At 39.3% G+C, this 57,671-nt stretch carries 52 protein-coding genes (2 of these 52 cut by a window edge); 14 read left to right on the top strand and 38 right to left on the bottom strand.

Annotated features, from left to right (window positions below; translation table 11 throughout):
* The 8 genes from MHN81_RS14035 to MHN81_RS14000 form a co-directional block, all read right to left on the bottom strand.
* Positions 1-947, bottom strand: the 5' end (the start) of a protein-coding gene (locus MHN81_RS14035) for a chemotaxis protein CheA (protein ID WP_023400681.1). The gene continues 1,219 nt to the left of window position 1, outside the view; the window shows 947 of its 2,166 coding nt (coding positions 1-947); its start codon is at positions 945-947; its stop codon lies beyond the left edge, outside the window.
* Positions 948-965: 18 nt separating this feature from the next.
* Positions 966-1,328 (bottom strand): response regulator, encoded by a 363-nt coding sequence (locus tag MHN81_RS14030; protein WP_023400682.1) that lies wholly within the window; start codon positions 1,326-1,328, stop codon positions 966-968.
* A 9-nt stretch (positions 1,329-1,337) separates the two neighbouring features.
* On the bottom strand, positions 1,338-1,610 hold the full coding sequence (locus MHN81_RS14025) for an STAS domain-containing protein (protein WP_023400683.1): 273 nt from the start codon (positions 1,608-1,610) through the stop codon (positions 1,338-1,340).
* A gap of 133 nt (positions 1,611-1,743) precedes the next feature.
* Positions 1,744-2,265 (bottom strand): SCO family protein, encoded by a 522-nt coding sequence (locus MHN81_RS14020; protein WP_343224733.1) that lies wholly within the window; start codon positions 2,263-2,265, stop codon positions 1,744-1,746.
* A 77-nt stretch (positions 2,266-2,342) separates the two neighbouring features.
* Positions 2,343-3,248: a heme o synthase gene (gene cyoE, locus MHN81_RS14015; protein WP_275446999.1), complete on the bottom strand. Its 906-nt coding sequence runs from the start codon at positions 3,246-3,248 to the stop codon at positions 2,343-2,345.
* The gene (locus tag MHN81_RS14010) at positions 3,245-4,240 is read right to left on the bottom strand and encodes a COX15/CtaA family protein (RefSeq protein ID WP_023400686.1); all 996 of its coding nucleotides are present in this window, start codon (positions 4,238-4,240) and stop codon (positions 3,245-3,247) included. Before MHN81_RS14010 ends, cyoE begins: the two co-directional genes overlap by 4 nt.
* Positions 4,241-4,249: 9 nt before the next feature.
* On the bottom strand, positions 4,250-4,723 hold the full coding sequence (locus MHN81_RS14005; RefSeq protein WP_239426005.1) for a transmembrane cytochrome oxidase associated protein: 474 nt from the start codon (positions 4,721-4,723) through the stop codon (positions 4,250-4,252).
* Positions 4,716-5,462 (bottom strand): SURF1 family protein, encoded by a 747-nt coding sequence (locus MHN81_RS14000; RefSeq protein WP_023400688.1) that lies wholly within the window; start codon positions 5,460-5,462, stop codon positions 4,716-4,718. Before MHN81_RS14000 ends, MHN81_RS14005 begins: the two co-directional genes overlap by 8 nt.
* On the opposite strand from MHN81_RS14000, the gene MHN81_RS13995 reads away from it, so the two are divergent.
* On the top strand, positions 5,440-5,757 hold the full coding sequence (locus MHN81_RS13995; protein ID WP_331245856.1) for a DUF2909 family protein: 318 nt from the start codon (positions 5,440-5,442) through the stop codon (positions 5,755-5,757). The genes MHN81_RS14000 and MHN81_RS13995 overlap by 23 nt on opposite strands.
* On the opposite strand, the gene MHN81_RS13990 is transcribed toward MHN81_RS13995, so the two are convergent.
* The 8 genes from MHN81_RS13990 to MHN81_RS13955 all read right to left on the bottom strand — a co-directional run bounded on the left by MHN81_RS13990 (position 5,663) and on the right by MHN81_RS13955 (position 13,531).
* A complete protein-coding gene (locus MHN81_RS13990; protein ID WP_023400689.1) occupies positions 5,663-6,538 on the bottom strand; it encodes a cytochrome c oxidase subunit 3 in 876 nt (291 codons plus the stop codon). The two genes, MHN81_RS13995 and MHN81_RS13990, sit on opposite strands and share 95 nt — an antisense overlap.
* Positions 6,531-7,130 (bottom strand): cytochrome c oxidase assembly protein, encoded by a 600-nt coding sequence (locus tag MHN81_RS13985; RefSeq protein ID WP_023400690.1) that lies wholly within the window; start codon positions 7,128-7,130, stop codon positions 6,531-6,533. The genes MHN81_RS13990 and MHN81_RS13985 overlap by 8 nt, the downstream gene beginning before the upstream one ends.
* Positions 7,131-8,720: a cytochrome c oxidase subunit I gene (gene ctaD / locus MHN81_RS13980; protein WP_023400691.1), complete on the bottom strand. Its 1,590-nt coding sequence runs from the start codon at positions 8,718-8,720 to the stop codon at positions 7,131-7,133.
* Entirely contained in the window at positions 8,720-9,865 is a 1,146-nt protein-coding gene (coxB, locus tag MHN81_RS13975) for a cytochrome c oxidase subunit II (protein ID WP_023400692.1), read from the bottom strand. Before coxB ends, ctaD begins: the two co-directional genes overlap by 1 nt.
* A 338-nt stretch (positions 9,866-10,203) precedes the next feature.
* Entirely contained in the window at positions 10,204-10,407 is a 204-nt protein-coding gene (locus MHN81_RS13970) for a hypothetical protein (RefSeq protein ID WP_023400693.1), read from the bottom strand.
* Positions 10,408-11,024: 617 nt separating this feature from the next.
* Positions 11,025-11,243 (bottom strand): hypothetical protein, encoded by a 219-nt coding sequence (locus MHN81_RS13965; RefSeq protein WP_023400694.1) that lies wholly within the window; start codon positions 11,241-11,243, stop codon positions 11,025-11,027.
* A gap of 193 nt (positions 11,244-11,436) precedes the next feature.
* Positions 11,437-12,651 carry a serine hydrolase gene (locus MHN81_RS13960; protein WP_239426004.1) on the bottom strand — a complete coding sequence of 405 codons (1,215 nt, stop codon included), beginning with the start codon at positions 12,649-12,651 and terminating at the stop codon, positions 11,437-11,439.
* Positions 12,652-12,697: 46 nt separating this feature from the next.
* Positions 12,698-13,531: an alpha/beta hydrolase-fold protein gene (locus tag MHN81_RS13955; RefSeq protein ID WP_239426003.1), complete on the bottom strand. Its 834-nt coding sequence runs from the start codon at positions 13,529-13,531 to the stop codon at positions 12,698-12,700.
* A 277-nt stretch (positions 13,532-13,808) separates the two neighbouring features.
* Between MHN81_RS13955 and MHN81_RS13950 the strand changes: the two genes are divergently transcribed.
* Positions 13,809-15,962, top strand: a complete 2,154-nt coding sequence (locus tag MHN81_RS13950) for a winged helix-turn-helix domain-containing protein (RefSeq protein WP_239426002.1) — start codon at positions 13,809-13,811, stop codon at positions 15,960-15,962.
* Positions 15,963-16,338: 376 nt separating this feature from the next.
* Here MHN81_RS13950 and MHN81_RS13945 read toward each other — a convergent pair whose 3' ends face one another.
* Positions 16,339-16,806: a hypothetical protein gene (locus MHN81_RS13945; RefSeq protein ID WP_239426001.1), complete on the bottom strand. Its 468-nt coding sequence runs from the start codon at positions 16,804-16,806 to the stop codon at positions 16,339-16,341.
* 825 nt (positions 16,807-17,631) lie between these two features.
* Complete coding sequence (locus MHN81_RS13940) at positions 17,632-18,063, bottom strand: AlpA family transcriptional regulator (protein WP_239426000.1); 432 nt, start codon at positions 18,061-18,063, stop codon at positions 17,632-17,634.
* 114 nt (positions 18,064-18,177) lie between these two features.
* Between MHN81_RS13940 and MHN81_RS13935 the strand changes: the two genes are divergently transcribed.
* The 5 genes from MHN81_RS13935 (at position 18,178) to MHN81_RS13915 (ending at position 26,795) form a co-directional block, all read left to right on the top strand.
* Positions 18,178-18,573: a hypothetical protein gene (locus tag MHN81_RS13935; RefSeq protein WP_239425999.1), complete on the top strand. Its 396-nt coding sequence runs from the start codon at positions 18,178-18,180 to the stop codon at positions 18,571-18,573.
* Between the two features lie 192 nt (positions 18,574-18,765).
* Positions 18,766-23,244, top strand: coding sequence for a hypothetical protein (locus tag MHN81_RS13930; RefSeq protein ID WP_239425998.1), 4,479 nt, complete (start codon positions 18,766-18,768; stop codon positions 23,242-23,244).
* Entirely contained in the window at positions 23,244-23,996 is a 753-nt protein-coding gene (locus tag MHN81_RS13925; protein WP_239425997.1) for an Imm49 family immunity protein, read from the top strand. The genes MHN81_RS13930 and MHN81_RS13925 overlap by 1 nt, the downstream gene beginning before the upstream one ends.
* Positions 23,993-25,321: a hypothetical protein gene (locus MHN81_RS13920; RefSeq protein WP_239425996.1), complete on the top strand. Its 1,329-nt coding sequence runs from the start codon at positions 23,993-23,995 to the stop codon at positions 25,319-25,321. The genes MHN81_RS13925 and MHN81_RS13920 overlap by 4 nt, the downstream gene beginning before the upstream one ends.
* A gap of 403 nt (positions 25,322-25,724) precedes the next feature.
* A complete protein-coding gene (locus tag MHN81_RS13915; RefSeq protein ID WP_239425995.1) occupies positions 25,725-26,795 on the top strand; it encodes a hypothetical protein in 1,071 nt (356 codons plus the stop codon).
* Positions 26,796-27,076: 281 nt separating this feature from the next.
* On the opposite strand, the gene MHN81_RS13910 is transcribed toward MHN81_RS13915, so the two are convergent.
* From MHN81_RS13910 to mobC, 8 genes are all read right to left on the bottom strand, one after another.
* Positions 27,077-27,799 (bottom strand): hypothetical protein, encoded by a 723-nt coding sequence (locus MHN81_RS13910; protein WP_239425994.1) that lies wholly within the window; start codon positions 27,797-27,799, stop codon positions 27,077-27,079.
* A 481-nt stretch (positions 27,800-28,280) separates the two neighbouring features.
* Positions 28,281-29,372, bottom strand: coding sequence for a hypothetical protein (locus MHN81_RS13905; RefSeq protein ID WP_239425993.1), 1,092 nt, complete (start codon positions 29,370-29,372; stop codon positions 28,281-28,283).
* 30 nt (positions 29,373-29,402) lie between these two features.
* The gene (locus MHN81_RS13900; protein WP_239425992.1) at positions 29,403-30,152 is read right to left on the bottom strand and encodes a J domain-containing protein; all 750 of its coding nucleotides are present in this window, start codon (positions 30,150-30,152) and stop codon (positions 29,403-29,405) included.
* Positions 30,149-30,379 (bottom strand): hypothetical protein, encoded by a 231-nt coding sequence (locus tag MHN81_RS13895; RefSeq protein WP_239425991.1) that lies wholly within the window; start codon positions 30,377-30,379, stop codon positions 30,149-30,151. Before MHN81_RS13895 ends, MHN81_RS13900 begins: the two co-directional genes overlap by 4 nt.
* 2 nt (positions 30,380-30,381) lie before the next feature.
* Positions 30,382-31,842: a type IV secretory system conjugative DNA transfer family protein gene (locus MHN81_RS13890; protein ID WP_239425990.1), complete on the bottom strand. Its 1,461-nt coding sequence runs from the start codon at positions 31,840-31,842 to the stop codon at positions 30,382-30,384.
* 2 nt (positions 31,843-31,844) lie between these two features.
* The gene (locus MHN81_RS13885; RefSeq protein WP_239425989.1) at positions 31,845-32,084 is read right to left on the bottom strand and encodes a hypothetical protein; all 240 of its coding nucleotides are present in this window, start codon (positions 32,082-32,084) and stop codon (positions 31,845-31,847) included.
* Positions 32,085-32,102: 18 nt separating this feature from the next.
* The gene (locus MHN81_RS13880; RefSeq protein WP_239425988.1) at positions 32,103-33,053 is read right to left on the bottom strand and encodes a hypothetical protein; all 951 of its coding nucleotides are present in this window, start codon (positions 33,051-33,053) and stop codon (positions 32,103-32,105) included.
* Positions 33,050-33,418: a plasmid mobilization relaxosome protein MobC gene (gene mobC, locus MHN81_RS13875; protein WP_239425987.1), complete on the bottom strand. Its 369-nt coding sequence runs from the start codon at positions 33,416-33,418 to the stop codon at positions 33,050-33,052. The genes MHN81_RS13880 and mobC overlap by 4 nt, the downstream gene beginning before the upstream one ends.
* A gap of 373 nt (positions 33,419-33,791) precedes the next feature.
* Here mobC and MHN81_RS13870 point away from each other — a divergent pair, with 373 nt between their 5' ends.
* The 4 genes from MHN81_RS13870 to MHN81_RS13855 all read left to right on the top strand — a co-directional run bounded on the left by MHN81_RS13870 (position 33,792) and on the right by MHN81_RS13855 (position 38,446).
* Entirely contained in the window at positions 33,792-34,088 is a 297-nt protein-coding gene (locus tag MHN81_RS13870; RefSeq protein ID WP_239425986.1) for a helix-turn-helix transcriptional regulator, read from the top strand.
* Positions 34,081-34,620 (top strand): hypothetical protein, encoded by a 540-nt coding sequence (locus MHN81_RS13865; protein ID WP_239425985.1) that lies wholly within the window; start codon positions 34,081-34,083, stop codon positions 34,618-34,620. The genes MHN81_RS13870 and MHN81_RS13865 overlap by 8 nt, the downstream gene beginning before the upstream one ends.
* A complete protein-coding gene (locus MHN81_RS13860) occupies positions 34,604-34,750 on the top strand; it encodes a hypothetical protein (protein WP_239425984.1) in 147 nt (48 codons plus the stop codon). Before MHN81_RS13865 ends, MHN81_RS13860 begins: the two co-directional genes overlap by 17 nt.
* 546 nt (positions 34,751-35,296) lie before the next feature.
* Positions 35,297-38,446 (top strand): N-6 DNA methylase, encoded by a 3,150-nt coding sequence (locus tag MHN81_RS13855; RefSeq protein ID WP_239425983.1) that lies wholly within the window; start codon positions 35,297-35,299, stop codon positions 38,444-38,446.
* A gap of 169 nt (positions 38,447-38,615) precedes the next feature.
* Here MHN81_RS13855 and MHN81_RS13850 read toward each other — a convergent pair whose 3' ends face one another.
* The 7 genes from MHN81_RS13850 to MHN81_RS13820 form a co-directional block, all read right to left on the bottom strand.
* Positions 38,616-38,843, bottom strand: a complete 228-nt coding sequence (locus tag MHN81_RS13850; protein ID WP_239425982.1) for a hypothetical protein — start codon at positions 38,841-38,843, stop codon at positions 38,616-38,618.
* Positions 38,844-41,375: 2,532 nt separating this feature from the next.
* Positions 41,376-41,633 carry a hypothetical protein gene (locus MHN81_RS13845; protein ID WP_239425981.1) on the bottom strand — a complete coding sequence of 86 codons (258 nt, stop codon included), beginning with the start codon at positions 41,631-41,633 and terminating at the stop codon, positions 41,376-41,378.
* Between the two features lie 155 nt (positions 41,634-41,788).
* A complete protein-coding gene (locus tag MHN81_RS13840) occupies positions 41,789-44,167 on the bottom strand; it encodes an AAA family ATPase (RefSeq protein ID WP_239425980.1) in 2,379 nt (792 codons plus the stop codon).
* Positions 44,168-44,212: 45 nt separating this feature from the next.
* On the bottom strand, positions 44,213-46,396 hold the full coding sequence (locus MHN81_RS13835) for a hypothetical protein (RefSeq protein WP_239425979.1): 2,184 nt from the start codon (positions 46,394-46,396) through the stop codon (positions 44,213-44,215).
* A 698-nt stretch (positions 46,397-47,094) separates the two neighbouring features.
* Positions 47,095-47,403: a hypothetical protein gene (locus tag MHN81_RS13830; RefSeq protein WP_239425978.1), complete on the bottom strand. Its 309-nt coding sequence runs from the start codon at positions 47,401-47,403 to the stop codon at positions 47,095-47,097.
* A 54-nt stretch (positions 47,404-47,457) separates the two neighbouring features.
* Positions 47,458-47,835 carry a hypothetical protein gene (locus MHN81_RS13825; protein WP_239425977.1) on the bottom strand — a complete coding sequence of 126 codons (378 nt, stop codon included), beginning with the start codon at positions 47,833-47,835 and terminating at the stop codon, positions 47,458-47,460.
* A gap of 449 nt (positions 47,836-48,284) precedes the next feature.
* A complete protein-coding gene (locus MHN81_RS13820; protein WP_239425976.1) occupies positions 48,285-48,755 on the bottom strand; it encodes a hypothetical protein in 471 nt (156 codons plus the stop codon).
* A 101-nt stretch (positions 48,756-48,856) separates the two neighbouring features.
* Here MHN81_RS13820 and MHN81_RS13815 point away from each other — a divergent pair, with 101 nt between their 5' ends.
* Complete coding sequence (locus MHN81_RS13815; protein WP_239425975.1) at positions 48,857-49,102, top strand: helix-turn-helix transcriptional regulator; 246 nt, start codon at positions 48,857-48,859, stop codon at positions 49,100-49,102.
* 1,696 nt (positions 49,103-50,798) lie between these two features.
* On the opposite strand, the gene MHN81_RS13810 is transcribed toward MHN81_RS13815, so the two are convergent.
* The 5 genes from MHN81_RS13810 to MHN81_RS13790 form a co-directional block, all read right to left on the bottom strand.
* On the bottom strand, positions 50,799-50,948 hold the full coding sequence (locus MHN81_RS13810; RefSeq protein ID WP_156158696.1) for a hypothetical protein: 150 nt from the start codon (positions 50,946-50,948) through the stop codon (positions 50,799-50,801).
* Positions 50,949-51,681: 733 nt separating this feature from the next.
* Complete coding sequence (locus MHN81_RS13805) at positions 51,682-52,878, bottom strand: tyrosine-type recombinase/integrase (RefSeq protein WP_239425974.1); 1,197 nt, start codon at positions 52,876-52,878, stop codon at positions 51,682-51,684.
* 226 nt (positions 52,879-53,104) lie between these two features.
* Positions 53,105-54,754 carry a chaperonin GroEL gene (gene groL / locus MHN81_RS13800; RefSeq protein ID WP_023400699.1) on the bottom strand — a complete coding sequence of 550 codons (1,650 nt, stop codon included), beginning with the start codon at positions 54,752-54,754 and terminating at the stop codon, positions 53,105-53,107.
* Between the two features lie 59 nt (positions 54,755-54,813).
* The gene (locus tag MHN81_RS13795) at positions 54,814-55,101 is read right to left on the bottom strand and encodes a co-chaperone GroES (RefSeq protein ID WP_023400700.1); all 288 of its coding nucleotides are present in this window, start codon (positions 55,099-55,101) and stop codon (positions 54,814-54,816) included.
* 169 nt (positions 55,102-55,270) lie between these two features.
* A complete protein-coding gene (locus tag MHN81_RS13790; protein WP_023400701.1) occupies positions 55,271-55,804 on the bottom strand; it encodes an FxsA family protein in 534 nt (177 codons plus the stop codon).
* Between the two features lie 240 nt (positions 55,805-56,044).
* On the opposite strand from MHN81_RS13790, the gene cutA reads away from it, so the two are divergent.
* Entirely contained in the window at positions 56,045-56,365 is a 321-nt protein-coding gene (gene cutA / locus MHN81_RS13785; RefSeq protein ID WP_036976846.1) for a divalent-cation tolerance protein CutA, read from the top strand.
* Positions 56,365-57,671: the 5' portion of a protein-disulfide reductase DsbD gene (locus tag MHN81_RS13780; RefSeq protein ID WP_023400703.1), read on the top strand. The gene runs 526 nt beyond the window's last position; 1,307 of the gene's 1,833 nt are visible here — the first part of the coding sequence; the start codon lies at positions 56,365-56,367; its stop codon lies off the right edge, out of view. Before cutA ends, MHN81_RS13780 begins: the two co-directional genes overlap by 1 nt.

Raw genomic sequence — 57,671 nt, 5'->3', positions numbered from 1 at the left:
GAAGTGGCGGCAGAATCTGTGGACTTTCTACTTTCAGCTTTATTGCTTTTCACCGACTCAACTTTTTTCTGCACCGCAGCGAGACTCTCTTCTGCCTGCTTGTTTTGTTCATTGTTAGTCGCACTTTCACTTTGTGCAGGTGCTTGCTGAACAGTCTCTAAGTTACCTGCATCAGAAGATGTCGATGACGCTGATGGCTGTTGCTCAGAAGGACTTTCATCTTCAAACAACCCTCCGCACGCCTCAATTTTTATTTCTGCATCATCTTCGACCCACTCGAAGATTTCAGAGATTGCTTGCTCTTCTCTCGTTGTCGTCAGGAAAAAGCGCCAGTGTAAAAAACAATCTTCTGGATCAAACTCTAAAAACTCAGGAAGACCATCGTGAAACACATTGACTTCTAACTCGCCCAATTCGGCAAGCTCAGAAAACATATAAAGCGGTTCATTCCCAGTTTTAAATAGATGAGATTCAGGCTTGAAATCAATTTGGTAAGTTGTACTTTGCAATGCCTCACTGACTGTTTCGCTCTGTTCAGCTTCAACAACCTCTGGTGATTCATCACCCAGTATCGCTTCAAAGCGAGCCTTGAGCTCATTTGATTCACTCAGATCTGGCTCTTCTTCCGCTTGTAATGCGCTGAGCAATCCTCTTACACAATCGACAGACTTTAAAAGTAAGTTCACATGCTCAGCGGTGAGGACCCGCTGTCCGTCACGGATTTGGTCTAGGAGTGTTTCCAGTACATGAGTAAAGTCTGAAACAGACACAAAACCAAATGTACCACTGCCGCCTTTAATCGAGTGGGCAGCTCTAAATATCGTGTTAATGGTCTCTGAATCTTCAGTTCCAGGTTCTAGATTTAGAAGCTCAGCCTCCATCGCATCCAGACCTTCAAAACTTTCTTCAAAGAACACATCAAAAAACTGGCTTAAATCTATGCTCATGCCTATACCTCGTTGGTACTAGCGGATGACTTTCTTCAATACAGCTAACAATTGATCCGGGTTAAAAGGCTTTACAATCCAACCCGTTGCACCTGCGGCCTTGCCTTCGCTTTTTTTATCAAGCCCTGATTCTGTGGTCAGCATCAAAAGCGGCGTAAATTTATAGTTAGGTAAGCTACGCAGCTCCCTAATCAGGGTTATCCCATCCATAACGGGCATGTTTACATCAGAAATTACAGCGTCAAAACCCTGCTGTTTTGCCAAGCTTAATGCCTCGCTACCGTCCTTTGCTTCTGTGACGTCAAACCCTGCTTTTTTAAGAGTGAACCCAACCATTTGTCGCATTGAAGCAGAATCATCCACAGCTAAAATCTTTTTCATATTGACCTCTTAAATCTTACTGCTAAAGGATAAAATTTCGGTTAAACCAAGTTGTTCTACAGACTCAAACAAAATAGGGCTATCACCATGCCAAGTTATCTGCTGATCAAAATTCATTAAGCGTTTTTGCAATGCACACAACATTTGAATTGAAGCGGTGTCAACTTTACAAACATCATTGATATCGATACAGATTGGTTGCCCTGTTTCTAGTTCTTGAACAAACATCTGATACAGTTCTTCAACTTTATTGATGGCTAACTCAGAAGGAAGTTTAATCATGCGCTTGGCACATTCCCTGTAAAAATTGTAGATAAGATTAGATTAGACGTTGATGATGAAATTGCCAAAATTCTGAGCAAAAGAAATAAAAATATTATTAACTTAGATGCAGGTACAACACTCGATGGGGTTATTAGTAGGATTGAGAGATAATTTTAAAATCTTCAACGATATGTTGCGTATTAACGGTTGGAACCTGGCCTTTTAAGAACTCCGGCTTAAAGATAGCGCTTAGTTCCCCTAAAGGATTAATAAGTGCGATTGAAGCACTATGGTCGACATAGTAATCCTCATCTGTCCCATCATTAATGGCATAAATTAAACCTATATCTCTGACAAAAGGAAAAAGCTGCTTATGTTTATTGGTTACTGCTAAAAACTGCTCATCAAAATACCCTATATAATCCTTTCTTTTTTGTGGGCTATCTCGTTGCGGGTCAACAGAAACAAACCAGATTTGAGTCTGCCGTACAGTGCTGATCTTGCTGTTTATTTGTGTCAACTTTGCAAGCGTCATCGGGCAGACATCTGGACAGCTTGTATAACCAAGAAACAGTAAGTTCCATTTTCCAAGTAATGCCTCATTTGTCACTATATTATTATTTTGATCAACTAATTCAAACGGCTTTAATTGCTTAGGCACAGGGTAGCGCACAGTAAACTCTGAAACTTTCTCAGGCTGTTTACATGACAATAATAGAGTCGATATAAGAAGCAGTAATATTAAGCGCATTAGGTCACGAGCTTATCAATAAATAGTGAACCAAAGAGTAGCAACAAATAACTAATGGAAAAATGAAAAACTTGCATTGCAGACTCTGAATTTGATTCAAAATATAAAATCATCACTTTTTGTAAAAATCGTATATTTAAAATACACGCTGCAACCAAGTAAAATACACCAGACATACCAATTAAATAAGGTAAAATACATACCAAAGCAAGTAGTACCGCATATACACACATACAGAGTTTGGAAAATTTAGTACCGTGGGTCACAGGCAGCATAGGCACGTTTGCACGTTTGTAGTCGTTTTTTCGTGCTATCGCCAAAGCCCAAAAGTGAGGGGGAGTCCAAGTAAAAATAATCATCACTAATAACCAAGGTTCAGCACTTAGTACTTGGGTTTCACTCACCCACCCCAGCAGTGGCGGCATCGCTCCCGCTAAGCCACCAATCACGATATTTTGTGGAGTCGAATGCTTCAGAAAAACGGTATACACGACGGCATACCCAAACAGCGCCATAACCGTTAACAGGGTGCACAGCCAATTACTAAACAAAAGCAACATGCATACACCAAATACACCAATCATAAACGCAAAAATGTAGGCTTGCTGTACACTTAATTGATTTTGAACTAAAGGACGATGCCGAGTGCGTGCCATCTTTTTATCTCGAGCACGATCCAAAATATGATTGATGGCAGCCGCTGCAGCGGATACTAAACCGATACCAATCAAGCTCCCCGCTTGAAACCAGCTACTTCGCTGTGTATCTGGTGCCAATACAATTCCAACCCACGCAGTCAATACAAGCATTAGCACAACTTTTGGCTTACAAATATTCAAGTAAGCGAGCCCGGCACGCGATACGCTGTCAAAAACATAGGTATACTTGCTCAATCCTATATTCATATCCACACCTGCCTAGCTCGTGAGAGTAAAAAGCACGTTCTAACCAAAGCTAAAAGCAACAAAGCAGCCATAAAGTTATGAAATAGAGTTAAAAGGATAGGAAACTTAAAATAAACAATCACACCACCAATGAACACTTGAAGCAAAACTAAAGCCAATACTTGATTCGCTCCTTTACGAATTATCGGCTGAGCTATTTTTATGTGAACCAACACAGCCATCGCAACGATTGACAGTAACGTAACACTTGCCCAAATCCGATGCATCAAATGTATCGACAACCGCGTTTCAAAAGGCAGCACTCCATATTCATAGGTGCTTGATTTTTCTGGCAGTCTCAATAAGCTTTGCCAAGAGAACAATTCACTATTTGAACATAGTGGTAGGCCAGTACAATGAGGAGCTGCATAATTTGCCGCCAACCATCCACCCAGTGCAATTTGCAACACCAAAATACACGTACATACTATGCCAGCTTTAAAACACAGCGCAGCATGATCTTCATACTCAACGAGCGGCGGTGACCATCTTAAATATAATAGCGTCAACAAAGACAACACTGTAAAACCACCGAGTAAATGCCCCATAACCACGAACGGTTGTAAGTTCATTGTCACGGTCCACATACCAAGCAGCGCTTGAATAGCTATCATCATTAACAATGCACCAGCCAATATCTTAGGCGCATGCTTTTGTTTGGAGCGAACAATCACAAAGAATAACAGCAACACAACCAAAGCAAGGCAGCCCGCAAAGTATCTATGTATCATCTCTATCCAGGCTTTGCGCGGTTCAATTGTGCTGCTAGGGTATTTTAATTGGGCTGCTGTAATTTCGTGCATCTCATTGGGCACAGTTAAAAACCCATAACAGCCCGGCCAGTCAGGGCACCCTAGCCCAGCATTACTCAAGCGAGTGTATGCGCCTAGCACAACCACACAAATCGCCAGCATACAAGCAAATGTAATAGTACGTTGAAGTACATTAGACATAGCGCCTCCTTACTGTGAACGAGCGTAATTTAAGAGTTTTTTCATGTCCTTTAATAGCCCTTTCAGGACTAATCTGTTCGCTTCTGGATCGGGTTTGTACAGATACTCCAGCACAACAAGACCCTGCTTATTTACAAGATAAAATGACGCCGGAGTGAGCTTCTCTTGCACGCTTTGTTCAATGGCAAGTTCCCCCGCCCCTACCATGACAATAGACACCTTGCTGCGATTCTTTCCAAGCGCGACGTGTAGATTTTGCGCATTGCTTTTCTGGATTTCGCAAGCTGATACACAACCACTTGGCAGATTTAAAACAATGGTCCATAGCTTGTCGTCCTGCTGAACAGGCAACCAAACTTCATGCTGGAGAAAATTACCGTTATTGGTTGTTGAAGAGGGCCTCAAATCGAGTTTAAGTACTGCTATAGCCAAGATTACAGGCAACAGAAAACATCCAACAAATAACCACAGTGTTTTATTCATATTTTAGCTTCCCCGATTCTCTTTTTGACGCAAAAAGCGCTATGACTCCCGCAGATAATCCGATCAGTAACCATTGCAGAGCATAAGCTCGGTGTTTCTCTGGACTCATCACAACCGCCTCGTAATGAGGAGTAATACCTTCAATAACGGTCTGATCTGCGATCAGTAGCAGTGGTGAAATCTTAGCCTCTAGTTCTCGACTAAAAAATGTGTGCTCCAAGTACTGTAAAACGTTGCTGTGATGTGCGCTTTGGTTTGGATATTCGGCCAGCGTAAAACCCGACCATTTGCCAATCTTAAACTGTGCATTGATCTTAAGCTGACCACTAGGAAACCTAATTTCCGGAAGGTGAGACCGGTTCTTTCCTGCTGGTACAAACCCTAGGTTAATGACAAAACGTTCGGCACTGTCATCTGCGTCAAATATTGCAATTAGGTCATAACCAACTTGGCCGTCCACAATTTGATTATCAAGTAGCCACCAGTGTTTTTGGTCTAGCTTTCCCGTCAAAACCGCCTTAACACCTTGCAGTGAATCGGGGTCTTGACTGAACAGGGTCTTCTGGTCTTGAGACTGCTCTGTTAGCTGTTCTAAGAGCGCTTGCTTATTTGTGGCTCTTTGCCATTGCCAATATGACAATCTAAAGCACACTGACATCACTACAATCACTGCCAAAATCACCAGAACTGTACTAGTCTTTTTATTAAATACACTGATGGCAGACTCCTTCATGCTCATAAAATGGATTATTACAGCATTACTTTTAGTTGTTCTTTTTCATCTTTTTCATGCGTTAATTGTTATGCTTCAAGGCGCTGATAAATCTAAAAACATGTCTCAATTACTTGGTAAGCGAGTGTTGTATTCTCTGATCGTAATTTTATGCATCACACTTTTTAGTCAAATCGGCTTTATCAATTTTAACCCTCAACCTATGGCTACAACACATACACAAACACGAATAGACACAACCACACAACATCAACAAAGTGCCAGTACCAAGCCGCAGCCTGAAACGCAAAATGTTGATTAGAATCTAGATGTCCTTTCATCACCCTGAGCCAAACAACAAGCAACATGAGCGCCCCTAACGTTACATGCATGCCGTGAAACCCGGTTAACATAAAGAATGTGTTTCCGTAAATCCCTGAGTCTAATTTTAGCCCCAGCTCCATATACGCATGCACATATTCTTCAACTTGAAAACCTAAAAATACGAAACCGAGTAGTATCGTTAATCCGAGAAAGGCCTTTAGTTTTTGACGTTCATCGCGCTCTATTGCTGTGTGTGCGAAATGCAATGTGACAGATGAGGTAAGAAGAATAATAGTATTGGTCAACGGCAACCCGTGCCACGGCATAGCTTGTGTTACATCTCCATTTGGCGTTACTAATAGCGGCCAAACAGCTTCAAATTGAGGCCACAATACTTCGTTGGTCATCAAATTATTACTACTCCCTCCCAACCAAGGTACCGCGAACATTCTGACGTAAAACAAAGCGCCAAAAAATGCAGCAAAGAACATTACTTCGGAGAAGATAAACCACCCCATACCTTGGCGGAACGACCTATCCATTTGCGCCGAATATAAACCACTCATGGACTCATCAATAACATGCCTAAACCAACCGACTATCATGGCAATCAAAGCCACAATCCCAGAGAATAAAACCCAAGCGCCAGAGCTGCTTTCCTTCTCTAATTGCATCACTGTAAGCCCCGCTCCCACTGCAATTAAAAACATGGCAACGGCACCTATAATTGGCCATGGACTTTGCTCTGGCACATAATAAGTTTGGTAACTTTTATCCATTTTGAGGTCCTCGCATAATACTATGCTTAGTCGAAATATACTGTTCCACCTTCAAACCGGGCACTTGAATTAAGTTGCTCGCTGTTGTGTCTGTTACATCATATAGCGTGTAAGATAGGGTGAGCTCTTGTACGTCCGCTGGTAATTCAGTATCTACGTAAAATCGCAAAGTGAATTCCATTGACTGATTCGCCGCCAGTGGCTGCTGATCAAAACAAAAACATGCCAATTTATGAAGATACTTAGCAGCTTGGCCAGGAGAAACCGACGGTATTGCCTGCATCACTCTCGCTCGATCGCTGAGGTTATATGCTACAAATTGCACTTCAGACAGTTTGCCGGGCTGCACACTCACAGAATATTGCTGAGCTTTGACACTAAATGGCGCGCTACTTTTTGCGTGAGTTGTAAAGCTGACTTCGACCTGCCGAGAATCATCTACCGTTTCACTTTGTTGAGCAACAACCAAATCTACTTTGCCATTCAATCCTGTTATGTCGCAAAAAACGTCATATAACGGCACTAATGCAAACGCAAATGCAAACATCCCTAGCACCGCAAGTATCAGTTTTCGTAAAAGGGCAGTGTGCATTTAGTCCACCTTAGGAGGTGTTGAAAAAGTATGATAGGGCGCTGGCGAAGCCACTTGCCACTCTAGCCCTTCTGCACCATCCCACACTTTGTTAGCAACAGCTTTACCGCCAGCAATACACTTAAATACGACGGCAACAAACAGCAGTTGAGACAATCCAAATGCAAAGCCACCGATACTGATGATGGCGTTAAAATCAGCAAATTGCAGCGCATAGTCAGGGATCCTTCTCGGCATACCTGCTAAACCGACAAAATGCATTGGGAAAAAGAGCACATTGACACTCACCAAAGATAACCAAAAATGCCATTGAGCCAGTGTTTCGCTATACATGTTGCCTGTCCACTTTGGCAACCAATAGTATGCAGCAGCCATTATCGAGAACACTGCACCTGTAACCAATACGTAATGGAAATGCGCGACAACAAAATATGTATCGTGATACTGAAAGTCTGCAGGCGTTATGGCTAACATCAGACCTGAAAATCCACCCAACGTGAATAACACAATAAACGCAATAGCAAACATCATGGGGATCTCAAAACTAATCGCCCCTCGCCACATAGTCGCGACCCAATTAAACACTTTTACGCCAGTAGGCACGGAGATCAGCATGGTTGCATACATAAAAAATAACTCTCCTGCCAAAGGCATACCTGTGGTAAACATATGGTGCGCCCATACCACAAATGAGAGCAAGGCAATTGAGGACGTCGCATAAACCATAGAGGCATAGCCGAAGAGCTTTTTACGAGAAAATGTTGGTACTATGGTAGAAATGATACCGAATGCAGGGAGGATCATGATGTACACTTCTGGGTGACCAAAAAACCAAAAAATATGTTGAAACATCACCGGATCACCACCCCCAGCGGCATCAAAAAAGCTGGTGCCAAAATACTTGTCGGTCAATACCATAGTCACAGCGCCAGCTAACACTGGCATCACCGCAATAAGTAAGAATGCAGTTATCAGCCAGGTCCATACAAATAATGGGAGTTTCATCCATGTCATACCTGGCGCACGTAAGTTAACAATGGTGACTATGACATTGATAGCTCCCATAATGGAGCTAATCCCCATAATGTGGACAGCAAAAACGAATAATGCAGTGTTGTCGTTACTGTAGGTTGTCGATAGTGGAGCATAAAACGTCCATCCAAATGCCGGGCCGCCACCTTCCATGAAAAGTGAAGCAAGTAAAATGGCAAAGGCAAATGGCAGTATCCAAAAACTCCAGTTGTTCATTCTGGGCAATGCCATATCTGGTGCGCCTATCATCATAGGGATCATCCAGTTTGCTAACCCAGTAAATGCAGGCATAACCGCACCAAACACCATTATCAAACCATGAACAGTGGTCATTTGATTAAAAAAGTGGGGGTCTACAAGTTGCATTCCTGGTTGAAATAACTCTGCGCGAATGACCATCGCCATCGCACCGCCGGTTAAAAACATCAGCAGTGAAAACAGCAGATACAAAGATCCGATATCTTTATGATTAGTTGTAAAAATCCAGCGTTTCAGCCCAGAGGGAGCACCGTGGTTGTGTTCATGCGGTACAGCTTGTTCTTGTGCGGTAGTCGACATTACTCTTTCTCCTTTGTACCATCAATGAAGGCCTGAATTTGTCCAGGCTGAACTACCTCTTGGGTATCGTTACCCCAACTATTTCGCTTATAGGTAATGACTCCAGCAATCTCGGTTAATGTAAGCTGCTTGCCAAACGCTTGCATCGCAGTGCCAGGGCGGCCATTTACTAAAATGTCGATATGCGCCTTAAGTTCGCCATTAACCACCGCACTGCCTTTCATGGCAGGGAACACGCCGGGCAAGCCAAGCCCCGTAGGTTGATGACATGCGGCGCAATAAGCCATATAAACCTTTTCACCAGTAGCCATAAGCTCATCTTTAGACAAGGTTGCGCCAACCGACGCTGCTTCGGCTTGCATTGCATCGGCTTTTGCTTGCTTGGCATCCGCCAACCAAACATCGAAGTCTTCTGGAGAACGGGCTTCCACTACAACGGGCATAAAACCATGATCTTTTCCGCACAACTCCGCACACTGGCCGCGATAAATGCCCTGCTCATTTACACGGGTCCAAGCTTCATTTATAAAACCTGGGTTGGCATCTTTTTTCACCGCAAAATCAGGCACCCACCAAGAGTGAATAACATCATCTGAGGTCAATAAAAACCTTACTTTGCGATCTGTTGGGATCACCAAGGGCTTATCAACTTCGAGTAAATAGTGTTCATCTTTTGCTTGTAGGTTATCAATTTGATCTTTGGGGGTGGAAAGAACTGAGAAAAAATCAACGTCATGCCCCATGTATTCATAGTGCCACTTCCACTGAGAGCCTGTAACTTTGATTGTTAAATCCGATTTACTGGTATCCTCCATAGCTATCAATGTTTTGGTCGCGGGAATGGCCATCACGACCAGTATGACAAATGGAATCGCCGTCCAAATTATTTCTACTTTGGTGCTTTCATGAAACTGAGCTGGTTGCGCTCCTTTGGATTTACGGTGATGTATTAGTGCCCAAAACATCACCGAAAAAACAATCACTCCTATCACACAACAAATTAAAAAAATTGTCATGTGCAGTTCATACACCTCATTACTCACATCAGTCACACCCTGACGCATATTGTAATCACTGGCTACAGAACTGAAGCTAACCAGAATAAGGCTTAAAAAATTGAACAGCTGTAATTTAGCAAGATTCATGTGACGTCTCCGAGCCCTTATATTTTTAGTCTTGAAGGGTTTTTATTATTGGATGACTGTCAATAGGCCTTTTATTGCCCAAACTGCATGACTTCTTTAACGATTAGTAAAAAAACAACCACCTTGCAAGTTTTGTTTTGTGATAAACATCACCACGTTTGAGTAATTACTTTATTTTGAATTGCTGCAAAGATAGTACTGATGAAAACATCGTAGAATGGAAGGAAAAAATAATTTAATATTAAAATACAGATAGATAGGTAAAAACAACGAATATATATAGAAAAGTAGGGCCGTACTTTAAGTACATTCCCTACAATTGTAATACTTTAATGGTATTAGCAGAACTGGCTGCCAGTTTCAGGATCTGTACCAGTGATAACACATCTTCCTGCTGGTCGTTTTGCCGTGTTACAGCCGAAAGAGTCGCAATGATGGCTATGCTGTATACCACCTGCGATCTGTGGAGTCATATCCTGTGAGATTGAATCGCTATTTTTTGTTAGTGACTTTAGTTTTGTTTTTTTCAGTTTAATATTCATTTTTATTCCTTTTGCATTGTGATTAAGTGCCTTTAAAAAATATCAAAAAAAGAAAATAAAACCACAAAAAACAACACCAAAACAGACAATTAATAAATATTTTTATTAAAAATAAAAATCATAATACTACACCTATAAAAAACCACACAAACCTTTAAAAGCAAAAAATCAAGAATTTTCTAAATTATAATCTCCGCCATAAAAATTACCCCCCTTATATAGATACCAACTACTTAAACAAAAAATTTAAAAATCTATAGCTCATTATTTTTATACATACAACACACAATTCGTTCTTAAATATTTTCTTCACTCAGCATTGACTAAGACTCAAATTTATCGGCTTTTATTGCTAACTATTAAGCTGTATTTTCAACAAAACGCCCTTTTTATTGAAGCGTAAAGAATAGAAAACAAACTAACACACCACGGAGAAAGTCAGTGCACTTTAAACCTGATAAAAACTCAACCTAGGACAGTGCTTTACTTTGAGTGGAAAACCAACTTCATCTACAATGGCGCTGAGGGTTAATTATTAACTGGTGAGGACTTTAAATTGAGGTGGCAATACGGAAACTTAGAAAAGAGCTCAATTAAGAGCTCATATCTGAACTAGATTAATAATCTACCATAGTACCTGTAATATCACATGGTCTGCCTGGGCCTGGAGATGTATGACACTCATAATCTACACATGAGATTTCAGCAGTAGGGACATAAGTACCACCACCTGGGCGACTGCTACCGCCGGCTACATGAGGTGTCATATCTTTACCAAGCGAGTTATGGTTTTTAGTTAACGATTTCAATTTTGTTGTTTTTAATTTGATATTCATTTTTTTATTCCTGTTTTTTATAATTGACAACCCCAAAGTACCCAATTTAAAAACAAAGTACAAACATTCTAACCTTATAAAAACCACAACTTTTTCTGAATAAAATATAACCTTTTCTATCTAGCTAGTTAGGGGTATTCGAATTAAAAATAAATGAGTTTTCTAAAAAGAAAAACTCATTTATTTAAACCTATCACTTATTTGCTATAAAAATAGGTAACACTTTTGTAGCAATGATCTTCATTGTTTGTTCGTTTCGCTCATGACCTGTTGTAACTATTATCAAGTCTAAGTCATCTATCACAACAATATACTGCCCACCTCCTCCTTGAGCTGATCGAGTAAAATAGCGCATATTGGCAACTAACATATCTGCTTGCCACCAAAAATAACCATAGCTAGGATTCTTAACGTATTTCCCTGTAAAAAATATATCGCTATCTTTAAGTGCCACAACTTTGTTTGATGACTTGGCCAAATACGCTTTGGGTATCAATTGTACCCCTTGCCAATTTCCCTCTGACTTAACTAGCAGCCCTAGTTTAACCATATCCCTTGACGTTAACTGGGCGCCATATGCGCCTATCGGTAAACCATCGTCACCTTCACGCCATCGGTAATTGAAGATCCCTAACCGATGAAATAACTCCTTTTCGATAAAAGCGTTAGCGCCATTGGGCACCACCGCATTGAGTACCTGCATTACCAACGCGGGGTCCTCACTTTGATAGTGAAAAGTACGGTTAGTGGGGTCAATTGGCGATGTAGATGACAATAACATTTGCAATGGATTGTGACTCGATTGCACACTAGACGCCGGCAAGAGCTCATCCCTTACACGTAACCCTGATTGCATCGTTAAAGCTTGATGCAATGTGATGCTATTAACTCCTGAAGTAAGTTGGTTAGAGTTCAAACCGTTAAAAAATGACACAATAGGTTTATGCAGATCTACCATTTTTAGATGGCCCAGAGCAATAGCTCGACCAATTGCTAGACTCAGTATTGCTTTAGTAACAGACGCTTGGCGGTGAGGCTGGTCAACTCTCCCCTTCAAATAATAAGACTCAAAAATAAGTTCACCACCTTTCATCACCAACAAACTATCGTACTTACCTAGTTTTTGAGCGCTTATTTCCTCGGCCAAACTTTTTAACATGTTTTTATCGCCATTGGCGCTATCAAAGTTACCAACCCGAATACCGTCATTTAACTTTTCTGGTAAAAAGCTAACATAGGGCACCGTCAAACTGGGGAATTCTAATAATGGTAGCTTTTTTTCCGTCTCAGCAGCCTTTGGCGCAGTTACTGTAGCAGTCTGAGCAGACACAGCTGTAGCGGTCAGGCCTGAAAAAGAGCTTAATATAATCAATAACCTTCTCGTTAATAAATTAATCGGTGATATCATAAGTGACTCCTATATATTCGCACTTATCAGCGCAAACAAATGTTTCTTATAGATTTGATAACCATGTCACGCCGCGGGCGACGGTCATTGGCACTGCTTGCGAGTGGTCACCATCCATCACTTCATGTGTCAAAGACAGCTGGCCCTGTTTATGCTCATTTAACCTAGATATCAGTTTATCAACATGCTTTTTCAGTCGCGGTTCTTGGTCGCCATATGAAATAAACACATTTGCGTCTAGTTGCTTCTGTTTGATCAGTAATTCACTTAAATAATCCACGCTGCCACCGAGAGCTGGACTACCCAATATGTAGTGATTAAAAGTATCTGGCTGTGCAATCAATGCGTACATTCCAAATTGCCCGCCAAGTGAATAACCAAAATATGCGCGCTGTTTTGGTTTGGTGTTATAAAGTGCGTCAATCCGTTTAAAAACATCTTTGCGAATAAAAGCTAAATGCTCCGCAGCTTGGCCAAAATGATATTTTGCCTGCCTAGCCTGATCCTTTGACGGAGTGACCGTATAATCACGAAATCGACTGGCATGTGGCGCTGCGGGTTCACCATTGATCTTAGGCATGTCTTTTTGCCAAGATATGCCAACTAAAATGACTTCATCCATTAAAAATGTGGTTGCCGCTGACAACAAATCAAGTTGCCATACCGCATCGGTAAAATAAACAACTGGGTAGCGACGTTTTGGATCTTTTCCATACTCTTCAGGTAGCTTGACCAATAACTCGTATTGGCCACCATTGACTGAATTGGTGATTGGCACAACTTGCGTTCTTGGCATGGTATACGATGCAAACTCCGCGGCCTGAATGTTCATCAGCGGTATCATCATGTATATCAATGTCAGCACATATTTTTTCATCATTATTCCTCGTTATTTATGCTAAGTGGGCTCGGCTAAAACAGCCGCTTTATAGCTTGCCCATCGGTGTCTCTTTGGCTAACTCGGTGATAAGATTAACCTGCTTAGAGTGAGATGCTTGATGTCTTACTGACGTCTCTTTGACTTTACAATGAAAAATAAAATAGCAAAATTTTCAACAGGTTATGATTTGATGTTTATCTATCAAATGCATATGTTAACCTTGCTTTATGCAAGTTAAGATAATTACAATAATTGCTGACTATCAGTAGGAAGGGCTATGCAACAACAGTATTGGGTAGGCGACTTTTATATCGATTTGTCCAGAAACCAAATTTCACACCAAGATCATATCCAAACTCTGGCACCAAAGGCCTTAGCCGTGCTTACCGTCTTAGCCAAACACCAAGGAGAAGTGCTCAGCCAAGATATGCTGCTCGACAGCGTTTGGCAAAATACCATTGTATCCCCTAATACTTTGCAACGTAGTATTGCCCAATTGAGAAAAGCACTCGGTGACGACGGTAAAGTACAAGTTGTAATTAAAACTCATGCAAAACAAGGCTACAGCTTAGAATCGAAAGTTGAATGGGGTGAAAAAACCGGTGCCTCAACAGCGACAACCGTAACGGAGCCTTTGAATACAGCAATTCAGTCGAGTGAGCAAACGGTACATACAAAAGACAGGGTGAGCACCAAGCCTACAAGCAATAAAAAAGTCGCGTTATTTGGTACACTGCTATTTGCCATAATTGGCGCCCCAGTTATCTTTCTTAAGCCGCAACCCACTTCTTTATCAGTCGCCAAACTAACCGCTTTAACAGCAACCGATGATAGGGAAAATGCCGGTATATACTCACCAAATGGTGACTATGTGGTTTTCCATCGCTATGAAGAGCGCCTGTGTATTAACAATATATGGGCAAAACATACGGGCACTCAGAGAGAATATCAATTAACACAAAATTTAAGCTCACATGGAAAACATACTTTTTCAGAGGATGGCCGTACACTTTATTTTGTTCAACAACAAGATTGCAGACAACCAGTTACACAAAAGCAGTGTTATAAACTGATGAGCCTAGATTTTGCAGAGTCACTCGTCTCACCACAGCAACCTAAAACGCTCATGGAATGTAAAAACTCGCGGATCCGCTCACCTAAGTGGATGAAGGGTAATCACCTTGCGCTGCTACAGCAGCATCAAAATAGATGGAAGCTGATCAGTTACGCCATAGATACTCAGCAAAGCCATAAAATTTACGGCTCCCTTGATGACAACGTCATTCAGTTTGCTTATTCTCCATCAGAGGATCTTATCGCCCTCACCAGCGTCAATACGCAGGGAGAGTACTACCTGCAAATCCTTTCCCCCGACGGAGAGGTCCATTCAAAAGTCGCCATTAACTATCCAAGTGAAATCGCACAGTACCGCTTTATTTCCCCTAACTTTTCGCCTTTTGATGAGCAGCTTTTATTCAGTACCGGTAGGCAGTTATTTACTCTTTCTTACGACGGCCAAATTGATAATGTGAGCCTTCCTCTCGATGAGCCTATGGGATCACCAAACTTTCACCCCAGTGGCAGTCGTATCCTCGTGACCAAAGGTTTCTACGACAGTGACATTGCATCGGTGTCACTAAATGAACTTGAGAACTCGGCTCAAGATCCAATGCATGACAATCATCGCAAGGTATACAGTATTATTGAACGCTCAATTTCTGCAGAAGATAGCGCGACATTCCAACCTATGGGTAATAAACTGGCCTTTAGTTCACAGCGCTCTGGCATTGACCAAATTTGGATAAGCGATGGGAAGGCAACTCAGCAGCTCTCACATTTTGCTATGGATAGCTATATTGATGGATTTTACTGGGCAAAAGATGGACAGAGCCTTTTAGCTAATTCAGCGAAGGAAATCTATCAACTTAGCCTCAACGGAAACAGCCAGCACTTTACGTTCCCCTTCCCTATTGATCAACTTTTTCACTGGGACAGTGGCGCTCAAACTGCACTGGCCAATATCAGGATTGGCGGCTTACTCAAATTTGCCCAACTTGATTTGGCAAACTTATCTTATACAGAACTAAGAGATACGCCTGTAAACTGGGCGCAAAAAAGTACCACAGGGCAAATCATCTACACTGACAATTTGGATAGGTTTTGGCGATCAGGCGACATTGAAGATACCCTGATAAAGACGCTAATAGACCAAGGCAGTGACAAGCGATTTATACTTGATGGAGAACGTCTATATGGCATCAATGAACAATATGAGTTATGGCACTATGAACTTGGTAACAAACAATTTAACGTGATCGGAAAACTGCCAAAAAACCTCGATTACCTTACCGATGTACGCCAATCACATGCTCTCATATCACTGCGCATTAATGCCAAAAAAGAATTGGCAGAACTGGTGCTTGCTCAGTAAATCTAATCTTTGAGGTTATTACTGAATACGTAAAAAACACATTGATTTTGATATAGAGCGAGAACTTGAGGACCATGTGAGCGGCGATTTAGTAGAGCTCAAAGTCAACAACATTTCAAAAATACGCTCTAAAACAGGATCTCAATAGTAAACGCACTCTTAAAGCGAAAAGCAAAGCCCATCTCGAAAAAAATTGAACATTTTATTTCTGAGGATAACACCTGTGAGGGCAAGGCGTTTTTGTGAATAATTCAGATTTCGTACTATTAACAACTTAGCAATTTTCCCTTGCTCTCATCAGCTCCACAACAAGGAGTATCATCGCGTGATCTGCTTACCAAACAACCAAGAAGATGAACGCCTGTATATCAGATAGTTAAACACTCGCGTGGAATCTCCCCGCACCTCCAAAATGATAAGCTTCTAGTGTATGGAGAAGCTCTTTGGAGAACGCTACTTGAGAGGCTGGTGCACCGCTCGCAGTGGCCTCTCTTAATCGCTCTTTTTGCATTGCAATAACATCTACTTTCTCATTTTCGGCTTTAGATAATGCACTCAAGGAAACTTGCCCATCCCCCTGATTTAGCCCTGTCGCCGTCGCTGTATAATTCAGTGAAAGTGACGCGTGTTGCCCCAAGGTCAGTACACCTTCGTCATACAAAGCTTTTGATGCTTGAGAAAGCTCTTTCATCGTCATATTGGTAAAATCAAATTTATCATTTTCCGTATGACCACTTGCCGCCCCAGATGACAGCAATATTTTGCCTGATTTTTCACCAGATACAGTTTGCTGAGCTTGAACTATTTGCTGACTATATACAAGCGATTGATTTTGAACCTTCATTGTATAAATCCTTCTATTAGTGGCTTTACAAACTAGGCAAAGTTTATGCCTATCTCATAGATGCTTTTTTATTTGGCTCTATTTAGGTGAAAGTGCAAAGTATCTCCTCCATAAACTGAAACAGCTCATAAGTAGAACTTCTATCAATATAAGAAGGCGTAGAGCTTAGCTCAAGCTCTTACGAGCACGGTTTGAAGTCAATGTGGCATATACTTGTAACGTAGCAGGACTAAGTCGCGACGTTTATTGCTAACGATGTATACAAACGCCTGATGATAAAGTGATTGATGTATTGTCCATGTTTGTTGAGCAGTATCTTAGACAGGGAATGCCAAAACAAATTCAACAGCTACCATGAGCCAGAATTGACATCAAGTACGGTAGGAATTGGGCCACTGAACAGTGTATAAAGCTTGGTTTTATTAGGCTTGCAGGTCCGTATCAGCATGAGAGTTGTCGAGCTATTTAATCGCAACTATCAAGAAGAGGTATTGGATTTATATCTGTTTGAATCACTGTAACAGGTTAGTGACATTACAAACGAGTGATTAGGTATTTATGATTATAAACAACCCCATGATACTCTATAAGATCAAATTTCAATGGGCTATCTTGAGACAGCATCATTCTACTAACGAGCTGTGCTAAATCAGTAACATAAAAAACCCAAGCAATGGCTTGGGTTTTTCAGTATTAGCTTAGGCTAAAGGCAGATTTACATCATGCCGCCCACCCTGAAGCTAAGCAGCTGTTTTAATTGAACTAATAAAGTGGGAAAAAGTAGTGATACCCCACTTTATACCCCTCGGGTGAAAAAAGATAAATTTATCTGTTTTTCATCCAGTTTTCGATATCAACAGAGCGCCAGCCAACACTTCTACTACTAATCGGAACGCGCGAAGGGAATTCGCCTTTTCGCTCCATACGCCACAATGTTGTGCGACTAAGCCCAACCATTTGGGTAACTTCTTCTAGCCTTAAGATTCTTTCCTGGTGTGTGTTTTGAGACTGCTTGGCTTGCTTCACTGGTTCGTTAACGTGCTCCAACATGTACTCCAGAAGCATGTAACCAAAGAACTCTATGTCTGCATTTGGAAGGGATATGTAACCAATCTTATTTTGAGCAATCAGTTGCTCGACCGTTTTCAATGGACAACGCAAAAAAAGTGAGGCTTCTTGCGTGCTTAAACGCTGATATAGCCCCAACCCCATACTATCTGATATATCGCATAATTGCTGTGAAAATGCTTGTCCCATAGCTGATTAAAATAATGTTTTTTCCTCTGAAAATCAAAGTAATATTACAGCTATTGCTTTTTAACTCGATCAAGCACAAAATCACTTATATGTTCTATTAACAGGCGTGTTATTTTGAAAGCTCATTTTTACCATCCTATAGACGATTCTCTTGAAGCTAAAGCAAGAGCTTTTAAAGAGGCTTATAGAGCGTGGCTGAATATAGAGGCAAGCTTTCACTATTATGACCAACAAGGCTGGGAAGATCGATTAGGTTCTAAAGAAGACCTTCAAAATGCAATGGAGGTAACTACTACTACTCTTGAGATGGCAATCAATTCATTTTCAATCGAAGACCTACATACTCTCACTCAAGAGGGCTTAATTGATCGTAATGAGATAGACTACTTAGAGTCCTATCTCTCTGAAGATAAGAATACAAAAACATCAATCATCGAAGCTAGAAAAGCTGAGGTGAGAAACCTCAGAAACGTTGAACCATCTCGTAGTTACTTTGATAAAGATCTCTAGTGTCACTATAACGATAACGCCTAATAATCACTATGGCCTGACAGGCCAGCTTCCAACTTCAACACAAATTGATATAGAGTAAGAAATACTAAAACTTCCCCATACCGAACTTGATTAAATAACAACCAGAAGATACATTGTAAACAAAATGGTTAACAAGTGGTTGCATTTATATTTCAAATGGAGGTTTGAGTGAAGTTTTTTCTTTTTCTAGTGTTTTTCTTTTCCATTTTTAGTCTTTCTGCATCACCAACGAGTGTCAGTCCGAATCCAGGATATGTTAATCAAAGTTTCACTTTTACAGTCACTCTGAGTAGTGCCTTGCCAAGAGAGAATGACCTAAGAATTGCTCTCGGAGACGGTGGTGGTGGTTGGCTTGATTACAAAATCATGGAAGAGAATAGTAACCGCACTTATTTTTCCTATTCAAAAACAATAAAAAAGTCAGGCGATCGCTTATATAAAATTGGGATATTCAGCAATGGAGCTCTCTATAGTGAGACGCAAACATACAATTACACGGTTCTCCCACCTGAAGCAGATAGCATTTCAAAAAATACGGCTACCTTAGGGGAGTTCACAAACTTCATTGTAAGAGGTCGAGGGTTTTCGTCTGATTTTGTAGCCAATATTGAAGGGACATCTGTCCATTGTGGTAAAGCATCTGTTTCTTATTCACAAATCGAGTTTAACTGTCGTCCAGCTGAAATAGGGCGTAAGCGTTTTTATTTCAAGGATAAAGCAGGGGGAGATACCATTAGTGGATCTGAGAATTGGTATGTTGAAGTTACCCAACCTACAGAAAACAGTCCTCCAGTCCTTCAGCCCCATAGCTTGCCTAATTCACGTTATGAAATAGGAGACGAAGTATCTTTAATATTATCCGCGCACGACAATGACGACAACTTAAGTCAGATTGATGTTGACTGGAATGATGGGAGTAGTAATGAAGTTGAAGGCAGACCAACAACCAACTACGAACCAGAAACTTTTTCTCGAGTTTTTAATACAGCAGGCCAATATACAATCTCTGCAACAGCATACGATAACAGAAATGCTGCTAGTGAGACTCTCAGGTGGACAATAACAATCGAAGAGTCTTCTGACATAAATTACTCCCCTGAGCTCACTATTATTGAGGAACCATTGGAAGAACCTCAGTATAGCTACATTGTCGGAGAGGTGGTTCCTTTTACAGTTTCCGCTTTTGACAGGGATGGAAATTTAAAACAAATTGACGTCAACTGGAAAGCCGACTCAGGTACAAGTGACACAGAAAATCGTAGAGTAGCAAATAACGAGGTCCAAACCTTTTCACGAACTTATACCTCTCCTGGTATATATAGAGTTTCAGTTACAGCTGTTGACGAGCTTGGTGCTACCAGTTCGACTCAGGATTGGTCCATTCTTATTCGCTCAGAAGACCCCCCTAGCAGTTACGATTTCAAAACCTGCTCTGAAGTTCAATCATCGACTCCTTTTGATTGCACTAAGGAACAAAGCTCTTTTGATGAAGCAGAAGATATCTTTGCATGGGTTAAGTTTGAAGGCTTATCTAATGGCCTACACGTTGTTGAATGGCTATTTGTAAATTCTCAACTCGGCACTGAAGAGAGGGAGTCAAGCAGCTTCACTTGGAATGAAGATCAATGGTACAAAGCACATACACGTTTGCTTAACAAGCAACCTGGAAATTGGTCCGTTGAGTATTATTTGAACTCTGAGAAAATTGGCGAAAAGAACTTTGTCATTCAGAGCGAAGCTCCAACAGTCAGCAGCTTTAGCCCTGCCACTATCGTTCAGAATCAACCTACTGAGATTACTATTGAAGGTGAGCAACTAGGCTCTGATTTTGTTGCCAATATCGAAGACTCTGAAAGCCATTGCCATAATGAAGGCACAAACAACTTAGGCACTCAGCTAAAACTCACATGTACAGCAGAAGTAACTGGAAACAAACGCCTCTTCCTGAAAAACCGACCAGACGGAGAGACCATCAGTGGATCTGAAAACTGGTATATCCTAGTTACTCCAGAACAGACACCAAATCAGCCACCGGAATTTGTATCTGGTTATGCTTCTCCTTCATCAGTTCAAATTGGTGAAAGCATTTCCTTTGAAGCAATATTCCAAGATGCAGATTCTGAGAATATTTATAACGCTACTGCACACTATCGTATCCAAGGAGAAGAAAATTGGTCTCTCCTTGTTCTTGATGCAATCTCTGGAAATGTAAGTACGGGATATACATTTAGAAAATCAGAGACTTTTGATATCGCAGGCTCATATGAATTCAGATTCTCTGCTGAAGATAACCAAGGAGAGTCAGTCACAACTGAAATTATCGGTAATTTTATAGTCGAATCTCCTGACCCTTTTACTCTGTCAGTTGTTTCTAATAATGGCAGAACAACAGCCCCTGGAATTGACTGTCCAGGAGACTGCTCAGAAGTATTATATGAGCCTGTCTACCTCACCTTCACTTCTGAACCAAACTTTGGATACAGCTTCATTCGGTGGAGTATTTCTGGCTCATGTGAATCAACATCAGATACTACCAACACCACCATTGAACTATTTATAAAAGGTGATTGTAATGCTGAAGCCATCTTTGGCTTACCAGATAGCAACTCTGCGCCAATTATAACACTTGTTGAGCATGGTAAAACTGAGAATAAATATGAGGGGATAGACTTTCTTAGGAGCAAGTCAGGAAAGTACCTGAAAATCTCAGATAAAGCAGTCATCCTTTTTAAAGTAGATGACCCCGACGAAGATCTAGACTATTTAGATGTAAATTTCGATGGTAGTGAAAGGCCTCCAGTCAAGGTCAATTTAGATCGTGGTTCGGGTTTATATTACGCTGAGCACGAATATGAAAAATCGAATTACCCAGATGCAACCACAGAACCATTCTGGAAAAGAGAAAATCTTGAGTGGTCAGCAGTAGCATATGATAAGAACGGTAATGCTAGTAACAAATTATCGAACTCTGGATTTGGTATATATGATAGTGACGGTAGGCAGAAATATATTAAGCGAAAATTACAAGCTGAGCGAGAAAAGCTATCAGAAGTCTTAAACCAAATAGATAGAGCTCAGAAAGACATTGAGATAATAACGTCCACCATACTAAAATCTGACACTAAAAGTGAAATCGATTTATATATAAGCGAATCATTATCAAATCTAAACTTAGAAAACATATCTTACAACATAGATAGTGACGAAAAATGCCTTTGGCTTGATATACATAACAATTGCCTCATTGACCAGCACCAGTCTGATCAAAAGCAATACTCCTATACTATTGACGGAGAAGACGAAAGATATAATTACCTGATATATGTTAAGTATAGTGAGGAAGCGCCCTTCCCAGCTTCTGTTTGGGTTGAATACAGCTTAAATGACCAAGGACTCATCACACCGTCTTTCCAAGCAAATAATTCAAAGCACCTAAAGCTGCTGTCAAACCTACTGTCTGAAGACGTTAAGAATGATATTGACATATATGAGTCAAGTTCAATCCCCCCCCTAGATCATGAATATAAATCTGTATGCTATATCGGAGAAGAAGATTCTCTTTCACTTGCAGATGTTGAACGCTTAGAAAATAGTATTCCTAAGGAACTTGTTGAGCGATTGAAAAATGCTGTAACACTCTCATTCAATACATATAAAGATGAGATTGTAGCGACGGGAAACAGTGTTGCGAACGGAATAAACATAGCTTTAGACTCAAATGCCAGCATAAAGGATAGAGCTCATGGAGCTGTAAGCTTCACTTATAAAATCCCTTTAGGAACACTCAAAGCTATATTTTCCGTAGTCGACTCAGCCATTTACGGTGCTGGTCAACCTGAAATAGACGCATTTCTTAGAAAGACACAAGGCATCACTTCAGATGCTTTTAACTCATTAGACGAAGAATTAAGAAATGAAATTTTATCACAAGCTGGTGATATTGCCGACGTCATAAACTCAAACGATGAGTTAAGAGCCTCATTTGAACTTGCGACATTAGGTATTGGAGGCAAATACAAGAAAGCTACAAATAGGCAACCAGGGGTTATTGCGTCACGAGCATTAGATGTCAAAAAGAAGTTTTTAAAAACTACAAGCCAGCCTCTGAGTAAGATCAAAGCGGTTGAATATGACACCTATTTGGGCAAGAAAAAATTTGATAATTTTGGGGTGAGTGTTGAACTAAGCGGAGACAATAAGGTACAGGCCAAAGATATCGCAAATGAAGGGAAAGGTAAAAATGATCCTGATGGTAAAAAAACAGAAGAGCTAACGAACAATGTTTTCCAAGAAATACTCGGTGACACATACAAGTCATACAAGGAGTTAGGATGTTATTATACAAACTGCAAGCATGGTTTTGATGATATTTTCATAGAAGGTCAACTTGATAATCCAACAAAAATAGTTATTGTAGAATCAAAACAACTTCACAATGGTGCAGCCAAATTAACTAAAGGTAAAGGAGATAACCATAACCAAATGTCAGATGAATGGATTGACAAAGTTATAGAGAAGTTAATTGAAGAAGGGGGTGAAAAAGAGAAACTGGCAAGATCTTTAGAGGACAACTTGACCAAAATAGATAAGTATGTTGCAGGAGTAAATAGAAGTGAAGAAACTTTAGATATATTAATGATAAAATAATGAAAAAAGAACTATCAGAATTTTTAATTGAAAAATTCCCTATAAAAAGAATTGAAGCCAAAATAAATAGGACACTTTCAATTTCTGAAGAAGCTCGCTGCACCAATTTAGTTAGTGGGAAATATTATAGCGCGCATGCAGTATATCACCTATTCAACAAAGAAAATTTAGAAAAAGCGAAACAATTTTTCTTTCTATATGGAAGAGCCATTGAGATTAATGTAAGAATTTTTGATAGCGATCAATCATTACAGTTTTACATTCAAGATGCTGTATATTTATTACTTTCTGACAACATTGATTTAATTGAAAGGTTCTCAGAAATAAAAGGTGAAAATTATAGTTCTCGACTTAAAGGTGGATCTTTAGTTCCATTAATCCAAGCCTTAATAAGAGGTGACTTTGAACTTTTTGATAAGCAGCTTAAAGTTAGCAGGAATAGAGCAGAGAAAAAAGACTGGAAGTGGATGACTCCCGATTTAGATGCACTTGAGGGGATCAGAACACAAGATATACCTAAAATTGAAGAAGCAATTATGACTCTTGCAACAAAAAAACATAGGTATAGAAACAGTGGAAAAACTTACAGTAAACTTCTATCCATACCAGCCCTTGGTTATGCCAAGCTAGCTTGGTTAAAAGGAATTGAGGTTGAAATTGATCATCCCCTCATTCCAAAAGAGTTACTACCCGTAAAACCAAATTCAGAGTATTGGGAGTATGACTATATGAAAATGGAAGATTTCAAATGAAAGAAATAAAACTGAGTTTAGCTTTATCCGTATCTCTCGTACTTCTAACTTCGTGTGGTGGTGGCGGTGGAGGCAATGATAGTTCAGTATCAACACCCCCTACTCCAGTCCATGGCGTATGCGGTTCAGCAAACAAAACCTACTCCTATACAGATTTTGAATTTGGTAGCGCTGATAATTTTTGTGCTTCTGGGGACGAACACAATAAACCTTCTAGCTTCCCTGCTTCTGGCAGTAATGTTTCCTGGGAGTGTAAGGGACAAAATGGCGGCACTACTGCTAGCTGCCAAGCTTCTAGATTGAAAATAGAATTATCTGAGGATAATAAGAAGAGCTTCATAAATGCTTCGGTAAATGTAGGTGAAAATGGGGTATCTAACGCATCAATTGATATATTTACATTAGATAAATCTCAGCTTATTTATACAACGAGTACGGACGAAGCTGGAAACTTTAAAATAAGCCAAACCTTTATCAACGACAAATTTGACTCTCAAGAGATTGATTACATTCTCGTAAAATCTTCATTTGGTAGTGCTGGTAGTTCAAGTCCTGTTGATATGCCTTCAGAGATTTATGGTGTAATACCAAAGGAAGTGATACTGGACTCAGAGGAATTTTCTGTAAATCTAATAACCTCTTCAGTTTACGAAATAGCAAAGATGGGTACAGTAGAAAATAGAATTATGTCCTATATTTCAAATAGGCTATTTCCTGTCGATGTAAATGAGGATGGTTTTATAGACTACGCTGATGCGTATTCACCTAAGCTCAAGGAACAAGAATCAGAATTCAAAGGGGATAGATATAAAAGAATTGCAACCGCACTGAAAAGTGAAGGTTCAAATGATAACAATGATTTAATTGCTACACTCGATATAGTACCTATTAAATATACAGTAAGCGATGGAAATTTCACAATAACGCTAAATAAGGGCAAGAAAGACATTTTCTACACTACAAACTCCATGTTTGATATTAACAGTGCTAAAAAATATGAAAATGAATTAAAGCTTAGTAATGGAAGCTACTTCACCTACGCTCAATGCAGTGATGATAAACAATGCGGTTCTAAACAAGTTATTTCAACGAATGGGGATAGACTACTCTACCACAATCATTTAGAGGTAGCGTCCAACTCACAGATTGACATCACTTACATGAATGAATTGCGAGGTATCATCCATGAAAAACACAAGACTTACACCGATGCTCAGTCAAGTAAAAAAGATACAGAAGCAGAGCTAGATTCATTGTTGCAAGACGCGGAGTCTCTTAAAAGCTCAGTCGCTGAAATTGAGAGTGAGGCAGAAGAAGACCTATAGATAAAACTTGTGAATATGTTATGCCAGTTGGAAGAGAGGTTGTATTGCTTTACATTGTCAGGCGTAAAAAATTAAGCAATCGCTTGTCAAAAAAGCCATCTGTTAATGCTTTCAATGCCAAAAAAGTATCATACATACTATGAATTCGTTAATTGAAGCTTATTGGTATGAAACCCTAAAAATATATTTGTACTCAGCATACTATCGTTGTTCTTCAAACAATAAGTCAGTCTTTGAGTAAAAGTGTAACTAACAAATAAATTTAAGGGTTATTCAGCACGCATAGCATTTTTAGCTTGAGATTTATATGGCGACTACACTGTTCAAATTAATTGAAGTAGTAGGGTTACTTACAACTTCATAATCACTGCAACTCTTCTGCGAACATAGAATTATGATAAGAATGAATATAATAAAGACTTCATGGGTTTTAAGTTCCATATTTATATCTGGATGTATTGTAACTCCGTCAATTTACGACAATACAGTTACTGATCACGCTGCATATAAGAACAAAGGCCAAATTGTAAACTACACAGCTAAAGAGAAAAGAACCTTCATTGACAGAAAAGAAGTATCAATGATTTCTGATACAGAGTTTCAAGCTAACATTATAGATTATGGCGAAACCATAAAATACATTGAGAAAAATAAGGAAATCGATTTAACTGAAGGCGTTCTTCCACGAGATACTCATAGAGATTGGGATGTTCTTTATGGGGGTAGTACATACATAGCTAAGGTTATTAAAAAATCTGATATAGACGGTAGCAATGCTGTTGAACTAAAAATAGCTGTAGAGGCTGAAATAATAAGTAATGGCGTTAGTATAGCCTACTCTGATGCGAACAAAGAACTATCTCTAGTTAAAGAAGCTTCCATGCCAACAAGCGCTAATGACAATTGGGATGAATTGTATTATTCACCTGATAAACAATATGGCATGTATAAAAACATAGAAAAAGGTGTATATAAATTTTTCCTTGTCGGTGAAGCTGGATATTTGTGGCAGTATGAATTCGTCCCTAAATTTGAAATACTAAAATCCTATTCCAAAGGAGTTTATAGGTTGGCTGTTGTTAGTCAAGACAAGGCCTTAGCCTATGACTTTCTTCCAACAAAAAACTTCATATGTGCTGATCTAATAAAGCAATATGCTAGTGTTAGGCAAAGACAAGGGAAAGCTATAGCAACGACAGTTCTTCTTGGCTTAATTCAATCATATACGAATTATAGCGTGACTACACACCATGGTAGTTCTACATCTTCATATAGCGGAATATATAATGATAGTTTTGGCCGTGGTTCATGGTCTGGCTATGGCTCTAGTCACTATTCAGGTTACAGCAAAACATATAACTACAGCTTCATCGCAGATAGAGCTAAAGATATTCTAGATATTGCTTTTAGCCCAGGAGCAACAATAGATAATATAGAGGCTGCATTAACAAATAATGGATGTAAAATACCTTAAAAATAGCTATAGCAGCGTTTCCAACAACCTCCTTTGTCGCAGAAGCAATTGTCAGGCTTGATTAAGTCACGCTAATCAAATCTGGCAATACGAGTTAGGCTGTTCAAATACCATGAAATTTGCATTAGTTATTCAAAATTAACAGCACGGGTTTAGTTAAGTTGGGCCCTTTGACTACCTACTATTACAACGAGCCCCCTAAGCGTCTCCTAAACGTTATTCTGCTATAAATACGCTCATCAATTTGTGGCAAATAGCCAATCAACTTCACTACTTTCATGTTAATCTGTGTTATTCACTTTAAAGACGTAAAGTTTGTCTAATACTTCTTCGCCTTTTACTTCTAGAGCTTCAAACCCATATTTCAATGCTAACCTTAGCCCATCTATTGTAGTTGGTTTTGTGTACACATCTTTTGGGTTAGATTCTAGTAAGTTGTCTAGCTGAGTTTTCATTGAATTTAGAGTGGCATACTTCGAAAGCCTCCCTTTAGCTCCTATAGCTCCAATGTAGTACGCTGAAGGTTCTTCATTTTCTTTACAAACGAACTCAGATCGAAAATTTGCACCATCAGCACTTCCGTTATTGAGCTCTTTCAAACCTTCTTTATTTACGGGTAAAATACAAAAGAAACCTGTAATTTCTACTTTTTTAAACTTCCCAAAAGACCTTTCAGATTCCACAATCCAATAAATATTTTTATTTTTTTTAAACCATTGCTTTGAATCATTAAAACTAGAAAACCTACCTGTAAATGTTTGTTTGCAAAACTCATAGGCATCTCTGAGATCATTTCTCGTAACTTTCCTTATCATTACACCACTATTTGTATATTTCGGTATGACATAAAGCCCACATAAAATAACACCCAAAACTCCGATAGAGAGCCCGGCTGCTGTGAATAATAAGCTATAAGGTACAACTATAAACTGAGGGGTAGCAGATATAAAACCTCCTACAGTCACAAGTGAAACTCCGTTGTTTTTTAATCTACTAGCTTCCATATCTTTCCTCTTTGATTTTAAAAGTTAACTATTTTCCTTTTACCCATAATTGAATTTATTAAAGCAACTATTAAGCACAACTAATTGTCAATGATATACGCCTTGGGTGCCTTCCAGCTCATTTAACCCGCCAGGGTTTTGTTAACTAATGACATTGATTTTATTTGGTTGACACAATCGATGTATGAAGCTTAATTTGATTTGCTAGCCTTCAGATATAACCAAGTAACATGTAACCAAAGAGTTCAACTGTATCTTTGCTTATCAGGACTTATAAAGGTTTGCTTTTTCTTAATCAGGCCAGCCAAACGCAACATGAGTGCGAGAGAAATGCTAAAAAAGACTCCCTTTGATATCTTCAGTTATCCTTTCAATTATTTTTCACATCCTTCCAAGATCGTAATGGGTGTCAATTTTCAACTTCTAAAGTTATTTATGGTCAATGAATCATCGAAAATCAACCTCATTGTTTTTGTATTAATCAAAATCTGTCATTGAATGCCAATATTAAATTGCTGTTTTTTTTCAAAGCGCGATTTCTAACAATTCGACTTCTACTGTAGCGAAGTGAATTCACTTGCTTGAACAGATTTTTTAGCTCGCTCTTTTTCTTTTGATACATGACTAAATCAGTGGAGCATTGCTGATAATTTTGCTCTTTTTTTTGGTTCACTAGAGCATCGCAGTGCATATCAAACCGCGATAAACAGCTAGAAACAGAAGCAGTTGTTGCAATTGCAGAACCAACTTCCAGCAAATATCCTGCACCTTGAACGAAGATGTTGTCAGAACTAGTAAGCTCATCACCTAGCTCATCACCTATTTCTGCACCTGTAACCTTTCCACCAACAACTGTTTTACAGAAAACAGCTGAAGCGAGTTTTTGTCTTCTTTTTTCATCATTTGATAAGTTTTTACTCTCTATTTTTTCCTTAACTAAGTAGCGGCAAGCTTTAGAACCTAGAGGCCTAAAACAGTCAATATATAGTCGATCGAGCTCCTGCTGAGGCCTGCCACAAAGGCTACTAATGGGCTTAATATATGGCTTATCACAAGACTGTGTTCTAGAATTAAAATTTGAATTTTTCAAAACTACTTCACTATCAATGTCAGCTTTTAGTCTTCTAATTTTTTGTTCTAATTCTTCGATAGCCATATCGGCTGAAAATTTCTTTTCAAGCTCTGTGTTGATGAAGCAGTTATATTCTGAATAAATTGATAAATCATATTTCGGCTTCCCCCTCCTAATTTCAAAACAAAGCTTTCCTTTATCCTTGTATATATCATATAGCCTCCACCTCAATTTCTTGTCCGACAAAAGAAATTCTCTGTTTTCATTTGCAGTCATAAGCAGTTCGTCCCCCAAGTAAAGCCCATAGCCACTTCCTGGATATATGTTCTTTTTGTTTCGGTACTTAGGTGCAAGCTCGACTCGTATCATAGACTGAGTGTAACTAATACTTTCATGATGAATGCGATCTACTCGTTGTTGGTCCTTATACATTGCGCTACAACCTGACATCAAAGCTATAACGATTGAAAGCGATGACATTTGTTTAAAACATCGTGCCATGTTTAGTCCTTTTATTATTTATTAATGTACTTATTTCAACTTCTTCTTCACCGTAGCCCAAGCCACATTCAGTGCCTTGGCTTTTTCTTCTTCCTGCTTTCGCAATTCGTCACTCAACCCCGCTAGTTTGTCTGAGTGGTACAGCTTCATAAGCTTTAAATAAGCCGCTTTGTATTCTTTGAGGGTTTTGCCTTGACCCAAACCTAAGATCTCGCAGGCATCAGCAAACACTAATGGGTTCAAATGTTGTTTATTCGATTGTGAACTTGAGGACTGTTCAGAGTTAGCTTGGTTTTGATTGTTGCTTTGTTTCCGCTCATATCGCTCTCGTTCTTTACGCAGGTTTTCAGCTTCGCGCTTAATGGACTCTTCTGCTTCTTGGCGCTGCCTTTGAAGCTCCTGCTCAGCCTCTTTTTTCTGGCGCTTGATCTCTTCTTCTATCTTACGCTTTTGTTCGTATAGTTCGCGCTCAGCTTGCTGTTTTTGTGCTTCAATATTTGACGCATAGTCATTGCTTAATTTGCGAAGTCGTATTGTTCCAGCGACATCACTGATACGTGTACGCACATAGCTCAATGGGCGATTGAAATTCAGGACCATACCAATGATGAAAAATATACTTGCAAATGTTTTGTTTTCTAAGCCTGAGATAGTTACCCAAACCCCAAATAACGGAAATAGACCTATCAAGATCAAAGCAGGGTTAAATCGCACAAATAGCTTGCCGATTAAATAGCCCATTAATATAAAGCCAGCAGCTGCAAAAAGAAGTGAAGTCATAGTTGTTGTACCTTTTTGTAAAGTGGTTTCCATATATGAATGAGCAAACCAACGACAAAAGCCGTGGTAAACGGCCACCAATCAATAATTGAAACCGCCTTAAATACTGGTAAAAAACAGATCAGAACAATAAGACCAAGCAGTGAAATGCCCGTTCTAAAAAACCAACCAATAGTCAGACCAATAAACCAAAAGATACCGAGAAAAACCAGCAAATCAGAATTCATATCTATAGCCTCAAAGTCGTATCAAAATCCAAAGTAATGGACGCTTTACTGGTTTGCGCGGGTGATTTTCTCGTTAGGCGAGAATATCGACCGTGCTCAAAATAACCCATACAATCAACGATAGTAGGCTGCTTGTAGGAGGATATAAACACAGCTTGATTACTCCCCAAAGTCCTGAGTTGTTCAGAGGCTAATAAAGGCATACGCTCGTATGTTTTTCGAATATCAGTAAAGTGCTCACGTTGTGCAAGTGCGCGATCACCGATGACTTTTGAAAACTCGGTATTCGTATCTAGATCACCACCTCTAAATATAAGAAAGCTCCCTATACCCGCTTTAATTGCCCTTGCTTTGTCATGCCCATACTTATCGTCAAGCTGTGAAATGCCCTGAAAGACCAGTGAGAGTGAGACACGATACTTACGAACATTATTGATACTGATATTAAAATCATTGATGTAGCAGTTACCCATCTCATCCAAAAAACCAAAAACATCGAGCTCACTAGGTGAGGGTTTGTGGTCCATCACAATAGATAGAAAACGCACGTAAAACAGATCGATAATGAACTGATAATAGGCTTGTTTAGACTCAGAAAAATTAAGATAAATGATCGTTTTTTCATTTCGGATATTTTGTAGGCCTAGAGTGTCTGAGCGCATTAACTCTCGTATGTTTTGGTTATTGAGTTGTTTAAGCACGGTTTTACAAATAGTGACATAGCTACTGAGCATCTTTTCGTTACTGGTGGTAAGCCCCAACCACGATTCCCAGAGCGATCTGTCATTTGGTTCAAATGGATTAATTGAATTCTCTGCTACCCACTCATCCAGGCCAGTACCATCACTTCCAAAGCGCAAAACTAAAGAGTGCAATTCAACCAAATTCAGATTCTCAGGCTGAGAATACGCTAAGCATTTAGACAACACCTCCAGTATCGAAATGGCTCCCTCATTCCATACAGGCTCCTTATCAGAGCCATACTTTGATAAGATGATGGACGCGCAAATTTGTTCAATTTCTATGGTATGGCGAGCGTCTAAGCCAGCAAAAGGGTTAAATAATGAAGATGACGGCAAGTCTTCTGGGCAAAGCCGAACAATGCGAAACCCCTTTGAGGCCAAGTGGCCACTGGTAAGCTGATATACCTCACAACTGGGGTCATTCACTATCATTGAGCAATTCGAGGACCCAAGCTCCAATATTGATGGAATTATAAAAGCCGTTGTTTTCCCTGAGCCAGGCTTCGCAATTACGGCTAAATGTTCAAAGGAATCTTTGAGCGATAGCCTTTTATCATTTCCATTGATCAGAACTCCCTTATTACTTCGAGAGAACATGGAACTCAGTTCAGACTGACTCGCAAAACGCGCTCCTTGGTCTTGGACCAAGAGCTTCTTTTTAGCAATAAAGCTTCCAATGCTCAATAGGCTTGAGAATGTACCTTTGATAATCTTAGACACTATCAGCGCTCCCGATTACGAGAATAATCTCTTTGATCTATGCGAGCACGGGCCTGATGCTTTCTCTGCGAAGATATTTCCTGTTGCCGCAGGGAAATTTGTTGCTGCTTTTCCCGCCGCTGTTTCGCTGATTTTTGAGAGGATACAGGCTCAGCTCGTGGAGCATCATCACTGATTTCTCGTGCAGCACGCGAGGCTGAAAGGAAGCTAAATAAGCCATCAAATAAACCTAAAATATCCATATACTCACCTATTGAAGATTAACGTTCAAAGTCGTTGTCGTTTTGCTTATCGCCACGCTTTGCTTTCTTGCTACGATGGCTTTTTATTTCAGCTTTTCTGCGCTCTACTTCATCATGCTTCACTGGCTCAGGTTCAGTGCTTCGCTGTGATGAGGAAGCAGGCTTCTCAGCACGCTTGTTAGTCTGCCGAGTAGAGAGTTCTTCCACCTGGCGAAAAGCATCCTCTAGCCCCAATGTCTTGAGTCGATATTTCTTGCTATCACCCAGAGTAATAAATCCAATAGCATTTCCCCGGTTGTACATCTCAATACCCTGCTCAGAGAGATTAATAAACAACTCACTCATAGAGCGACTTTGAGCAAAAATTTCTCTAAGCGATTGAGTGATCTTTTCTTTCTTCTCAAGCCGCCCTCCTTTGCGTTTTACTTCACCGGCTTTGTTTGACTGCTTTTGTCTCTTTTGCTCACGAGTGGCGTTAATGAGAATGTCTTGCTCAAGCTCTGGATATGTTTCTATCACATATTTCTCGGTCGCTTTTTTAACTCGATCAAATTCATATTTGGTGAGCCGCTGATTCGTGGGCGAGTCAATTTCATTACTGCTTATCATCAAGTGAAAATGCACGTTGTTGCTTTTTTCATCATGCAGATAGCCAGTGACCAAATTGTGCTTACAGCGCATTTGGACATACCGCTGAACAATATCAAAGAGCCTCTGCTTTTCCTGCTCAAGAGTTAACTGTGATGATTTAGTAATCGAAATTATTTCATGAAACAAGTAATTTCCATTTCTTCGGGCCTTTAGCATTTGAGCATTTGCAGAAAACTCCGCGATAATATCTTTGTCTTTACGCGCATAAATATTCTGCGAGAAAAAATCATATTGGCTACTTCGTGAAGAGCCTTTCTTCATGTAGTGGTACAGCTGTGAAAAACTTCTACTTTTACGGCTCATCGATTTTATAATCATGAGTCGACTTTCTGAGCAACGTAGCCTTTAATAACATCTTCAAGGCGCTTAAGCTCCATGAGTAGAGCATTCTCATCAACCATTACTTTGAGCGTATTTGAGCGATGTGCGATTTGATTTACATTATTAGCTATATTACGAATGAGATAGGTAAGCTCGGTAAGCTCTTTGTGTATTTCAGGCGCTAATGTAGGATTTTTTCCAAGCTTTTGTTGGACAAGATGACCTACAAATGAGGTTGGTTTCATTTCCATTTTTTCAGCTAAATATTCTACTTTTCGAAAATCAGCAGAGCAAAGGCTGATGCTAATTCGCTTCCTTTGATCTACGTAGTTTTTGAAATACTCTCGCCGCTTTTGATCCATAAGCTTTCATTCCAATCCAAATATGTTGGGGTTCTTAGGGGAAACTCCCCTAAGCAAGAGAGCAAGTGTTGGTTACCAACTTGCAATCTTGCTACTACTATCAGCATAAACTCTTTAATAAACTTTTTCATCAACTTTAAAACATAAAATTAACAACCCGACATATGTAATATATTCGCTCTTAGCTTAAGCATCACTCATTAATTACTAGGGAAATACATAATTTCATACAGTTATATATTTCTATAAAACACGCCCCTAATAAATACTTTCATAAAATGATAAATAACCATCAATTTCGTTAACAAAAGGTTGTAACAAAAATATTGTGCTGATAACTTCTGACTATGGGATAAGGAGAAGGTACAAATGCGTGACTAACAGTACAAGAAGGATCAAAACGAATAACTTTAAGCTGTACGTTCAACGTTCGGTAAGAAAAATGAGACAGGAAAGAAAATGGACGCAAGAACAATTAGCGAAAAAGCTAGGTGTTGATCAAGCAAGTATTAGTAATTATGAATCGGGCAAAACAGAAATGTCTTGCACCCAACTTTTTGAGCTTTTTTTAATTTTTGGTAAGGATCTATCAGTCCAATTTGATTTCAAATCTTCCACAGCCTCAACCAAAGATGAAAAGCCTAACACAGGAACAAATGAGCATGAATGAATTATATTCTATCTTTGAATTTGCACCAATTAGCGTAATCCTTTTTGGCTTACTACTTAGTTGGCATGTACCTACAGCTCGATGGTTTTTAATTAGTTATGCTGTTGTTGAAATTATTGACCTTATGATTTTACCAATTTCGATTCAGTGGAACACCCACTATTATGCTTTTGATATCTTCATGGCACTTGTATTTATTTTGCCTATTGTTTACCGTAGAGAAGTAGCTTTGTTTTTGCACTCAAAAACAGGTAATGGATATTTTCGCATAGTTTATGAACGTCAGAGTTTGTCAGCTCAGGAGTGCGGAATAATACTCATAATGGTTTTGACATGTATTGTAAACTTCGTCACATGGATTGAAGTGTTATCCTATAAGTACGACTTTATCGTCAATGCCCCATTTAAACTGTATTTTAGGGACAATATCATTTTGCTACTTCACATCATAATGTGTGGTGCAATACTCACTTATGCTCTAAAAGCACAAGAACGCGAACAGGAATTTTTACAAAATGAGACAACTGAATAAATGTGAGCTTTCACGAGTGGTAGGTATGGGGATTACTTCTCCAGATCTACCTGAGAAACAAAACTCTGCACAACCAGTTGATGAAAAGTCACTGAAAAAAATTAAAGAGTCACTTACAAGCGCCATTTAAGGCGCTTTTTATTATGTATATTTTCATGTTAGAAGCTTTAGTTCTAACCCTCACCTAAGTAGTAAATGGAAATGCTTAAAGATTAAAAGTGAACTGTTCTTTATTCCATTCAGCACAATATCACCTCAGAATAGATGATTTATAGCCCTCATTTTAATAAAAAAATCAACAGTCTATGTAAAAATATTCACCACCAAACGTAATAGGTTCTGCGGATATGCCGCATTCTATTATTTATTATTTCAGAAAGGCTTGTTGAAGAACCTGAAAGTCAGAGTTTAATGTACAATACGAAGCCAAAAGCCATGCGCTGCCGAGGGATAACAACTGTTTATGATGGTTCGTAATACTCAGTACTTTACGGAAGAAAAAGGCACGTTATGCATCCCAGCTGAACGACTAAGAAAGTGTTGAGAATAGCCGCATGAGCATAACTCACGAAAACACCTTGCGATTAGGTAAACCGGAAAGCTGATACCAATTAACTTTGTCAATCGCACAAATTGTGGGATCATTTGATACATCAGGGTATAGAACGCAAAGAATATGTACACAGAATTATATGAGCAACTGGTCAAACATACCAACAAATGCGCATCAGAAGAAGAGCTAAGAATAGCGTGGACTACAACGTTTTCAGCAGTCGGTATCGCATTCCATGCCGAAAGAGACAAAAACGATCTACTTCACAACCAAGTCATTATTGAGCTTAAGAATAAAGGTCTATTTGGAGGTAAAGTTACATCACCTGCCTTTAAGAATGCCGTCTATGATCGCTTGTATAAATATATAAAAAGAAGAGCAATAGCCGAAGGTATAGCTGAAGAAGAGTACACAGGCATTGCAACAGATGGTGAAAGTATTGCTTTTTGTTTCATGAAAAACGGGAAAATAATTCACCATGATTTGATGCCAGTTTCTGAAATTGCAATTACAAAGGTATTGAAAGCCCTTAAATACAATAAAAGGCGAGCATTAACCACCCAGAACCTTGTTGATGATTTCGGTCATAATGCAACTGTGGGAGTGGGGCTGATGAACGCTTTGTCCAATGAATTGTCATTACACTTCCAAACTAAGGGAAACAACAAGATAAAAATGTTGTTCAAAGAGTGGCAATCACTTTTTGGACAAGTGTCAGGCTTAACGAATGACCAAGTTTCTAAAATCACTAAACAGGTAGGCTTTAGTGCCCCCAAAATGGGCAGTGAGAGCATCTCTGGCCTTCTTTTTATTATTCATACATACAACGCTCTGATAATGAAGCTATTGGGTGCTGAGCTAGTATCTCACTTGAACTTAACTCAATACAAAGACTTTTGTGGTAACCTTGCATCCCTAGAAGAAGATAATTTACTGAGAGCACTTTCTCACGATATCGAAAAAAGTCAGTATTTCGAAACCGTAGGAATTAAAGGTTTTGTTGAAGAAGCCATATTCTCTTGGTATCTGGACTCTACAGAAGAAAATGATCGTAAAGAAATAATAAAGGCTTTAAAAGAGGCACTTATACAAATCTCCCTATACCGGTTTGACGATTTAACTTCTGCCCGTTCGAAAGATGTTCTGAAGGGGTTCTATCAAGCTCTAGTACCTGATGTGCTTCGTAAAAGCCTAGGTGAATTTTATACCCCAGACTGGTTAGTAACCGATACACTGAACCGTTCTAATCAAGATTCATGGCTTGAAAAAAAAGTGCTGGACCCAACGTGTGGATCAGGTTCTTTTTTACTACAGACAATTCGATTAAAACGAGCCGAGGCTGACAAAAAAGGACTCGATCCAGAACAGACAATAGATGCACTACTAAACACAGTTTGGGGGTTTGATTTAAACCCACTTGCAGTTCAAGCTGCAAGAGTAAATTTTCTAATTGCTATCTCGGATTTAGTAACTCAGTGTAAAGCCAAAAACATCGAGTTACCGATCCTACTTGCTGATAGTGTTTACTCCCCAGCAAGAAATCCTAAAAGCGATGAGGATGTTGTTGAGTACAGGATCGGAAGTCGAACAGCAAACCTATTAATTACTATACCTTCAGAACTGGCATTTGACCGAACCAAGTTAGATATGGTTTTTTCTCTTATGGGAAGTGAAATCGAAAAAGAGTCTGATTTTAAAACAGTTTCACAAAAACTAATTAGAAAAAGAGTTGCTGACACACTCCAGCTGAGTAATTGGGAAGCCCCTTTAAAGGAAACTTATGAAAGAGTTCTTTCATTACACAAAAAAAACTGGAATGGTATTTGGTTCAGAATCATTCGTAACTTCTTTTGGTCAGCAACAGCTGGTAAGTTTGATCTAATTGTTGGCAACCCTCCCTGGGTACGATGGTCTGCTCTTCCTGTCGATTATAGAGAAAAAGTTAAGCCAACGTGCGAAGCCTATGAAATTTTCTCTGAAACTAAGTTTCATGGCGGTAACGAACTAGACATTTCTGGCATGATCACATATACGGCTTCAGATAAGTGGCTTACCAATGGTGGGAAAATTGTTTTCGTCATCACTCAAACTCATTTTCAGTCGCCTTCTTCTCAGGGATTCAGGAGTTTTAAAATAAGTAATACCGCATACTTGAAACCAACTTTTGTCGAAGACTTGAAAGCTCTAAAACCTTTCCCCGATGCAGCTAACAAGACTGTTATTGTAGGATTTGAAAAGGTAAATGAGCCACACAACCCATACCCTGTGCCTTATACTATTTGGCAGGCTAAATCTGGCTTCAAAAAAGCAATCAAAGAACATTCAACAATCGAAGAAGTTCTTGAAGGAATAAAACGCACACCAATGGAAGCTAACCCCGTAGCTGATTCCCGCTCACCCTGGGCGATTATGAATATAGGTGAGTTTGAAAAAACAACCGTTATCAGAGGGAAATCCGAATGGGTAAGTGGTAGAAAGGGGGTTACCGCAGACCTCAATGGCATCTACATGGTTGAAATTCTAGATGTGGACGAAAAAAGAGGTTTAGTTCAGATAGAAACCAGGCCCCAGGCAGGTAAAAAAGATATCGGTGTCGCAAAGAGGTTTTGGATAGAGCCTGATACTCTTTACCCTATGGTGAAAGGAGCAGCTGACTTTTCTGAGTTTAAGTTTAAACCCAAACACTCGCTGTTCCATATAGTTCCCAACCTGGGAATTACGAAGAAGTTTCTATTGGAAGCTGAAGATGTACTTGAGAATGACTTACCTAAAACTTACAGCTATCTTTCCGATTACAGAGATTTGTTGCTTGATCGCTCCACTTACAAGGCGAGGCTAAGCAAGTATGAATTCTTCCACATATATAATGTTGGGGCATACTCTTTTTCTCCATATAAAGTAATGTGGGCGGAGCAAAGTGGTAGTTTCAAAGCAGCTGTTTGCGATCATCAAACAGTACCACTCATTGGTAAGAGACCTTATGTTCCCGACCATAAGGTTTACTTTGTAGATTGTTATGATAAACAATCTGCGCACTACATTTGTGGCCTATTAAACTGTAGCCTAGTTAGGCACTATATAGAAAGTCATACAATCAGCATTCAAGTTAGTAATATCTTTAAACATCTTGATTTACCTAGCTTTGACAAAAATTGTAAAAAATCAATTCTGCTTGCAAATATTTCTGAAAAGCTTCATTCAACAGATGATAAGACGCAGTTTGAACAACTCATTCTAGAAGCTAACACCCTAGCTTTAGAAATATTGGTATGATAACGGGAAGTAATAAGGGGTAGCAACTTTGCAACCCCCCTTATATCAACACTATTAAGTAGGATTTATTGTGGGCAAGATAAACTCATAGACTGACGGCCCCGTATATTTATGTTTTAGCTTCCATGCTATTTGTCGATTGAGTAATAGCCATGGAAGCTATAAAAAATTAAGAAACACTAACGTCCTGTGATAAAACTTCACCAGTGTCGTCTAAAATGTCTGAAATAACCTCTACGTCTACTTCTCTCTCACAATCAGGACAAACCGCTGTACCTCTGTATAGATATTGAGTGGTATGGCTCCCAGAACTTTCAGATTCGCTCTCAAAGTCCTCTGTACCAACTGAATAGGGAGTACTACAGTCCTGATTTGGGCACTCTACAGAAATCGTCATTCTCATTCTCCTTGCTGCGTTAAAAATACCATGTACATCATGCTCCAAATATATATGTAGTCTTACCTTTTATTTTCAAGGTAGAAACCCTCTCCATTTCCAAAAAAACTAAATGAAGTTGATGTCTGCCTCAAATGTAAGTCACCTGACAAAATACTCCCTAGAAATTCAGCGGATGCTTATTCACTTGCCTTTGTAAGTGATAGACGGTTGCACTTAAGTATCTTTCTGTCGTACTTATATCACTGTGTCACATCATTTTAGCCAATGCGTACAAGTCACAACCTCCCTCAAGCATCAACGTAGCAAAGGTACGACGAAGCTTGTGGGCGTAAAAATATATACCGCTATATTCTCTGAGTGTGGAAATGTAACGTCTGAGTACGTCATAGCTCAACTGAGTGTCATATTTACTCGAAGTAAAAAAGTAGATGCACTTTTTCTTCAGTCTATTTCGCTGAGCTATGTAGCCTTTTAAGATATCAACTAAAGCTCAAGGCATAGGGATGAGCCTATCCTTACTTCATTTTCAGTTTTTGATGTGCAGCACTCGATGTTCAATATCCATATCTGAGACTTTGATGTTTATCAGCTCACTGAAACGAATTCAGGTATAGAGAAAGACTGCAATAATAGCGACTCACCTATCTCTGTAATAAGAATATGATGTTGGCAAATTTTTAGCGTATTCAATGAGGCTGGTAGCCTCTTCTGCTGATAGGCCTCTTAGCTCTTTCCTGGGAACTTTCGGGCGAGCAATTTTCTGAGTCGGATTTTCATCAATATAGCCTTCATTCACACACCGTTTCAAAAACAAGCTGAGATAACAGAGGCTGTTTTTTATGGTTTTAGGAGACCACTCTCTGTCAATCTTTGCGTGAATGATAAAGGATTCGATATATGCTTTGTCCAGCTCATGAATTCTTTCAATTGATTTGTATTTTCTGACCAGTACAAAATTGTGTTTGAACGCTTGAACCGTTCTTGGTGAATATCAATTAAATATTTCTCAGTACCTGCAAAACTTGTTATGTAATTCTTCAATTTGAAACATAAAAAATAAATTAAAACGTAAAAAAACGATGACTTTCAGGTGTTACCTTTTTGTCATCGGATACAAATTTCAATTAATTTTCACGTACTTTTAAGCTAGAAATAGCTAATTCTATCGCTGCTGATAAAAATGGTTTCGGCAGGGTTTTAATTATGAGCCCGACGAGATACCACTTCTCCACTCCGCGACAGAACTATAAGAGCATTTAAGCTCTTATAGCTTAGATGTTCTTTGGCTTAGATAAGGGAATAATAAGCTACTGCTTACTCTTCACCTCACAACTTAATTTACGCAAATTTTAGTAAAATTTGTAATTATTGAATTTTCATCCAACAACCATAAGGCCAAAGCATCTTATTGATAATTCTTTTAATGTCAAATAAAAAAGTTCACATCAGAAATTTGTCTTTTCAGTGTCTCTTTTGAAATCGATAAATACCTCTGAGTGGTGCTAATGTCTGCATGTCACATGACCTCTTTAATTGCAAACAAGTTCACCTTTGCATCAATTGCCATACGAGCAAATGTGTGTCTCAGCATGTGCGGAGAAAAATACACTCATGCCGCACACCTGATTTTTTGACAAATGGTCGCTATGTTCTTCTGAGTGAGTTGTTTACCAGATCTCACGCTTGTAAAGAACCATTGAGAGGGCTTCAGCTTTCTACTCCTGTGCTCATGGTACTGTTTGAGTCGAGGAAGCAACTTTTGGTTGATAGGAACGATTCGGTCCTTATTTCATTTCCCTTTCCTGATGAGGATTTCCTTCTCTCAAAAGTCGACGTCTCATATGGTAAGGTTCAACATTTCCTGGAGTCTCATTCACGAAAGCAATAGAGTGAAAATTATCGCGCTGTTGCGTGACCTTTCCAGTGAATATCTCCATGGGTAATACTCGGTTTCGTAGATGATCGTTTTGATGTCTGCTTCTGAAACAAACCTGGGCAAAGGTTTATCGAGTTTAGGTTTTGGCACACTGAGTACGGGGTTTGTTTTAACGTAGCCCACGATTTCACACCGAACAAAAAAAGACTTTAGATTTTGCCAATGATTTCTGTATGTTTTGGAAGTCCAGCATCTCAACTTACTTGTCTCTGTCAGGAAGTCTTCCAATACGTCTCTGTTATAGTATCAGAGAGATTCCGCCCCTTTGTATGAAACAAGTAGATTGATGGTGCTCAACACGCTCATATAGCTTTTAGCCTTATTTCATCTCGCCACGAGAAAGTACTTTTTAAATCAATTGAATAACTCTGTTATTTGCATATGATGGGTTACTTAAAAAAGGTGTAAAATAGATCATAGAACACCAGGGGCTACGCCCCTGAAATATCCAGTTCATCGAAAAGATATTTGCAAAATTTATCGTCCATTAACTCAGAAGTATGTCATGAAGTATTGCTAACAAGCTCTTCAATTGCAGCCTCAGAGTAATCAAAGCTACTGCACATGAAGTTACCATGCACATATATTTCTGTTCATGCTCCTGAAAAATCATTGATAAAGTCATAGCCAGTTATTTCTGACACTCTGTTTCTGGCTTCTTGCAACACATAGTCAAGCACGCAGTACACCGGATCAATATTATCCCAACTTTCAGAGCCAATGCTTTCACGAAAATCATCTATGATTTCGAACAGCTCACCCTCATGCATATCAAGATCGTCACCAATTTTACAAATCGCACGAATATCTAAAGATCCAAATGGACAAAAGTAACCTTGTAGTTCACTCACCGTATTTCTCATAATTCAAGAAATTAATTAATAAAGTGATTATGAAACATCGGTATGACGCAAGGTGTCAAAGAACCGTTATTTTACAAGGCACGTAGGAAAATCGGTTATTGACTCGCAGGGTCAACCGATATAATTACTAGACTTTATGATTTTTATACTGACGTCACACTTTCAACCAAATGATCAAACTGATCTTTATCATTTAATTCGATCTTTTTAAGAACGAATTGAGCTAGCTTTGTAATCTCAGCATAGTCCAATGGTTCAGCACTTCGGTCAAACTGGCCCGCGAGGTGAGAAAACTCATTTATAACTCTCTGAACTAAAGGCTCATCTACAGGACTGTCGTTAAAGAACTTTTCCACTCTTACGTTGTGGTCATTTGATTCATTTTGTGAGAATGGATATTTAAAGAATAAGAATGCCTCTAAAAACTTCCTCATGTTATTACCGAAATTATAAAAGCTATTGTGATGAGTAGCCTGATTCCCTTCTTGAGAACATATATAAATCTCACCAAAAAGGTAATTAAATTCAGTTACATAGTTTTTCAAATATTGAGGCATCAACTCAATAGAGCTTTTATCTAACTTTTGGGAGATCAAAAATTGCTCAAACTGTTTTTTAGGCTTCGAAATTCTTTTTAAATACTTTAAGAAATCTAAATTATGAGTCGAAACAAATAATTGTTCATAACTATATAATTTATTATTACCTGCATCTTCTCCTATAGGTTTCGCTATTAAACCTTCAATTAGACTATAAACAAAAAAGATATGATTGCTATCTAAGCTTGAAATGGGATCATCGATATAAATAATTAATTTTTTGTCTTTCGACTCTGTGTCTTCTAATTTTGCTAAAAAATAGCAGAATGCAACAAGGCTACATTCCCCTTCACTTAGATTTTTAGCTAATCTTTCACCTCTTTTGATTTCAAATTTATATGCTTTACCACCTTCAACCTCTGTGGCTTCAAGGATCAAGCTATTATGACCAAAGAAATTATTTAGATATTCATTTACCTTTTCTGCTCCTTTTCTTTCATCCTTCATTTGTGTTTGTAATTCTGCGATCGCTTGTTTTTTTGCTGAAATTTGACCTGAAATTATGGCATATTCTGAATTCAAGGTAGTATGTGACTTCTTACATTTATCTATTTCTTTAACTGCATCTATATATTGTATTTCAGTCAAAAAATTAAAAACATCGTGTAACAGAAGTGATTGACTTGCTATTTGCTGATCATTTTTCAGAGTCAATGTCTTTGCATTGTTTGATTTGATTAGGCTGTTTATTTCAACTTCCAAAAGTTGGAGCCCTTGGGTTATATCTGCTATTGGTATCATTTTCTTTATAGAAAATATATCAGATAGCTTCCCTTGCAATAAAGAAATTATAATTTGTATATTGTTTTTGTATTGTGATATTTTATTTTTATAATCAGCTCTTTTTTCCTCAAAGGCATCTTTGTATTCTGAATAAAACTCATTTGAACTTAAGCTTAAATCATCTTGAAGTGACTCAATATCCAGCTCTAAATCTTGGATTTTTCCTTTGATTTTTGTTTCTAATGCTTCTGACTCTTGATCAAAGTGAGCATCTAAGCGTGCTAGTAGATCATCTGGCAATGGATTTCCACAAAACTCGCAATGCTTGGTACTTTTGTGAAATTTTTGACCATTTTTAACCCACTCTTGTAGCAAACTATTTTCTAACAGCTTTTGTATAGGTTTTGACGGTGCAATATTTTTCTCAATTAATGCTTTTGAAGAGCTATACAATAGTGAAAAATCTGATGGTAAGCTAACTACCGTTGTTATTTCTGGTAGCTCCTTATCACGTAATAACTCTTCATATCTTTTAAAATCCTCTTCACTAAGTTCTTGGTATTTATCACTTAGTACTCGAGTAATATCTGCATTGAGACGGGTGACGTTATAGGTCGGTTGATTAAATTTGTACTTGATACCTACCTTTTTGTCATTCGCCTTAGTTTTGATTTTAGCCTCTAAAGCACCAGCTTTACTATCATGCTCTTTTTTAGTTTTTTGTACCGCGAGTAACTTACTATCCTCTAGATAGTAAAGGCCTGACTTACTCTCAACACTCCCTAATTCAGCAGTTAAATCCTGTATTTGTTTCTCAATTTCAGTATTCTTTTCACCAACGACAGCAAATGGATTAATATTTCCATTATGATCCCTCAGGAATGATAGGTTTTGGCCTACAAAGTCACTGTTATACACACGAATATCAACATCACAATTTGATATATTTTCAGAAGTGATAATTCCCTTATCTGTAGTTATTGAAAAGTCACATGGGAAAAAGCCGTCAGGACACTCTCCTGTTTCAAGCATCCTAAAAATACGAGATAAAGTTGTTTTTCCCGAATAATTACGACCATATAAAATATTCAACTGACGAAAATCAACAACTTCGCCTTTACTATTTTTGATTGAATCATTCCAAACAAAATCCTTATAGCTACCAAACTCTGGTATGTTGACTCTCTTAATAACTGTCATAAACTTGCTCCTTAAGTAACTATAAAATATAAATTAATTCAAAAGCTAACTATCAACATCGTCAAATATTGATCGCTCAGTACTATGACTTGAAACTGAGTGATGCTCTCGTTCGTATGTATCATTCGGGTCATAAGCCCACTTTTTGGATAGTTCTTTTATTTCTTCCTGTATCCAATCTTTAGCTGTAGCTAACTGTGTACAAATCTCATCATCTTCGACAAAAATATCTTCATAATCTCTAATTGAGTAGCACAGGTCTGAAAAATGGTCTTCAGGATCAGACTCTTCATCATAATCAGAAGACAAATTATCGATAATGCACTCTATATTACTTATTACTTTATCTTTAACAGCCTTTTGAATTAATGAAAACTCAGCCTTAGTTAGTAGGCACTTAAACTCACCTTTTGCAAATTGCGTGTCATACTCTTTTATTGCTAGTTCATGTAAAGACTGAACGACAGATACTCTTTTTTCCTCAGGAAGTAGACCAGCTTCAAAGAGTTTAGCAATTATTTCCAAATCAGGATCTGACAAAATTGAACGATAAATTTTTAAACTTTCAAGAAAGTCCGAGTTCTTTTCCAAATAAACAGATAGAAATCTATGACTGCACCTTTTCGTTAAGAAACGACTAAGTGATCTTTTGTTACGCCAATTATTACTATCGAAGGGTTTCATGCGACATATAAGAAGTTGATAGTGTGACTCAGGAACTATGACTTTTACTCCATCCATTTCTACACCTACACATGCCACTTCTTGAAATAGCATCTCTAAAGGTGCTCCACCTAAGTATATTTCAAGTAGTTCAACATCATTTGCTACATATTGAGCAAAAGCATCTCTAATTGTTGGGTGTTTATATCTCCAAATATATTGCCCTTCTTCAAAACTTAATGACGTTAAACTACCTTTGAGAAACTTAAGAGCCGATATAACTCCATCCAGTGTTCCTCCAAGTAGCTTTAGTGCATTCAGTTCACTTTCAGCTAATTTCATCGGGCTTGGCAAAGCACCTGCCCTCATAAAAATAGCAGCAAGGGCTGAGATATTTTTTTTGTCTAGAGTTGATATAACATCTATAAGAAACTCAACGGGATTTTCAACGAAGTTGACCAATGTTGATTGTCTAATTATGAGATCTTTTGTGAAAAATTTATCACCAAGTCTCCTTGCAATTTCAGGAGTAAATTTCTTATTGTTTGCGATATCTTTTAGAAAGGGCTTAACTTCTTTTTTAAAACTTTGTGGCTGATTTCCCAACTTAATGTGGTTGTATAATATCTGCTCTCTTTCATGTTGAGATATATCTTGAACATTAATGACGACCTGAGAAGCTTTCATCACAGGCAAAGAGCTTTCTTTCAAATCACCTTTTGCACTTTGATAGATGTAATCTCGTGATGTAAATATAACTTTCGCACCGTTTTTAATAGCAGTACTTATATGCGGAAAAGTTCTTGCCCACGCAAATGTAGCGCTCCAATCAACTTGTGTAGCGCCAAAAGCATCATCTATCCAAAACAGTCTTCTTGGCTCATTTGGATTCCAATGACGTAAAAACTCATCACTTGAACATATTTTAAAAGTATTACATCCCCATTCATCTAGTGCGCCTAACGCCAAAGATGCTGCAATGGTTGATTTTCCACATGCGGGTTCACCTAACAACAAAACAAAACCATGCTCAACTAAAGCTTTAGCGCTTCTATTAAAGGCGTCGGTTAATACAAACTTTGAGATATCATCACCCAATGAGTTCAATATTGCTCTTGCCTGCTCTCCTGCTCGTTCGTCGAGAATTTGACTTAAATCGCCTAGCCCATAAACTCTTGGCACGAGCATTCTTAACCTTGGTGACTCAATTATAATTTGAGAAATTCGTTCCTTTCCATATGCGGTAAAGGACTCGATTCCATCAATACTTTCAAAAACTGCACGCAACGACTCATCTTGATTTCCCGTTAGCTGAGCATTTGTGAACAATACATAATGCGTGGCAAAGCCTTTTGCTGCCAACCTTTTTGCTTTTTCTATATCATCTCTTAAATCAGAAACTTTTATTCCAGCTTTATAGTTAGAAGTGAACTTACATTGAACAGTAAATGAACCTGATTTAGATTTGTTCGTGTTATCTATCCAAACACCTTGATACGCACCATCTCTGCCACCATCTTGTGAATCGTAAAAAGACTGTACGTCGTGGCCAAAAATATCTGTCATTATCGTAACTGAAAGATCTTGAAATGCTTTCCAGCCCAATGTGTGGAGTTGAAAGTCGATGGCGTTGTTGGATTGTACTGTCATAGGTATCTAAATTTACAAAATGTTTAATACTAAGCTTCTTGGATGAAAAATTAGTGTAACAGATACTGTGCGGAGGCTAGAATTATTTTACTAACTTGACCGTAACTGTAAGTCCACTATTGATTGCGTTTACCCAAATTCCCCCTCGCTTTTTCCTTATTAAACCCCCCACTTTCAGTGAGCAATCCGTAGCTCTTGAGCAAATGCTGCATCTGAGTTCTGTCCTCTACTTTTCATCACATTGAAATATGCGTGGTAACCGATAGAGGCTCATCAGGGCTTCAAGTTATCATTTTGTTGTAGAATGCGATGAGGTTTTTCTTCCATCTTGTACCACCGGCTTCACTCGGGCTTTCACCAAACATACCATTGGCGATATCAAGACGATTCGGATCTAGGTGCAAGCCATGAACGTCAAACGAGTTGCTTTTGATTTCTTGGATAAGTGAGTCAGTAAAATACTGATCTATGAGATCAAAACCAATTCAATGAACAAACTGGAGTATTTCCCTTTTTCGCTTGTCCTGCTCTTTTACTTTTTCACGATTAGCTTGGATCGCTACATCAAGTCAGGCTTTGTACTTTTCCATCGCAGCATCGAGTGTGTTTTGAAATCATTGCATGAAACTAGCAAGATTACTTGGTGTAAGATCATCCATGCTCTTAATAAAAGAAACATCTATTTGATAACACCTGCTCAATGCAGACTTTATTTCAGACACTCCTGAACTATGTTGCATAAGGTCTTCAATGTGCTCCTGAATTGCCTGAGTCCTTAAAAAACCTGCGGCTCTTATTTTGGGCATGGTGTCTTTATAAACCTTTTGGTATTCCTGCTCAGGCTTGAGCAAATTAGCAAGTGGAAAATTTGATTCAATGGCGTAATCACCATCCAGTGATATCTCCCTGAGAGGTGGGTTCACTCACATATCTATCGCTATGATTTCGTTTGCGTCACCGCGCGATATCAGCGAATCTCACACCCTTTCGATATTGCTACCAGAAAGCGATAAAAGGTAACTGGTTTCTAACGATTTATTTGATGAGTACTTGTCCTCAAACGCTCTAATTTTATCTCCAAAGCTGGGATCAATATCAATTAACGTGAGCGTAATTTCTCTATATATGTGGGATTGGGGATTCTTTGAGTCCGCTTTTTTGGCTGATAGTAAGAGCTTTTTCAGCTCATTAGGATCATTAAGTAATAGCTCTTTAATATGCGTGTACGCTTCGGTATCGCCATCTTTGAGCCTACTCAGCAACACTAATATTTTAGAGCCTGCAAGCTCACTATGATCAAGTTGACCATAAAGGCCTATGAGCCTTTCTGAACACGCTTCATATGAGTTGAACACTTGTTTATCAGCTTCAATCAATACTGATAATTTGGTTCAAAATTTCTCGTTGAAGATATCAATAGATGTTTTATTAGTAGGGAATCCGTTCTGTTCTATATACTGTATTGATTCCCTACTATGACTCATTGATGCCATCAATGAGTCAATGGCCGATATTTCTTGATTCTTTAGCAACTCAATAAAAGCCTCATATCAATTACATGTGCTGTATGTTGCCAGGTTTTTCAGTCATTCGATACGAAGCTGATATTGTACTAGTTCTTTTGAAGGCTCATTTCAGGCTTGAATATTTGCATCAAATGACTGCAAATATTTGTCCCCAAATTCTCTTACGTCACCTGTTCACAGTTGTTCATCAAGTTTTCACGAAAGCGATTTCATGAGCTCTTGTTGTTGCATGTCAGCCGGTGAAAACTGTTCCTCCAATTTTTCCATATGATTGATAGTTAATGATTATAATCTTTACCAAACAAAGCTTTATATAACTTTCGGGTACTTTCGGCTTCTTCTTCCGTTAGCTCAACCCCTGTTTTATCTTTGTATTCTTTCTTTTGTCGAAAATACTCTGCGAGCAAATGTAGGTTTGAGTAATCGTCCTTCGGCAACTTCGTAAAAACAAACGTAGCTTCTGGATCTGTTGCAGCAATATCACTTACCAAGGTCTTAAACATATGATTCAGCGTCAAACTTCCAGCAATCCCCTTAAGTGACTGAACCTTTTGCTCTTCGGTCAGATTCAAAGTGTCGTAGTACTGGATCAGCTTTGGCTCTATACCATACATAAAATCAGCAATGATCTGCGGATACGTGATTTTATGGTAATCAATACCATAGACTGACTTTTGCTCAGCGGAGAGGGCAAAAGTTGAAATGAAGTATACAAAGAGAGCTGCCAGTAAATGAGCGAGTTTATTCATAATATCCTTCCTTATTCAATTTTGAGGGGTATACCCCGTGGTAATTTACACCACAAAATTTGAACATTCCAATACTTTTAGAGCATTGATTGGAATCAGCGTTGGATATAAAAATTGCCTTTGGCCGAGTGCTGAGAAATGTTCGAAAGCATGGTAAGAAGAAGATGTCTCAAGAGCATTTAGCACTTGAGGCAGACATTGACCGAGCTCATATTTCCAAACTCGAACAAGGGGCCTTCCAACCGACTCTCGCTACGGTATTTGATCTTGCAAGAGTACTAGAATGCACACCCGCAGAACTGGTCGAATTGGTAGATAAAGAACTACAAGCCAACCAGGACACTTAAGCTCTCTTGCATTGTCTTAAAACGAAAATACGGTCGAAACTTAGCAAATCAACTCACTTGCTCCAGCCTGCGAACCACCGCTTCCATACATGACTTGTGCTCAAACACATAGTAAATACAGCTATTTTTGTGTGAACCGTATTTCTTATTCACCACTCACAGAGATAGAAAGAAACAGTGCCACTGTATTTGCTTGAGCGCTCTTTTGGCATCTCTACCCATGTGTTGTTCAAAGAGTGTGAGCTTGCCTCACTGTGGTGTTTGATAGCCAATAATGGCATCAGGGATTATTTGCAGATCTCAGGCCTTGAGCAAAGCTTTTGACTTGGAAGTAGCTCCACTGAGCGTGTTATTACTTCACTCTCGCTCGAAGTAGCAATGAAAGAAGTTCAATGTATATCACTGCCTACGTATCCACTTAAAAAACGATATTTTGAAATCAATGGTCGCGACTCGGTGATAGTAATCAGCCGTGAAGAAACAATTTCTCCCCAGCGGTCTTCTAATACTTTCTAATGAATACCTTCACTGCTTAGCCAGTCACTTTGCTCCTCTTTCTGTCAGACAATACACAGGGGCAAGGGGTCATTTTCATGGTACAAATCCGAACTCTAGAACCCTCACCAAAGGCCTGTCTGATCCCCTTAAAGATCGTAAGTAACGGTTCACCGTTGAGACGCTTACATTCGGTAAGATAGAACTGAGTTGCTGCGATGTAAGGTATTGAAATGTCGCTAGTGCTTCTAGCACATAGCTCTGTGCGATTGTTAATTTCAAGGCTCTAATATTTAGGAGATAATCCCGAAAGGTCGATGTGTTTTGTGAGCCTGTTTGGCTCGAAATTCACTATTCTCTCAAAGTAATATTTAGATAGTTGAATCTTACGTATCTGTTTCCATAGAGTATACGGCATGGAATGAGCGTTATTTAAAAGAAAGCTTGGCACCCTAATTTTAAATGGTCGTACCATTGATGACTGTACCCAAAATTCTCAATGTTTCAAGTTTTCTATTTCGCCCGAAACAATGGCGGTTTCGTCTTCAATGGCCTTTCGGCTTTTTCGTTCGTTCTGTCAGGCAATAATCACTCATACTGACAACAGTGCTTTTTGCAAGTACTTGTCTCAGCATTGTCAGATGTATTGGCTGGCCAGGACAAGGTACAGCTTGTATTTACGCAACTGGGTTAACGCTTTTTCAAGGTCAGAAGAGATGAAATTATGAAACTCGTCTATAAACAAAAAGGTTGGAACTCTTTTCGCTCTGAGTGTTTTAGCTCTTTTGAGTGCTATCACACGCAGCAGTGCGACGATAAAGCGTCAGTAGGCTTCAACACTGTCACTACCCAGCTCTCATAGTGGCAGTCTAAAGATGATGATTTTTCTCTGTTGTATCAAGCTTTCTAGATCTATCGAATGAGCTCAGGTGAGTAATCGCTGCAATATAGGGTCATTTAGTAAGACTTGCAGTCTCATTTCTATAGCATGTTTGCTTATTCCCAATGATTTACTTTTGAATTTTTTAATAAAGAATCAACGATGAATCGGGTTTTCTAGCTTCAATCAGTCTTCAATAAGATCCGAGTTTTCATCATCATTCATAAATCGTTTCAGATCTATCAGCGAGCTGTCTTTTCGCCTGAGTAGAGTTGAAACACATGGATATAAAATCGCATTCATTTGGCTGGTTGTCGTCGTTCATTTGAGCAACACGTTGAGTATTTTGATGATCTCTTGTGCCATGAGGTTCATACTGTCTTCGTGAGTATCGACAAAAGAAAATGGATTAATTGATGGGTAGGCACTCGTACTGAGTGACGGATCGATATACACCAATCTGTCCGCCATTTTTTCGTCCGAAAATTCCTTGAATCTCGCTATTTCTTTCGACATATCTCAATGCGGATCAATAAGTACGATGGCATTTTCGGGGGTGGCTGAACAGACTTCCGAGTAAATGAACTGCTTCATGAGTTCACTTTTTCAGCTTCATGTTTTTCATGAAATATAGATATGCCTTTGCCTGTGAGAAACTTTTACTTTCTTACGCAACGTGCGTTGAAAAAACCAATTATTCATCATTCAAACAAATCGTATCATGCTGTTTTTATTAAAATCTAAATGCGTTTTCATTGTGTCGCTTGTGTACAGCCGTTTCATCAATGCAATGAGTGTAAAGGAGGAAAATTGTTTTCAACTTTACTATATCATACGTAAAGATCCTCCATCTTCGGCACACAAACGAACCATCTTGATAATTCATTGGATCTGTTTCATATTCAAATTCAGTAAGTCATAAAATACTTTCGAACGTTCTCAAGCTTTTCCACTGTTATTCGGTTGATACACGTCGATTGAAATGGACGTAAGAAATGTTTCTTTTTTCATCAAAAAAAGTTAGTAAATATATAATTGCCCGACGTCTTAGGCGAAGCAATTATACTCAGCACCTATTAACTCAACATTAATTTATGCAACTTTTTTTAATTTTGTAAAGGGTTAGCATTATGCTGAGGTTTTTGAAAACAAAAGACCTCACTAAGACTTAAAAATCAACAACTTATGGTTTAATAACATATAGCTATTTACTTGAAATTTGTTCTAAATAGTCACTCCATTCTTGCATCATTTTCTTGCGTTCAGGCAAGTACATAGACCTGTTATATGCTCTTGACGTACTCGTTCCAGTTAAGTGAGCGAGTTGAGCTTCTATTGCGTCATGATTCCAACCTTGCTCATGTAATATGGTTGAAGCAGTACTTCTAAAACCATGAGCAGACATTACATCAGCAGCATACCCTAAGTCTCTCAAGCGGTTTGTCATGACATTCTTACTCATGGGTTTACTACTATCCCTTTGGCTCGGGAAAACATAGACAGAGTAGCTGGTCACGCCCAGTATATATCTCAGCTGCTTGATAACCTGCTTTGAGAGTGGAACGAGGTGATCACGATCCTTTTTCATTTCTGCGGCTGGGATGCGAATGAGCTTGTCATCAAAATCAACGTACTCCCACTTCAAATTACGTATTTCATTCGGTCTGAGAAATAATCTTGGAATAAGCTTCAAGGCTTCAACGGTGCAAAAGCTCCCTGTGGGGCTGGTATCAATGTCACAAATGAGCTTCCCTAGTTCACTCGCTTTAATGATGGCAGAGTGTGAGCGTACTTTTGGTAGTGGTTTAATAATGTCTTTAAGTGGTAAGCCTTGTGCTGGATTATGTCTGGTCAACCTGTGAGCCAGGGCATAGCCAAAGATGCGATTAATGATTGAAAGTATCACAGGGGCTTTTTTAGGGCTCCCTGATGCCTCTATAGACAACATAACTTCGGTTATATGGCCTGTATCAATTTTCTCAACAAGTAGTTTGCTCAGAGATTTACAATCATTGGTAATAAAGCGTTTTACGCGAGCTTGATGATCAGCTGACCAAGAGTCTTTTTGTTGCTCCCACCAATTCATAGCTACGGCATGAAATTGTCTATCAATTGCAGCGTGACTTCGCTTACGCTCTCTTCTTTCGTCTATTGGGTTGATCCCCTGAATCAGAGAAACCCTTGCTTCCTCTGCCAGCTTTCTTGCTTCAACGAGGGGTATCGTGGGGTACTGACCTAAAGCCAGCTCTTTGTGCTTTCCTGATAGCTTAAAGCGCATCCTCCATAATTTTGAACCATTACTTTTTACTAGCAAAAACAAACCATTACCATCAAATTTCTTGATTTGCTTTTTGCCTTCTGGACAAGTGATACTTTTCACTTCTAACGCCGTTAAACTCATAATCCACTCCTTTTAGGGGTATCAATTGTGGGGTATACACCTCATTTAATACTAAAAAGCATCACTTAGCAAATGGTGCCCCCCACTTTATACCCCCGAAAAATTGAAACTTCATGAACTATTGTGAAACAAGCTGAACAGCTAAACAAAAAGAAAAACCCCGTAAAACAATGCTTTACGGGGTTTTTGAAACATTATGAGTTCCTATGGAATCATAGGGGGCTGATTACATCATGCCGCCCATACCGCCCATACCGCCCATACCACCCATATCAGGTGCAGCAGCTGGCTCATCTTTAGGGATTTCTGCAACCATAGCTTCAGTTGTGATCATGAGACCCGCTACTGATGCTGCGAACTGAAGTGCAGAACGCGTTACTTTAGTTGGATCAAGGATACCCATTTCAATCATGTCGTCGTACTGACCGTTTGCGGCGTTGTAACCATAGTTACCTTCGCCAGCTTTTACTGAGTTAACAACAACAGATGCTTCGTCACCAGCGTTTGAAACGATTTGACGTAGAGGCGCTTCCATCGCACGTAGTGCAACTTTAACACCGTGGTTTTGGTCTTCGTTTTCACCTTCAAGACCTGCGATCTTGCTAGCAACACGTACTAGTGCAACACCACCACCAGGTACAACACCTTCTTCAACCGCAGCGCGAGTTGCGTGTAGTGCATCTTCAACGCGGTCTTTCTTCTCTTTCATTTCAACTTCAGTAGCTGCGCCAACCTTAATTACTGCAACACCGCCAGCAAGTTTTGCCATGCGCTCTTGTAGTTTTTCTTTGTCGTAATCTGAAGTTGCTTCTTCGATTTGTGCTTTAATCTGTGATACGCGGCCGTCAATAGCTGCTTGCTCACCAACACCATCAATGATTGTCGTGTCGTCTTTAGTGATAACAACGCGCTTAGCAGTACCAAGGTCTTCTAGTGTTGCTTTCTCAAGTTCTAGACCGATTTCTTCAGAAATCACAGTACCACCAGTTAGGATAGCGATATCTTGTAACATTGCCTTACGACGGTCGCCGAAACCTGGTGCTTTAACAGCAGCTACTTTCACGATACCACGCATGTTGTTCACAACTAGCGTTGCCAGTGCTTCACCTTCAAGGTCTTCAGCGATGATAAGTAGTGGCTTACTTGTCTTAGCAACGCCTTCTAGTGTAGGAAGTAGTTCACGGATGTTAGATACTTTTTTGTCTACTAGTAGAATGTGTGGGTTATCTAGTTCAACTTGGCCTTTTTCAGCGTTGTTGATGAAATAAGGTGATAGGTAACCGCGGTCAAACTGCATACCTTCAACAACATCTAGTTCATTCTCTAGAGATTGGCCTTCTTCAACCGTGATAACACCTGACTCACGACCTACTTTTTCCATTGCCTCAGCAATGATGTCACCAATTTCTTTATCAGAGTTTGCAGAGATAGTACCTACCTGTGCAATTGCTTTTGTATCTGCACACGGAGCAGAAAGCGCTTTTAGTTCTTCAACTGCAGCAACAACTGCTTTGTCGATACCACGCTTAAGGTCCATAGGGTTCATGCCTGCAGCAACAGACTTAAGGCCTTCGTTTACGATTGCTTGTGCTAGTACTGTCGCTGTAGTTGTACCGTCACCCGCAGCATCATTTGCTTTTGACGCAACTTCTTTAACCATCTGTGCGCCCATGTTCTCAAACTTGTCTTCAAGTTCGATCTCTTTCGCTACAGATACACCATCTTTAGTGATAGTTGGTGCGCCGAATGACTTGTCTAGTACAACGTTACGACCTTTAGGACCCAGTGTTACTTTTACTGCGTCAGCCAATACATTTACGCCCTTCAGCATTTTAGTGCGAGCGTCACCTGCAAAACGAACTTCTTTTGCTGCCATGTTTTTATTCCTCTAAATTCTTTTCGTTAAAAGCTACTTTGTTTTTTACAAGCTAATGCTTAGCCAACAATACCTAGGATATTGTCTTCACGCATGATCAGATACTCTTGACCTTCGATCTTTTCAGTCTTCTCAACATATGAGCCGAAAAGCACTGTGTCACCTGCTTTTACTTCTAGTGCTCTTACTTCACCACTGTCCAAAACGCGGCCGTTACCTACAGCAACAACTTCACCACGAGTTGATTTTTCAGCTGCTGAGCCAGTCAATACGATACCGCCAGCAGATTTAGTTTCTTCTTCTAGACGCTTAACAATAACGCGATCATGTAAAGGACGAATGTTCATAGATTTAGTTCTCCTAACTTTTCTGAACAATGACAGAAATAATCTTTCTATTCAGAGTGAGTCGCTGCCAATAAATGCGGCTTAAAATGCGACTCTCTGGATTAAAACTTAACTTGCAATTCTAGATGGGGGTGGATATTTAAAACCCAAGAGAAAAAACTAAAAAATTTTAATCTTTTCTCTGATATTCACCTTCGATGGTGTTTGCAGATTGAGATTCCGACTGAGGTGCTTTGCGCTCGAATGGGTCAAACTTTTGCTCTTCAAAGGGAGCTTGAGTATCTTGATGTGAATGCTGTTGACCAAAACCTTGGCCAAACATACTGCCTTGGGCAGAACTTTGCATTTTCACACTCGCTTGCTCTATTAATGATTTCGCGATTTTTCCTCGGATCGCAGGTGTTAACAGCATAAAACCGATTGCATCTGTCATGATCCCGGGCGTCATTAGAAATACACCTGCAATAATGACACACAACCCTGTAAACAAATCTTGTCCTGGCAACTGACCGGATGCCATTTGCTTTTGCACATTAGAATATGCACCGAGTCCCTGCTGTTTTACCAACTTTGCACCTAAAATAGCAGTGGCGATCACCAAGGCGATGGTAGCAAACCCACCAATGACGTCACTGACTTGGATCAGCAATGCAATTTCAACAATAGGAACAACGATAAATAACAAAAAAAGAACTTTAAACATAGATTCTCCAAATAAACTGAAATAGATGTATGGCTTGTCTGGTCTATTTTCAAGCTTACAGTCAGCATCAATTACACTGCGGCTTATACTGCTGTCTCGGTTTTTCTCAAGAATGCTCTTTAGAACAAAACTGAGATTGAAAGTTCAGAGTATCTTAATGCAACTCAACGAGCACACCTTGGGATCCCGGTTGTCATTCGTTACTATATGGGCACAACTAATTTTGTCGGCAATAACACGATGAGTACCCCCTATAGAATGGTTATGACAACTTGTGATAGTCAAGACAATGCCCGCCATATCGCGGCGCATTTAGTTTTAAATAAATTAGCCGCTTGTGTGAACATCTTGCCTAAAATAGAGTCAATCTACGTGTGGCAAGGAAAAGTCACACAAGATGAAGAAGTTAAACTACTAGTCAAAACAAAATCCGCACTGGTTAGTAAAGTCATTGCAGCGATACAAGCTGAGCACACTTACGATGTGCCCGAAGTCCAGGTGATTGAGGTCACAGCAGGCTCGCAGCAATATTTTAACTGGATGGAAGAGGTACTAAATTAATGCGACTGACGACGCTGTTATTCTCCTTTATATCGCTGCTGCTTATTGGCAGCTTTCAGGCTACGGCCAATAACACAGTTTTGGACAGTTTACTTGAACCAAAACAGCAAACATTTTTACCGGTCGATCAGGCGTTTCAGTTTGATTTTGACCAGCAAGGCACTGTGCTCTTTACTGGTTGGGATATCGCTCCGGGCTACTATATTTATAAACACAAGCTCGAATTTATTGCTAAAGATGCCGACATCAAGGTACCTGAGTTACGTGAAGGTAAAATGATTGAAGATGAATTCTTTGGTCGCACCGAAGTATATTTTGATGAGCTCTCTGTGGTCTCTAAACTCTCGAATATTGGCCAAAACGCAGTGGTAAAAATTCGCTATCAAGGGTGTGCTGAAGCTGGGCTCTGTTACCCACCTGAGATCATTGAGATCCCACTCACAGCCTTAGCTGGCGCAACTAGTGCTCCAACCAACAACACCGAGAGTGAGTCAGAACAACAACCAAACGTAGTTAAATCAAGCTCGCAATCAAAAACATTCAACAGTGACGACGGCGAATTATCATTCAGTGAAAAACTTGCCCAGCAAAGCTTTATCACCAATTTAGGCGCGTTTTTCTTAGTGGGCGTGCTACTGGCTTTTACACCATGCGTGTTTCCGATGTTCCCTATTTTGTCGAGCCTCATTGCCGGTCAAAGCAACCTGTCGACCAAAAAGGCGTTTTCACTGTCATTTGTTTATGTACAAGGTATGGCCGTAACCTATGCGGCACTCGGTCTTGTGGTTGCCTATTTTGGCGGCCATATTCAAGGCTACATTCAGCACCCTGCTGTACTTATTAGTTTTAGTATCTTATTTGTGATTTTAGCATTTGCCATGTTTGGCTGGTTTGAACTGCGCCTGCCAAGCGGCATGATGAGTAAACTTACTGAGATCAGCAACCAGCAAAAAGGTGGTAATTACACCGGTGTGTTTATGATGGGTGTATTATCAGGCCTTATTGCCAGCCCTTGTACCACAGCCCCTCTCTCCGCTGCACTTTTATATGTAGCGCAAAGTGGTGATTTCCTAGTTGGCGGCTTAACCTTGTATGCACTGAGCTTAGGTATGGGCTTGCCACTGTTATTACTTGGTACCTCAGGTGGTAAATTACTGCCAAAAGCAGGCGGCTGGATGGAGCAAGTTAAGACCCTATTTGGTTTCTTGATGCTGTTTGTGCCACTTATTTTGTTAGAGCGCATCTTGGATTTCGATATTATCGTCATGCTAGCCTCAGTCCTTGCCGTTGCCACTGCTCTTTATCT

Origin of the sequence: Pseudoalteromonas sp. Of7M-16, assembly GCF_022347805.1 — a bacterium.
Lineage (GTDB): Bacteria > Pseudomonadota > Gammaproteobacteria > Enterobacterales > Alteromonadaceae > Pseudoalteromonas > Pseudoalteromonas luteoviolacea_F.
Note: the sequence above shows the minus strand (reverse complement) of the source record. Positions and strands in the feature narration are given on the sequence as shown.

Excerpts from the sequence above, each read along its gene's own strand:
- MHN81_RS13805 (WP_239425974.1), bottom strand. The coding sequence starts at position 52,878 with ATGAGTTTAACGGCGTTAGAAGTGAAAAGTATCACTTGTCCAGAAGGC.
- MHN81_RS13905 (WP_239425993.1), bottom strand. The coding sequence starts at position 29,372 with ATGGCACGATGTTTTAAACAAATGTCATCGCTTTCAATCGTTATAGCT.
- mobC (WP_239425987.1), bottom strand. The coding sequence starts at position 33,418 with ATGGATCAAAAGCGGCGAGAGTATTTCAAAAACTACGTAGATCAAAGG.
- MHN81_RS13790 (WP_023400701.1), bottom strand. The coding sequence starts at position 55,804 with ATGTTTAAAGTTCTTTTTTTGTTATTTATCGTTGTTCCTATTGTTGAA.
- MHN81_RS13850 (WP_239425982.1), bottom strand. The coding sequence starts at position 38,843 with ATGACGATTTCTGTAGAGTGCCCAAATCAGGACTGTAGTACTCCCTAT.
- MHN81_RS13880 (WP_239425988.1), bottom strand. The coding sequence starts at position 33,053 with ATGATTATAAAATCGATGAGCCGTAAAAGTAGAAGTTTTTCACAGCTG.
- MHN81_RS13915 (WP_239425995.1), top strand. The coding sequence starts at position 25,725 with ATGAATATAATAAAGACTTCATGGGTTTTAAGTTCCATATTTATATCT.
- MHN81_RS13855 (WP_239425983.1), top strand. The coding sequence starts at position 35,297 with ATGTACACAGAATTATATGAGCAACTGGTCAAACATACCAACAAATGC.
- MHN81_RS13945 (WP_239426001.1), bottom strand. The coding sequence starts at position 16,806 with ATGAAGGTTCAAAATCAATCGCTTGTATATAGTCAGCAAATAGTTCAA.
- MHN81_RS13940 (WP_239426000.1), bottom strand. The coding sequence starts at position 18,063 with ATGGGACAAGCATTTTCACAGCAATTATGCGATATATCAGATAGTATG.
- MHN81_RS13960 (WP_239426004.1), bottom strand. The coding sequence starts at position 12,651 with ATGATATCACCGATTAATTTATTAACGAGAAGGTTATTGATTATATTA.
- MHN81_RS13810 (WP_156158696.1), bottom strand. The coding sequence starts at position 50,948 with ATGGCGGACAGATTGGTGTATATCGATCCGTCACTCAGTACGAGTGCC.
- MHN81_RS13955 (WP_239426003.1), bottom strand. The coding sequence starts at position 13,531 with ATGATGAAAAAATATGTGCTGACATTGATATACATGATGATACCGCTG.
- groL (WP_023400699.1), bottom strand. The coding sequence starts at position 54,754 with ATGGCAGCAAAAGAAGTTCGTTTTGCAGGTGACGCTCGCACTAAAATG.
- MHN81_RS13965 (WP_023400694.1), bottom strand. The coding sequence starts at position 11,243 with ATGAATATCAAATTAAAAACAACAAAATTGAAATCGTTAACTAAAAAC.
- MHN81_RS13950 (WP_239426002.1), top strand. The coding sequence starts at position 13,809 with ATGCAACAACAGTATTGGGTAGGCGACTTTTATATCGATTTGTCCAGA.
- MHN81_RS13900 (WP_239425992.1), bottom strand. The coding sequence starts at position 30,152 with ATGACTTCACTTCTTTTTGCAGCTGCTGGCTTTATATTAATGGGCTAT.
- MHN81_RS13835 (WP_239425979.1), bottom strand. The coding sequence starts at position 46,396 with ATGACAGATATTTTTGGCCACGACGTACAGTCTTTTTACGATTCACAA.
- MHN81_RS13795 (WP_023400700.1), bottom strand. The coding sequence starts at position 55,101 with ATGAACATTCGTCCTTTACATGATCGCGTTATTGTTAAGCGTCTAGAA.
- MHN81_RS14000 (WP_023400688.1), bottom strand. The coding sequence starts at position 5,462 with ATGAGCATGAAGGAGTCTGCCATCAGTGTATTTAATAAAAAGACTAGT.
- MHN81_RS13840 (WP_239425980.1), bottom strand. The coding sequence starts at position 44,167 with ATGACAGTTATTAAGAGAGTCAACATACCAGAGTTTGGTAGCTATAAG.
- MHN81_RS14025 (WP_023400683.1), bottom strand. The coding sequence starts at position 1,610 with ATGATTAAACTTCCTTCTGAGTTAGCCATCAATAAAGTTGAAGAACTG.
- MHN81_RS14030 (WP_023400682.1), bottom strand. The coding sequence starts at position 1,328 with ATGAAAAAGATTTTAGCTGTGGATGATTCTGCTTCAATGCGACAAATG.
- MHN81_RS13885 (WP_239425989.1), bottom strand. The coding sequence starts at position 32,084 with ATGGATATTTTAGGTTTATTTGATGGCTTATTTAGCTTCCTTTCAGCC.
- coxB (WP_023400692.1), bottom strand. The coding sequence starts at position 9,865 with ATGAATCTTGCTAAATTACAGCTGTTCAATTTTTTAAGCCTTATTCTG.
- cutA (WP_036976846.1), top strand. The coding sequence starts at position 56,045 with ATGAGTACCCCCTATAGAATGGTTATGACAACTTGTGATAGTCAAGAC.
- ctaD (WP_023400691.1), bottom strand. The coding sequence starts at position 8,720 with ATGTCGACTACCGCACAAGAACAAGCTGTACCGCATGAACACAACCAC.
- MHN81_RS13865 (WP_239425985.1), top strand. The coding sequence starts at position 34,081 with ATGAATGAATTATATTCTATCTTTGAATTTGCACCAATTAGCGTAATC.
- cyoE (WP_275446999.1), bottom strand. The coding sequence starts at position 3,248 with ATGAATATAGGATTGAGCAAGTATACCTATGTTTTTGACAGCGTATCG.
- MHN81_RS13910 (WP_239425994.1), bottom strand. The coding sequence starts at position 27,799 with ATGGAAGCTAGTAGATTAAAAAACAACGGAGTTTCACTTGTGACTGTA.
- MHN81_RS14005 (WP_239426005.1), bottom strand. The coding sequence starts at position 4,723 with ATGAATAAAACACTGTGGTTATTTGTTGGATGTTTTCTGTTGCCTGTA.
- MHN81_RS14010 (WP_023400686.1), bottom strand. The coding sequence starts at position 4,240 with ATGTCTAATGTACTTCAACGTACTATTACATTTGCTTGTATGCTGGCG.
- MHN81_RS13990 (WP_023400689.1), bottom strand. The coding sequence starts at position 6,538 with ATGGATAAAAGTTACCAAACTTATTATGTGCCAGAGCAAAGTCCATGG.
- MHN81_RS13895 (WP_239425991.1), bottom strand. The coding sequence starts at position 30,379 with ATGAATTCTGATTTGCTGGTTTTTCTCGGTATCTTTTGGTTTATTGGT.
- MHN81_RS13985 (WP_023400690.1), bottom strand. The coding sequence starts at position 7,130 with ATGCACACTGCCCTTTTACGAAAACTGATACTTGCGGTGCTAGGGATG.
- MHN81_RS13995 (WP_331245856.1), top strand. The coding sequence starts at position 5,440 with ATGGCAGACTCCTTCATGCTCATAAAATGGATTATTACAGCATTACTT.
- MHN81_RS13925 (WP_239425997.1), top strand. The coding sequence starts at position 23,244 with ATGAAAAAAGAACTATCAGAATTTTTAATTGAAAAATTCCCTATAAAA.
- MHN81_RS13970 (WP_023400693.1), bottom strand. The coding sequence starts at position 10,407 with ATGAATATTAAACTGAAAAAAACAAAACTAAAGTCACTAACAAAAAAT.
- MHN81_RS13820 (WP_239425976.1), bottom strand. The coding sequence starts at position 48,755 with ATGAATAAACTCGCTCATTTACTGGCAGCTCTCTTTGTATACTTCATT.
- MHN81_RS13860 (WP_239425984.1), top strand. The coding sequence starts at position 34,604 with ATGAGACAACTGAATAAATGTGAGCTTTCACGAGTGGTAGGTATGGGG.
- MHN81_RS13920 (WP_239425996.1), top strand. The coding sequence starts at position 23,993 with ATGAAAGAAATAAAACTGAGTTTAGCTTTATCCGTATCTCTCGTACTT.